Below are 56,097 nucleotides of genomic sequence, written 5' to 3'. Positions count from 1 at the left end.
TTCTCCATGACGGCCGCGAGCGCCTTGCCCCGCCGCACGTCGCCGAAGACGGCGGCGGCCGCGCCGGAGCGCACCAGCTGGTCGTAGTACTGCTGCGGGGCCATCCCGGCACGCTGCGCCCGGTGCACGATCTCGTGCCCGAACTCGTCGTCGGAGACCTGGACGTCCTCGGCGTCGGCAAGCGTGTCCAGCAGGAGCTGGACCTTGACGCCCTCGGTCGCCGCCTCGGTCAGCTCGGCGTCGATCTGCTCCTCGGTCTTGTCCTCGGCAGCGAGGTACTCCTCCATCGAGGCGCCGATCCGCTCCAGCTGGTCGACCATCGCCTGCTTGCGGCTCTCGACCTCCTCGCGGACGACACCCTCCGGGGCCGGGATCTCGGCGGCCTCGACGAGCTGGGCCAGGGCCTTGTCCCGAGCGGCGTAGATCTGCTCGACCTGCTTGCCCTGGGTGACCCGGTTCCGCAGGTCGCCGCGCAGCTCCTCGATCGTGTCGAACTCGCTCGCCATCTGGGCGAACTCGTCGTTCAGCTCCGGCAGCTCCTTCTCCTTGACCGTGCGCACGGTCACCGCCACCTCGGCGTCCCGACCGGCGAAGTCGCCGCCGACCAGCTGGGTGGTGAAGGTGGTGTCGTCGCCGGCGGCGAGGCCGACCACGGCCTCGTCCAGGCCCGGCAGGAGCTGCTTGCTGCCCACCTCGTGGGAGATGTTGCTCGCCTGGCCGCCCGGCACGTCCTCGCCGTCGACGGTGGCGTTGAGGTCGATCTGGACGTAGTCGCCCTCGGCGGCGGCCCGCTCGACGGTCTTGAGGGTCGCGAAACGCTCCCGCAGGTTCTTCACCTGCTCGTCGATCTCGCTCTCGTCGATCTGCAGCTCGTCGACGGTCACCTCGATGGTGCTCGCGTCCGGGATGGTGATCTCCGGGCGGACGTCGACCTCGGCCGTGAAGTTCAGCGAGTCACCGTCGTTGAACTCGGTGATCTCGACCTCCGGGCGCCCCAGCGTCTTGAGGTCGTGCTCACGCACCGCGGCGAGGATGTTCTCCGGGATGGCCTCCTGGACCGCCTCGTTGAGGACGGTGCCCCGGCCCACCCGCTGGTCGATCACCGCGGTCGGGACCTTGCCCCGGCGGAAGCCCGGAACCTGGACCTGCGAACCGATCTCCCGGTACGCCTTCTTGAGGCTCGGCTCGAGCTCGACGAACGGCACCTCGATGGCGAGCCGCACGCGCGTCGGGCTCAGAGTCTCGACGGTGCTCTTCACAGGCGTACTCCTTGACGGATCTCAGTTGAGTCTGGGCGTGATTCAGCCCATCGAGTGTAGGCGAGCCGGCCTGACGCTCCGGCATCGCCCGGGAGCCGCACTGGGCGGCACCCGGGGCGGCCCGGCCGCGGACGACAGTCGGGGTGGCGGGATTTGAACCCACGGCCCCTCGCTCCCAAAGCGAGTGCGCTACCAAGCTGCGCCACACCCCGTGGCGACGTGCAGTCTATGCCGTCGCCACGCCTCAGTCGGTGCCGGGGCACCAGGCACCCGGACAGAACCCCCGAAAATTACCATTCCACCCCGGACGTGCCGCACCAAGATCCGCACAACGGTGCCCATGATCCGCACAACTTCACGGATGTGGTGGCCTCCACGAGCCGCGAGGCCACTACATCACGGATGTTGTCCGGATCATGGCGGCGCCGTACCGCGGCGCCGGAGACGACACGGCACCGCGGGGGCGGTGGCGCGGTTACGCGTCGGGCACCGGCATTGGGTACGCTAGGGGCGCGTCCTGTTTCGGCGGGATGCACGCGGGCGTAGCTCAATGGTAGAGCTTCAGTCTTCCAAACTGACTACGCGAGTTCGATTCTCGTCGCCCGCTCCAACGCCCTCCGGCCCAGGTCGGAGGGCGCTTTTGTGCGCGGCGGGGTGCCCGGAGCGCGTCCTGCACAACCCCCGCCGCCCACCGGCCGGGCACCGGAAGTGCGATGTTCGCCGATACGGCTCCTGTGCGGGCGACGGCGGATGGCCGAGACTGTGGCGATGTCACCCGATGGTGTGGGCGCCCCGCGCAGGCAGGTCGTCACTGCCGCTCTGCTCATCGCCGCCGGCGTACTCGTCCTCTTCGTGCCGGCGGGTGAGGAGGGCAGGGTTCTCGTGCCCATCAGCGAGGGTCACGGGCTCTCCGCCGTGGACGGGGTCGGCGCGGCGCTGCTGGCGGCGGGTGGCACCTGGCTGGAGGTGCTCGTGGTACGACGTCTGCCACACCTCGCCCTGCCCCCACGAGCCCTGTTCGCACTCGGCCTGCTGGCCGGCCTCGGAGTGGGGCTCCTGGTCGCCTCGGTCTTCTCGGGATTCTTCTGGTGGTGGGCTGTCGGCGCCAGCACGCTGGGCATTGCCGTCCTCGTCCTCCTGCCCCTCACGGCGCGTCGTTGACAAGGACCTGCCGCACCTCGTGCGCGTCACAGGCGGGGTCGACACAGCAAGGCCCAGGTGGACCGCACGGTGGCGGCACCTGGGCCCTCTCGGCGAGGCCGAGGTGCCGTGTCACTTCAGGTGGAACCGTTCGTCGACAGCGAGAGCCGCCAACTGCGGCACGGAGAACGGCAGCTTCGTCAACGCCGGCCGGCTCTCGTCGAGCCGCACGCCCTGGGCCACGAAGACCACCACGCCGTCCGGGTGCCGGTACGCCGACCACTGGTCGAGCCGATCGTCGCTGCCCGCTCGGACCACCACACCGACCCGCGTCGCGCCGACCGTCTCGACCTGGCACTCGCCGCGCATGCCCCAGAATTTCTGGGCCAGGTCGCACGACTCGGTCGGCATCGGGTTGCCGGCTTCGTGCACCTCGACGATCACGCGCCCGGTGCCCTCGCCCTGGGCCACGGCCACTGAGGACATGTAGCTCCACACGTCGACGCCGTTCACCTTCTCCTCGAACTGCGCCTGGTGGGTCCGCAGCGTCCGCTGCTCGGCCGACTGGCTCGGCGGGTCCTCCGGCGCGGTGAAGCCGGCGGGTACGACCGAGACAACCTCACCGAGCAGGTGGACTCCCTGGTCGTACTTGGACCCGGCCCGCGCGGTCCGGTCCTCCTGCGGTTGACCGTTCGGCCCGGTCGGCCACGGCTCCTTGGTGTCCCCCGACGCGTCCGGAGCCAGTGGCCCCTGACCCGCCGGTTGGTAGACGAGGCCGTCCGGAGTGGCGACGGCCGCGAAGCCGGTGACCGCCAGCACGACAGCCGCCGATCCGAGGGACGCCCACACCGCGCGCCGGCGGAACTGCGTCCGCCGAGCCACGCCGAGCGCGGCTGTCGTACTCAATGGTGGTGGCGGGGTTGTGCCCGCCATCTCGCTGCGCAGCCCCTCGCGCAACTCTTCCTCGTTCATCGCTCCCCCATCTCGATCCCGCTGTAGGTGGGTGACAGGAGGCCGCGCAGCGTGTCGAGCCCGCGTGCCGCCTGGCTCTTCACCGTCCCTGGAGAGCACTCCAGCAGCGCCGCGACGTCCTCGATCGACAGGTCCTCCCAGTACCGCAGAACCAGCACGGCCCGTTGGCGCGGTGCGACCCGCGCCAGCGCCTGGAGCAGCACCAGTCGGCTCTCCGGCGAGTCGGGCGGGGCCACCTGCTCGGCATCCTCGCCACCCACCCGTTCACGCCGCCACCAGCCGCGGCGGCGCTCGTCGAGGAAGGTCCGGATCAGGATCTGGCGAAGGTAGCTGTCGAGCACCTCGTGCCGCGAGATCCGGTTCCAGACCCGGTAGAGCTTGACGAACGCGGTCTGGACCAGGTCTTCGGCACGGTGCCAGTCGCCGCACAGCAGGTATGCGGTGCCGCGCATGGCACCGGACCGTGCCGCGAAGTACTCGGCGAACGCCTTGTCGCGATCGCTCATTCAGGCCTCCGATCCCCGTTTCGAGTTAGTCACGCGGGGTCTGGCCCAGGGGGTTGCTCCGGAACTCCCGAACGTGTCACCGGATCAACGAACCTCCACCTTGACAGGTGTCGATCTATGCACTGGTGTAAGGACCAAGCACATCGACGTCCGTCACAGGAGGGCACATGATCGTCCGACGACGGTGGACAGCTGCCGCCACCACAGTGATCCTGTTCAGCGCAGTGTTGTCCCATCCCGGTTCCGGAGCGGCGGCCCCCGCCGCCCCGGCCGCCCCGATCACTCTGAGCGCCACCGAAACCGCAGTGGTCCGAGTCCAGCTCCGCGATCAGGCCCAGCTGGACCGGCTCGTCGCCACCGGCGCGGACCTGGCCAACCGGCCCCGGGCACGGGACGGCCGGATCCTCGCCGACCTGGTGCTCAGCGGGGCGCAGCTCGCCGACCTGACCGCGCAGGGCGCGACGGCCGTGCAGATAGTGCAGCGCGCCGGGGACGGCAGCCGGCACTACGCCGACAGCGTTCGCGCGGCTCAGGCCCGTACCGCCGTCGGACTGCGTACGCCGGCCGCCGGCCAGCGGTCCACCGCCGCCACCGCCGTGGACACCCTCCAGGTGCAGCAGGCGTACTGGTGGACCACCACCGGACAGACGTTCCTACAGGCCCAGGTGGCCACCACCGCCACCGACGACCCGGATGTGGAGATCACCGTCAGTTGGCGGACGGCGGACGGCGCCACCGGCTCGTTCCCGCTGTACCGGTTCGAGGACTCCGGCGAGTACCAGTACCACTACGCGCTCCCCCAGCCGGTGCCGAGCCGACCGGTTCAGCTGAGCGCCACCTCCAGCCTCGGCGGGGTCAGCCGGGCGGTCACGCCGACGCTCTGGCCGAACGCCTCACCGCCGCCGCTGCCGGCCGGCTACCAGAAGGACTTCATCGACGCGTACCTCACGCCGGTGGACATCCAGGCGCGGATCAAGCGGCTGGCCCGCCAGTACCGGGACCTGGTGGACGTGATCGACCTGCCGAACAAGACCCAGGGCTACCGACGCAACGCCGCCGGCTACCTGGGTGACCCGGCGGTGGCAGCCCTGGTGGTCGAGTCGGTCCGCTTCGGCGACCAGAACATGAACGGCGTGCAGGTGCGGACGGTCGACCCGGGCCGGGCGAACCGGCCACTGACCGTCGGCTACCGCGACCGCGTCCTCACCGTGTCACTGGCCACCGACACCGCCGGAAAGACGGTGAGCACCACCGACGAGGTCGCGGCGGCGATCAACGCCCGCCAACCGGACCGGTTCCGGGCCATCGTCGAGGACGGCTCGGCCGGACTGCCCATGCCCCTCGCCGGCCCCACCCGACTCGACGACGGCCTCCAGGGGACCGAGGTCCCGGCGCGGCCGTGGACGGTGCAGGCGCTGCGCCTCGGCGTACACCGGGACGGCTCCCGGGTGGGGGTGCTCGCGTACTCCCAGGAACACGCCCGGGAGTGGGCCACCCCGCTGGTGACGCTGGAGTTCGCCGAACGGATGCTGGCGAACGCCCGGACCGACCCGGCCACCCGTGAGCTGCTGGAGCAGGTCGACATCTTCGTCATCCCGATGGTCAACCCGGACGGTGCGAACTACTCGTTCAACGACTTCAACATGCAGCGCAAGAACCTCGTCAACCACTGCACCGGGGCGGCCCGCGACCCGAAGAACCGCACCTCGTGGGGCGTCGACATCAACCGCAACTACACCGTCGGGTCGTACTTCGACGGGTACGTGGGCGCCAGCGCCAACTGCCTGTCCGGTACCTACGCGGGCACCGCCGAACTGTCCGAGGCGGAGAGCCGCAACGTGATCGCGCTCGCCGAAAACCACCCGAACATCAAGTTCGCGATGAACGTGCACTCCTACGGCGGGTACTTCATGTGGCCGCCGGGGGCGTACCGGGCCGACGGTCGGGTCACCCTGCCGCGACCGTCGATCGACGAGTCGACGCTGTTCCTCAACAGCGCCCGGCGGATCGTCGGCGCCATCGCCCAGGAGCGCGGCACCGTCACCTGGCCGTCACAGACCGGACCGGTCGCCGACGTGCTCTACTCCGCCGCCGGCAACTCGGCCGACCAGCTCTACTACGAGCTGGGCATCTTCGCCTGGGACTTCGAGGTCGGCAACGACCGGTGGAACCCGGCGACCAACCAGTGGGAGGGCGTCGGCTTCCAGCCGCCGTTCGACGAGGCGCACGGCGAGTCCCAGGAGTACGCCGGCGGGCTGGTGGAGATGGTCCGGGTGGCCCGCGACTACGCCGCCGCCGAATCCGCCGGCTGATCCCTCAGCGGTGCCGCGTCCACTCGTCGGGGCGCGGCACCGCTGGCCGAATTTCACCCGTTTCCACCGGGTACCCGGTGGGTAGGGCCCGTCCATGGACACGAACACCACTGCCCACCTGGTAGGTGGCCCCCAAGACGGCAGCACCCACGAGACCGGCAACGAGGCACTCGTCGAGGTGAAGATCGACGGCCTGATGCACCGCTACATCAAGACCACCAAGCAGCACGACGATGGTCGACCGCTCTACAACTACGACGGGGCGGTCGCCCCGGACGGCGGCGAGCCCGGCGTCGAGGATCCGGCCGCCCGGGTCGCGTCGCCCCGAGCCGACGCCGAAGGGCACGGCGGCACCCACTGACCGCCGCACCATCGGGATCACGCAAGCCCACGAAGGCCGTACCGGCCGGCCACGGATGAACCGCGGCCGGCCGGGTAAGCGGCGACCTTGCCTGGTGGGGAGACGACCGGGTGCACGGGTGGGCGGTCCTGGACCGGCCCACCCGTGCACGCCCGGTCAGTTCGAGGAGATCCAGTTCCAGGCCGAGACGACCCACTCGGTCTGCTGGAGCCACGCCACCCCCAAGCCGGCGAGGAACACCGCCGTCGCCAGGTGGGCACCTCGGGCGGTGCGCCGGACCCGACCCAGTTGCCGCTCCAGCACCACCCGGCCGACCAGCCGGAACAGGGCGAACAGGCCGACCGCCACCAGCAGGCTGAGCACCAGCACCAGCAGCGGCCCGCTCAGGTCACCCTGGCCGGACAGCGCCCAGATCCCCCAGCACACGAACGCGAAGAGGCCGGCCGCCGCGCTCCACTCACCGCCTCGACGCAGTTGCGCCATCCGCGAGCTCAGCGAGCGGCGGGGCACTGGTTCACCGGGCCAACCAGTGCCGGTCGGCTCCTGCTCGACCACCGGGAACGGCTCCGTCCGCGGGGTGCGCGGCTCTCCCACCGGAGCGACCCCCCGGCGGAACCCGTCACGCTGCGGCGGCACCCCGACGCCGGCCTGCGGTGGCACCTCCACGGTCCGCTCCGCCCACGGCTGCGTCTGGTCTGCCATCTCGTCCTCCCCCTGACCGACGGCACAGCACCGCCTGGATTCGAGGGTAGCCAGCCGGCAAATCGGTCGCCGACCCCGGCCGGGACGCGAGGCCCCGCGACCGTGCCGGATCAAACCCCCGCAGGGTACGGTCGGCTGATGGGTGACCCCGACCGACGACGGCGACGGCTACGCCACCACGGCGACACCGAGACGGCCAGACCGGGTGCCGACGCTCCGACGGTCAGCACCCCGGGCGTGCATGACGGCGACGGCCCGCCGCCGCGACGCAGGAGCACGGGCGGCGACGAGCGCGACGGCGAGCGAGGGCTGCGCGGGTTGGTCGGTTCCGGCTCGTCCCAGGTGGGGCTGAGCGCCGCGCTACGGGCCCGGGACGCCGCCCGCCCCACCGACGACGACCTGGCCGAGGCGGAGGCCCGGGTGGTGGTCGTCCGGCGGAACTGGGTGCCCCGCGAGGAGTTGCCCCGCTCGCCGCGCTAGTCGCCGCACGGTCAGGGCAGGTCGGGCAGCTTCCGGGTCCGCTCGTACTCGGCAACCTGGGCGATCCGCCGAGCGTGCCGCTCGTTGCCGGAGAACGGGGTGTTCAGGAACGCCTCGACGATGCCGGTCGCCTCGTCCAACGTGTGTTGACGGGCACCGATGGCGACCACGTTCGCGTCGTTGTGCTGACGGGCCAACTGAGCGGTCTCGACGCTCCAGGCCAGCGCGGCGCGGACGCCAGCGACCTTGTTCGCGGCGATCTGCTCACCGTTGCCGGAGCCACCGATGACCACGCCGAGACCCGTCTCGTCGGCCACCACCTGATCGCCCGTGTGCAGGCAGAACGTGGGGTAGTCGTCGTCCGGGTCGTAGCCGTGCGGGCCGACGTCGACCACCTCGTACCCCTGCATGGCCAGGTGGTTGGCCAGGTGCACCTTCAACTCGAAACCGGCATGATCGGATCCCAGGTAGACGCGCATACCGGGCAGTCTGTCAGGCCGCGCTCGGGGACGTCACTGGGGCGGCGTCCCCGAGCCGGGTTCGTCACACGGTCGTGGGGATGGCGCTCAACGCGGCAGCTCGGCGACGACCAGACCGCCGCGCGCCTTCGGGGTGAACCAGGTGCTCTTGCGGGGCATCTTCTCCCTGGCCAGGTTGACCGCGACGAAGTCCGCCACGGTCACCGGCGCGATCAGGATGGCCAGCTCGGCCCGCCCGGCGTCGACCTCACCGGTGAGCCAGCTCGCCGGGTAGTCACCGCCGACGTAGGTGATCCGCTTGTCGCCCGGGTCCAGACCGAGAGCGTCGCGCAGCACCAGCCGCTCGACCAGGGCGTGGTCCAGGTTTTCCAGGCGGGCGGAGGCGGTGGCGGGCAGGCGCACCGCGTACCCCTGGCCGTCGAGGCGGAGGTGCACGGTGCCGCCGGCCTCCGGGACCTCGACCGGGCCATCGATCGGCGCGACCTCGGCGCCCGCGGCCCGCAGCCGGTCGAGCAGCTCGGCCGGGGTGGTGGTCAGCTCGCTGACCAGCCGGTTGTACGGCTGGATGGCCACCGACGCGGGGGTGGTGACCACGGCCAGGAAGCGCGACAGCCCCCCGGTCTGGGCGGCCAGGCTGCGGTGGTTGCCGTCCGCGACGACCAGATCCCCGCCGCCGGCGAGAGCGGTCAGCGTGGCCTGCTCCGGGCCGGGGCCGAGCAGCCAGATGGCGTGCGTGCGCCCCGCCTGGTCGGTGTCCGTCGCGGCGGGCGCGCCGGCCGTGTCGGTCGCCGCCGCGAGCGCGGCGTGCAGCTCGTCGCCACGCCCGGTCTGGAGCAGGAGTACGGGTGAGAGCAGGTGGCCCAGCGCCTCGGCCAGCGCCACCCGCTCGCGCACCTTGGCGATGAAGACGTCCTCGTTGCGGATGACCAGGCCCGGCTCGTCCGCCCGGGTGGAGATCTGGTCGGTGTCCACCATCGCGAACAGACCGTACGCCGGCTCCTCGCCGGGTGCGCTGATCCGGTAGAGCACCACCACCTGCTCGGCGGGGGTGTAACTGCCGTCGGCCTTGGCCTCGGCGAGGCGGGCCACCGCGTCCGGCAGCGCGTCGAGGAACGACTTGCCCAGGCTCTGCGGGGCGCGGTGCGGCATCTCGATGCCGAGAGCGCTGTGCGGGTTCGACTCGATGATCGCGGTGATCTCCGCGTCGTCGGCGAACTCGTCGTAGTTTTGCGCACCGGTGCCGCCAGTGGTGACCCAGGCCCGGGTGATCGGATGCACGACCGTCATGCCCACTGACGCTACCGGCGACGGTGTCGCCGCCGACGGGGACCCGCGGGGCGTCCACCAGATGAAAGCGCCGGGTCGGGCCCGGCTGGTCAGCCGGCGCGGCCGGAGGTGCCCCGGCGGTGCCGACCCGCGCTCGCCGGCCCACCGTTGCCGCGTCGACCGCTCCCGATCGGCCCGGTGTTCACGGCGCGGCGGGGCGACGCGGGTGGCCCCGGCACGGGACGGTCCGGGGGCGGCGTCGGCACGGGCCGCGGGCTCAGCGGCGGCGTCGGCACCGGGCGCGGAGGAGCCGGCGCCGGCGGCGGGGGTGCCGGTTCGGCCGGTGCCGCTCCCGCCGGCACCAGGGCCGGCGCGGCGGTCGGCACGGCATCGACGGGCGACGGCAGCGGGTCGACCGACGCGGGCGGGGTGAGCCGGGAGGTCACCGGGACCCGCGCCACGCCCACCACGATGGGCGGCGCGAGCAGATCCACCAGGTGGGCGGGTAGGTCCGGGCGGACCGTCGGCCAGCGGGAGTCGTCAACGGACCAGTAGTCCGTACCGGGAGTCTCGATCACCCCCTGCCGGGTCAACTGATCGTCACCGGACGCACGGTGCTTGGCCATCGGGATTTGCCTCCACGAACTGCGGCGTGCGGCCCTGCGGGTCGCTGCGGCGGACACCGAGGGAAACGACGCCCCCCGCCTCCCGGTGACGCCACACCCGTGCGCCGACCTCGGCACCCGACCCGAAACGCCCCCGTCCGCGCAGCTGACGAAGCATGGACGGGGGCGTCGTGGTCGTCGCTCAGTCGAAGATCGGGCCCTGCTCGCGGGTGCGCTTGAGCTCGTAGAAGCCCGGGGTGCCGGCGACCAGCAGCACGCCGTCCCAGAGTCGGCCAGCGGCCTCCCCCTTCGGAGCCGGAGTGATCACCGGGCCGAAGAACGCGACCGGGGCGCCGTCCGGGCCGGGCGCGTGCACGACCGGCGTGCCCACGTCCTGCCCGACCGGACGCATGCCCGCCTCGTGGCTGGCCCGCAGCGCCTCGTCGTAGTCGGTGCTGTCGGCGGCCGCGGCCAGCGCCGGGTCGAGGCCGGCATCGGTGAGCGCGGCGACGTACAGCTCCGGACCCCGCTCCTGCTTCTGCAGGTGGATCCGGGTGCCGAGCGCGGTGTAGAGCGGGCGCAGCGCGTCAGTGCCGTAGCGCTGCTCGGCGGCGATGCAGACCCGCACCGGGCCCCAGGCGGTCTTCAGGAACTCCTTGTAGTCCTCGGGCAGCTCGTCGCGGCCGTCGTTGAGCACGGCCAGGCTCATCACGTGGAAGCGGATGTCCACGTCCCGGACCTGCTCGACCTCCAAGAGCCAGCGGGAGGTGATCCACGCCCACGGGCAGGCCGGGTCGAACCACATGTCGGCGGTGACACGATCGGTCACGGTGAGGTCCCTTCGCGACGGGTGGCGCCGACGGTCGGCGTCTGAGGAAATCTTCACCCCGCAGCGCATCGACCGGCACCCGAATGAGAGCGTGACCTCGGCCACCGCGGGCTGCCCGTACATGGAAGACTCGAATCGGGCCGGCCGTCACGAGCGGTAGGCGAACGGGCGCCGCCGGGCGTACGGCGACATGTGGGATGGAGACGAACAGTGCCGGGAGTGCGCAACCTGACGCAGGTCGAGGCGACCGAGCGGGCACGCCTGCTCAACGTGACGGGGTATGACATCAGTCTGGACCTGTCCACCGCCGTGCTGGCGGCCGACGGCCGCACGTTCAGGTCGACGACCGAGGTTCGGTTCCGCTGCTCCGAACCGGGCGCGAGCACATTCATCGAGTTGGCCGCCGAGTCGGTGCGGTCCGCGACGCTGAACGGCACGCCCGTCGACCTCTCCGACTGGTCCGCCGAGAAGGGCCTGACCCTGTCCGGGTTGGACGGCGACAACGTCCTGGTGGTCGACGCCGACTTCGGTTACTCCAACAGCGGTCAGGGTCTGCACCGGACCGTCGACCCGGTGGACGGCGAGACGTACCTCTACAGCCAGTTCGAGACGGCCGACGCGCAGCGGGTGTTCGCCTGCTTCGACCAGCCCGACCTGAAGAGCGTCTACACCTGGCACGTCACCGTGCCGGCGCACTGGCGGGCGGTGTCCAACATGCCTGTGCAGCGCGAGGAGCCGGCGGGTGAGGCGCTCAAGACGCTGCACTTCACCGAGTCGCCCCGGATGAGCACCTACATCACGGCGATGTGCGCCGGGCCGTATCACGAGGTGCGCGACGCTCACGACGGCATCGACCTGGGGGTGTTCTGCCGGGCGTCGATGGCACAGTACCTGGACTCCGACGACCTGTTCCTGATCACCAAGCAGGGCTTCGACTTCTTCCACGAGAAGTTCGCCGTGCGCTACCCGCTGCCCAAGTACGACCAGCTGTGGGTGCCCGACTTCAACGCCGGCGCGATGGAGAACTTCGGCTGCGTGACGCACGCCGAGTCCCACTACCTGTTCCGCTCGCAGGTCACCGACTTCGAGTACGAGCAGCGGGCCAACACGATCCTGCACGAGCTGGCCCACATGTGGTTCGGTGACCTGGTCACCATGCGCTGGTGGAACGACCTGTGGCTGAACGAGTCGTTCGCCGAGTGGGCCAGCCACTGGTGCAACACCAACGCGACCCGGTTCACCGAGGCGTGGACGACCTTCCTGTCCATCCGGAAGAACTGGGGCTACCGGCAGGACCAGCTCTCCTCCACCCACCCGGTCTACACCGAGATGCCGGACATGGAGGCCGTGGAGGTCAACTTCGACGGCATCACCTACGCCAAGGGCGCGAGCGTGCTCAAGCAGCTCGTCGCGTACGTGGGCGAGGAGCCGTTCGTGGCCGGGCTGCGGGCCTACTTCGGCAAGCACGCCTGGGGCAACGCCACCTTCGACGACCTGCTCACCGAGCTGGAGGCCGCATCCGGGCGGGAGCTGCGCAAGTTCGCCGCGCAGTGGTTGGAGACCGCACAGGTCAACACGCTGCGGCCGGAGGTGACCATCGGCGCGGACGGCACGTACGAGCAGGTGCTGGTGCGGCAGGAGGCGCCGGCGGCGTACCCGACGCTGCGGACGCACCGGATCGGCGTGGGCCTGTACGACCTGACCGATGGGCGGCTGGTCCGTCGGGAGCGGTACGAGGTCGACGTGACTGGCGAGCACACCGACCTCGCCCCGCTACGTGGCGTCCGGGCGGCCGACGTGTTGCTGCTCAACGACGACGACCTCAGCTACACCAAGCTGCGCCTCGACGAGCGCTCGATGGCGACCGTGGTGCAGCACATCGGTGGCTTCGACTCGTCGCTGGCCCGCGCACTGTGCTGGACCGCCGCGTGGGACATGATCCGCGACGCCGAGTTGTCCGCCCGCGACTACGTGGCGCTGACGCTGAGCGGGCTGCCCGCGGAGACCGACATCAACCTGGTCACCGCCACCCTGCGGCAGGCGACCACCGCGCTCACCCTGTACGCCGACCCGGCCTGGGCACCGACCGGCTGGGCCGACCTGGCCCGTACCGCCCGCGACGCACTCGCCGCCGCCGAGCCCGGCAGCGGCTTCCAGTTGGCCTGGGCCCGTGCGTTCACCTCAGCGGTCCGCTCCGAGGAAGACCTGGCGACGCTGCGCGGTTGGCTGGACGGCTCTGGCGTGCCGGCCGGGCTGACCATCGACACCGAGCTGCGCTGGTCGGTCCTCGCCGCGCTGGTGGCCAACGGTGCCGCCGGCGCCGCCGAGATCGAGGCGGAGCTGAGCGGTGACCGCACGGCCAGCGGCGAGCGGGAGGCCGCGTACGCGCACGCGTTGATTCCGACGGCCGAGAACAAGGCCGCCGTGTGGGCCCTGCTCACCGGCCCGGACGCGCTGCCCAACTGGCGGCACCGGGCGCTGTTGCAGGGCTTCGCCCACCCGACGCAGGTGGAGCTGGTCGCCCCGTACCGGGAGCGCTACTTCGCGGCGGTCGCGCAGGTGTGGGCCACCCGGGACAGCGAGCCGGCACAGGAGTTCGCCCAGCTGGCGTATCCGACCTACCTGGTGGAGGACGACACGGTGGCGGCCACCGACGCGTGGCTGGCCGGTGACGGGCACCCCGCCCCGCTGCGTCGGCTGGTGGCCGAGGGCCGCGACGGCGTGGTGCGGGCGCTGAAGGCCCGCGCGAAGGACGCCCAGAGCGCCTGAGCAGGATTGTCCGGCCCGGGGCCGGCGTGGGCGTGAGCCCGCGCCGGCCCCGGCCTGTCAGTTGGGAAGATCGTGCTCGAACAGGGAAATAGGGGCCTCAGCCGCAGCTGAGACCCCTATTTCCTGGTTCGAGCACGATCATCGCGCCTGTCCGCACGTCGTCTGTGCAGCTCAGCCCTTGCCGGCGTGGCTGGCGAGCTGGTCGAGGCCGTTGATGATGCCGCCGGCCAGGTCACCGCCGCTGAACGCGCCGACCATGGAGAGCGCGGCCAGCTTGGCGTACGTGTCGGGGATGCGCTTGCGGGCGTACCGCCCGGTGATGATCTCCAGCTGACGCTGGTTGGGCGACACGGCGATCAGCACCGACTTGTCGGGCTCGGCGAGCTGACGGTGCAGCCGCTGGGCGTGCTCGCGGATCGGCTCGTCGAGACCGCCGACGAAGACCGAGAAGACCAGGCCGGTGCCCTTGTCGGCCAGGCGCAACGCCTCGTCGATGCGCAGCAGCTGGCGGGTCGAGAACGGCCCGTCGAGCACCTCGGGCGGATTTTCCGACCCGGTCTGCTTCTCACCAACGGTCACTTGCGCCTCCGGTTCCACCGGCCGGCGCCTCGACGCTGGCCTGCTCAAGCTTGTGGCTGGTCAGCGCGGGCGCCTGCGCCCCCGCCGTCAGCGCGGTGCCGGCCGAGTCGGCCAGCTGCTCCGGGCGGCCCAGAAACCAGACCGGAGTGAAGTCGAAGGGCCGGCCCGGACGGTAGCGCTTGGCGCCACCGCCACCGCCGGTGGCACCCCCGCGGCTACCGGCGTACGACAGGCCGGCGATGACCAGCACCGCGGCCAACGGGATGCCGACGAAGACCAGCAACGTCTCGGTAACAGACAATCCCAACGCCCCCAGGCGGAAGAAGGACGACCTCGAACAACCGGGTCGGATGGACGCTCACGCTGCCGACCGCCCGACTCCGTCGCCATTCACGTTAGCGGAGTCGACGGCCCGCCAGATTGCGGGGTGCCGATCCCATCCGTCACTGGAGTTCTCCAGTTGCGCAGCGGTAGCGATAAGCCGCGCGTCGTCGCCGTACCGGCCGGTGAGAAGCACCCCGACGGGCAGGCCGTCGGTCGTGGTGCCCAGCGGCAGCGAGACGGAGGGATCACCTGTGACGTTGAAGATGGCGCAGTAGGGCGAGAACCGGCGTTGCCGGTCGAAGTCGGCGGCCGGGTCCGCATCGGCGGTGAACCAGCCGACCGGTGCCTGCGGGGCGGCCAGGGTGGGACAGAGGAGCAGGTCGCAGCCGGCGGTGCGACGGGCACCGAGGCGCACCTGGGCCTGCAACTCACCGAGGGTGGCGGCCAGGGTGCCAGCGGAGAGCTCGGCGCCCCGGGCCCGGAGCAGCCGGGTCAACGGCAGCAGCTCCACCTCCCGCTGCGGCGGCACCGGGGCGAGCGCCAACACGTACCAGATGATCTCGAACAGCGGCCACGCCGCCGGCCCGAGCGGCGGCGGCACCTCGACCACCTCGTGGCCGGCCGCCGTGAGCAGCGCGGCGGCCCGGTCCACGGCGGCCACGCAGTCGGGGTGCACCGGTTCGTCGGCGAGCATCGGCGTGGTGAATCGGCCGATCCGCAGCGGGCCGGGCTCGGCCCGGCGCGCGACGGCCAGGTAGCCGCCGGGCGGCGCGGGCGGCGGCAGGTAGGGCTCGCCGGGCACCGGGACGGCCATGACGTCGAGCAGCGCGGCGACGTCGGTGACCGTCCGCCCGAGCGGGCCGCTGGTGGGCAGGCCGAACGCGCCGGAGCCGATCGGCCCGCCGGAGACGAGGCCCCGGCTGGGCTTGTAGCCGACCAGGCCGCAGAGCGACGCCGGGATGCGCAGCGAACCACCGCCGTCGGACCCCTGGGCGACCGGGACCAGCCCGGCCGCGACCGCCGCCGCCGCGCCGCCGCTGGACCCGCCGGCGGTGTACGCCAGCTGCCACGGGTTGCGGGCCGGCGGCGCGACCCGGCCCTCCGAGTAGAGCGAACAGCCCAGTTCGGAGGTGGTCGTCTTGCCGAGGCTGACCAGACCGGCGGCCTTGATGAAGCGGACCACGTCGGCGTCGACCGGCGGGACGAAGTCGAGGAAGGCGGCCGAACCGAAGGTGGTGCGTACCCCGGCGGTGAGGGTCAGGTCCTTGATCGCGGTCGGCACGCCGTGCAGCGGGCCGCGCTCCTCGATCGGCACCGCGTCGGCGGCACGTGCGGCCTGTCGGGCCAGGTCCGGTGTGACGGTGACGAACGCGCCCACGGTGTCGCCGAGCGCCGCCACCCGGCGCAGGGAATGGTCGACCAGGTCGACGCTGGACAGCTCGCCGCGGGTCATCGCGGCGGCCTGCTCCAACGCGGTCAGGTCGTGCGGCTCGGCCATGCCGCCATCCTGCCGGCCGTCGGCCCTTCGCGCAGCCGACACGCGCTGGCGACCGGAAACGGACCAACCGGACGGCCGACGCCGCGCTGCGTCGTGCTCAGCCGTGCAGGAAGCGCAGGGCGTTGGTGGAGAGGAGCTTGTCGCGTTGGTCGTCGGTGAGGAAGTCGGCCGCGTGGACCACCGCGCCGGCCGGCCGTTCGCCCAGCGGGTACGGGTAGTCGCTGCCGACCAGCACCCGGTCCTCCCCGAGCGTGTCGACCAACAGCCGCAGGGCGGGCGGCGCGAAGACCACCGAGTCGACGCTGAACCGGTCGAGGTAGCTGCTGGGCGGGCCTGCGGACGCGCCCCGGACCAGGTCGCCACGGCGCTGCCAGGCGTTGTCGGCACGGCCGAGCCAGAACGGGAAACTGCCGCCGCCGTGCGCGAAGCAGATCCGCAGCGTCTCGGGCACCCGGTCGAAGACGCCGCCGAGGATCATCGCCAGCACCGACAGGTGCGTCTCGGCGGGCATCCCGGTGAGCCAACGAGCCATCCACCGGTCCAGTCGCGGCCCGCCGGGCATGTCCCACGGGTGGACGAAGACGGGTGCGCCCACCTCGGCGCAGTGCTGGAGGAAGGTGACCACGCCGGCGTCGTCCAGGTCCCGGTCGCCGACGTGGTTGCCGATCTCCACGCCCACGTGCCCGGCGGCGAGGCTGCGGTCCAACTCGGCGCAGGCGGCGTCCGGGTCCTGGAGCGGCACCTGGCAGAACGGCACCAGTCGGTCACCTCCGGCCGCGGTGACCTCCAGCGTCAGGTCGTTGAAGATCCGGGCGACCTTCACCGCCTGGTCGGCCGGGCGGTCGTAGCTGAAGAAGACCGGGGTCGGCGAGACCACCTGCACGGCCACGCCATCGGCGTCCATGTCGGCCAGTCGGCGCGACGCGTCCCAGCACTCGGCGCCGACCGGGCGGAACTCCGTCTCCCCCACCATGATCATGGCGGCCCGCTCGGAGTCGACCCGCAACCACGGCCAGCCGGACCCGCCGCAGGCCGCGCCGAGGTCCGGCCAACCCTTCGGTACGACGTGCGTGTGCACGTCGACCACGCCTGCGGGCATCAGCCCTTGCCCGGGTGCAGGGTGCCGCAGTTGGCGCAGGTGCGCGCCTGCTCATCGGCGTAGAACGCCTGGAACACCGGGGGCAGATCGGCGGCGATGTCGCGGACCTGCAACTCCACCTCGTGCACCTTGCTGCCGCACTCCGGGCAGTACCACTGGAACGTCTCCAGCGTGCCCTCCTCGCGGACCCGCTCGACGACCACGCCGATCGAGCCGGCCTCCGGCCGCTGCGGCGAGTGCGGGGTGTTACGCGGCAACATCCACATCTGACCCTCGCGTACGTGCACCGTACGCGGCCCCTCCGGGGTGACCAGGTTGATGTGCATGTTGCCCTTGACCTGGTAGAAGAACTCCTCATACGGGTCCACGTGGAAGTCCGTGCGCTGGTTGGGCCCACCCACCACCATCACGATGAAGTCGTCCCCGCCGGGGAACATCTCCTTGTTGCCGACCGGGGGCTTGAGCAGGTGCTGGTTGTCCGCGATCCAGCCCGGAAAGCTGAACGGCTCGGCGATCTCACTCACGACTGACCTCCCGAGGGAAGAAGGGCCACGGCCTGGATTTCGATCAGCAGATGCGGGTGCGGCAACTGGTGCACCGCCACCGTCGTACGGGTCGGTCCGGAGGCGTCGAAGAACTCGGCCCACACCTCGTTGTAACCACCGAAGTCGTTCATGTTGACCAGGTACGTCGTCACCTGGACCAGGTCGGTGAGGTTCGCGCCGACCGAACGCAGCAGGTCCCGTACGTTCTCGATGACCGCCCGCGTCTGCACCCGGATGTCGAGGTTGGTCGTGCCGAACCCGTCCACCTCGACCCCGGCGAAGGTGTTGTCCGCGCGCCGCGACGACGTACCCGAGACGAAGACGAACCCACCGGCGACCTTGACGTGCGGAAAAGCCCCCCGCGGCACGGCCTTCCCGGCCACCACCCGGGCGGTCACGACGACGCCCGCAGCGAGGCCGTGCCGAGCTTCTCGACGACGGCGCGGACGTGGGCACCGGGGCGCAGCGGCACAGCGGCGGTGGCGGCACCGGCCAGGAAGACCCAGCCGGACTCCAGTCGTACCCCGTGCCGGCCCGCCAGGCGGATGCCCTCGTCGAGCGCCCGGCGTGGATCACCGAGGATCGCCGCCGTCGAGCCGACCTGCGCCACCCGCCCGTCGACCTCCAGCAGCACACCCAGGTTGTCCAGCCCGGCGGGCACCGGCGACCACGGCCCGATCACGAAGGCGGCGGCCGAGGTGTTGTCCGCGATCACGTCCGGCAGGGAGAATCGGAAGTCCGCGTACCGGGAGTCGATCAACTCGATGGCCGGGGCGACCGCGCGGACCGCCGTGGCGAAGTCGCCGACCGGCTCGCCCGGCTCGGGCAGCCGGTCCAGCAGGAACGCCACCTCCGGCTCGACCCGGGGATGGATGTACGCGGCCGGGTCCACGGCACCGCCGTCGGGCACCCGCATCGCGTTGGTGAGCCGCCCCCAGATCACCTCGTCCACGCCGACCTGGGCCATCTTCGCCCTGCTGGTCAGCCCCATCTTCAACCCGACCAACCGCTCACCGGCGTTCAGCCGGCGTTGCAGCAGCGCGGCCTGCACGGCGTACGCGGTGTCCACGTCGAGGCCGGTCTCGGCGGCGAGCTGCGGGATCGCGGTGGCCGTGTCGGCCGCCGTACCCAGCTTGTCGGCGATCCCCGCGACGTCCACGCCGATCATGCTGTGCCACCTTCCGTTCGCGACTGCGGGGCTCGCAAACCCGGCTCACTCCTCGCGCTCACAGCCTGCTCCTGGTCGGCGAGGTCGAGTGCCACGTCCACGATCATGTCCTCCTGGCCGCCCACCATCCGGCGGCGGCCCAGCTCGACCAGGATCGACCGGACGTCCACTCCGTACTTCGTGGAGGCCCGCTCGGCGTGCCGCAGGAAGCTGGAGTAGACCCCGGCGTACCCCAGGGAGAGCGTCTCCCGGTCCACCTGGACCGGCCGGTCCTGCAGCGGGCGGACGATGTCGTCGGCCGCGTCCATCAACGCGAACACGTCGCAGCCGTGCTTCCAGCCGTGCAACTCGGCGACCGCCACGAAGACCTCCAGCGGGGCGTTTCCGGCGCCCGCGCCCATGCCGGCGAGGGAGGCGTCGACGCGGACGGTCCGGCCGTGCGGCGCGTCCGGGCCGGCCGGCGCCGACCCGGTGACCCGGCCGTGCTCGACGGCCAGCACGCTGTTGGCCACCCCCAGCGACAGGTTGTGGTGGGCGTGGATGCCGATCTGCGTCTCCGGGGCGAGGACCTGCCGGTACGCGTCGACCCGCTGCGCCACGTCGGACATCAGCAGCCGTCCGCCGGAGTCGGTGACGTAGACGCAGTGCGCCCCGTACGACTCCATGAGCTTGGCCTGCCCGGCGAGCCCGGCCGCGTCGTTCATGTGCGACATCATCAGGAACCCGGCCACGTCCATGCCGTTCTCCCGGGCCCAGGAGATGTGCTGGGCGGAGATGTCCGCCTCCGTGCAGTGGGTGGCGATCCGGACGCTTGTCACCCCGAGCGCCTTCGCGGCCTTCAGGTCGGCGATCGTGCCGATGCCCGGCAGCAGCAGGGTGGTCAGTTTGGCCGTGGTCAGCACCTCGGCAGCCGCGGAGATCCACTCGGCGTCGCTGGCGGCCCCGTGGCCGTAGTTGACGCTGGACCCGGCGAGGCCGTCACCGTGCGCCACCTCGATGGCGGCCACCCCGGCGGCGTCCAGCGCGGCGGCGATGGTGCGTACGTGGTCGACTGTGTACTGGTGGGCGATGGCGTGCATGCCGTCGCGCAGCGTCACGTCCTGGATGTACAGCTCGGTCATGGCGCGGCCACCTCCGAAGAACGCCTGGCGACCAGCCGCTCCGCGGTACGCAGCGCGGCCGAGGTCATGATGTCCAGGTTCCCGGCGTACGCGGGCAGGTAGTGCCCGGCACCGGAGACCTCCAGGAAGACCGACACCTGCAGGGCGGTGAGCCGCCGCCCGAACGTCGGCAGGTACGCCTCGATCCGGTCGAACTGCACGTCCTGCTTGAGCCGGTAGCCGGGGACGTACTCCTGCACGGCCGCCACCATCTCCGCGACCGAGGCGGCGATGGCCTCGGTGTCGGCGTCGGCGTCCGGGCAGAGGCAGTAGACGGTGTCCCGCATCAGCAGCGGCGGGTCCGCCGGGTTCAGCACGATGATCGCCTTGCCCCGCTCGGCACCCCCCACCACCTCGATGGCCCGGGCCGTGGTCTCGGTGAACTCGTCGATGTTGGCCCGGGTGCCCGGCCCGGCGGACTTCGACGCGATCGACGCGACGATCTCCCCGTAGGCCACCGGAGTCACCCGGCGCACCGCGGCGACGATCGGCACGGTGGCCTGCCCGCCGCAGGTCACCATGTTGACGTTCGACTCGTGCAGGTGCTCGTCGAGGTTGACCGGCGGCACCACGTACGGGCCGAGCGCGGCCGGGGTCAGGTCGACCACCGTGCGGCCGTGCGCGCGCAGCACCTCGTCGTGGCGTCGGTGCGCGCCGGCCGAGGTGGCGTCGAACACCAGCTCGACGTCGGCGAACTCGGGCAACGCGACGAGCCCGTCCACGCCCTCGGCGGTGGTGGCGACGCCGAGCCGGCGAGCGCGCGCCAGGCCGTCGGAGGCCGGGTCGATGCCGGCCATCGCCACCATGCGCAGGCTGTCACTGAGCCGCAACACCTTGATCATCAGATCGGTGCCGATGTTTCCCGAGCCCAGCACCGCCACGCCGGTCATTAGTTGTCTCCCTTGCTGAAACTCGTCCGCACCGAGCCGAGCCCGGAGATGCGGGCCTCGTACGCGGCCCCCGGGGTGACCGGGACCATCGGACCGAGCGCCCCGGAGAGCACCACGTCCCCGGCACGCAGCGGGTCGCCGGCGCGGGCGAGGGTGCCGGCCAGCCACTGCAGGGCGTGCAGCGGGTTGCCCAGGCAGGCCGCGCCCGCGCCCACCGAGACCGGCTCGCCGGCGTGCTCCAACACCATCCCGCACAGTCGCAGGTCCACGTCGGCAAGCCGGCGCGGAGTGGTGCCGAGCACGAAGAGCCCGCTGGAGGCGTTGTCGGCGACGGTGTCCACGATGGAGATGTCCCAGGCGGCGATCCGTGAGTCGACGATCTCGATGGCCGGCAGCACGTGGTCGACCGCGCGGATCAGGTCGACAGTGCTGAGCTGCGGGTTCGGCAGGTCCTTGTCGAGCACGAAGGCGATCTCCGCCTCGACGCGGGGCTGGAGCAGCCGGTCGATGGGCACCTCGACCCCGTCGCCGACAGCCATGGCGTCGGTCAGCATGCCGAAGTCCGGCTGGAACACCCCGAAGGTCTCCTGCACGGCCCGCGAGGTCAACCCGATCTTCGCGCCGACCCGGCGTTCGCCGCGGCCCTGCCAGGCCCGCGCCTGGAGCTGCTGCACCCGGTACGCGGACTCGACGTCGCCCTCCGGCAGCAGCCGCCCCCGCAGCGGCGCGCAGGGCTTGCCGGTGCTGCGGGCGTCGGCCAACTCCCGGTTAGCGGCCTCGATGTCAGCTTCCATGCCCGCTCCCTCGCTACGGCTCACGACAGGTCCACGCAGACGTTCGTGAGTTCGGAGTAGAAGTTCAGCGAGTGCACGCCGCCCTCACGACCGATCCCGGACGCCTTCACCCCGCCGAACGGGGTACGCAGGTCACGCAGGAACCACGTGTTGACCCAGACGATGCCGGCGTCGAGCCGGGCGCCGGCCCGGTGCGCGACTCCCACGTCCCGGGTCCACACGGTCGCCGCCAGGCCGTACTCGGTGCCGTTGGCCAGGGCGTACGCCTCGTCCTCGGTGTCGAACGGGGCGACGTGCACCACCGGGCCGAAGATCTCCTCCCGGTTGGTGCGGGCGTCCGGGCCGAGCCCGGTGAGCACCGTCGGCTGCACGTACGACCCACCGTCGCGGGTGTCGCCGAAGGTGGGCGTGCCGCCGCCGGTGAGCACCTCGGCGCCCTCGGACCGGGCCAGCTCGTACGCGCCGAGCACCTTCTTCCGGTGCTGGTGGGAGATCAGCGGCATGGTCGCGGTGGCCTCGTCGGTCGGCCACCCGTACGCCAGCTCGCCGGCCCGCTTCGCCAGCCGGGCGGTGAACTCCTCGAAGACCGGGCGCTGCACGTAGATGCGCTCGGTGCAGAGGCACACCTGCCCGCCGTTGGTGAAGCTGGACCGCACCGAGCCGGCCACCGCGGCGTCCAGGTCGGCGTCGGCGAAGACCAGGCCGGCGTTCTTGCCGCCGAGTTCGAAGCTCACCGCCTTCACCCCGTCGGCGGCGGCCCGCATGATCGCGCCGCCGGTGGCCGACTCGCCGGTGAAGGTGATCGCGTCGACACCGGGGTGGCGGGTGAGGAACTCGCCCGCCGAGTCCGGTCCGAAGCCGTGCACCAGGTTGAACACCCCGGCCGGTACGCCGGCGGCGGCCATCACCTCGGCGAGCACCGTCGCCGAGGCGGGAGTCTCCTCGCTGGGCTTGACCACGACGGCGTTTCCGCAGGCCAGCGCCGGAGCCACCTTCCAGGTGAGCAGCAGCAGCGGCAGGTTCCACGGCACGATGACCGCGACCACGCCGACCGGCTTGCGCAGCGCGTAGTTGAGCGCCCGGCCGCCGGTCGGGGTGACAGTCGTGAACGACTCGGTGGGGGCGGTCGCCACGATCTCCGCGAACGCCCGGAAGTTCGCCGCGCCGCGCGGGATGTCCAGGGTGCGGGCCTGGGCGATGGACTTGCCGGTGTCGGCGACCTCGGCGGTGACCAGGTCGTCGAAGCGGCGCTCCAGCTCGTCGGCGACGCGGCGCAGCACCTCGGCGCGCTCGCGCTCCCCCATTCGACCCCACGGCCCCCGCAGCGCCGCCCGGGCGGCGGCCACCGCGTCGTCCACCGTGGACCGTGATGCCTCGTCCACCTCGAAGACCTGCTCCCCGGTGACCGGGCTGGCCTTGGTGAACGTCGTCCCACCGTCGACGAACTCGCCGGCGACGAAATTGCGCAACCGTTGCGGGCCACTCGGCGCGTGGCCGGCCATCAGTCGTGGATCCCAGTTGCCGGTCATCCGCGCCTCCCTCGGCTCAGTGCCGCGCCGATCGCGCCGACCAGCAGCAGCGCGGCCCCGCCGACGACCGCCCCGAGCACCCGGTGCTGTCGGCGCACCCGGCGGCGAACCTCCGCGTACGGGGTGGTGGAGAACGACACCAGCTCGTACTGGGAAACGTACCGGCCGGGCAGGGCCCGTTCCAGTGCGTGCTCCACCCGCCGCCGGGTCTGGAAGACCGGGGAGGCGACCTTGTCCCGCATCTCCACGAAGTTGGTGAGCGCCATCGTCGCGATGGCCTCGGCGTTCTCCTGTCGGCGTCGCTGGAACAGCGGCAGCGCCGCCAACCAGTCGTCGGCGCACTCGTCCAGGCAGCGGTCCAGCTCCACCACGTCCTCGAACGCGCAGTTGGCGCCCTGGCCGTAGAACGGGACGATGGCGTGGGCCGCGTCGCCGAGCAGGCCGACCTTCCCGTTGACCTGCCAGGGGGTGCAGCGCACCGTGCCGAGCACGCCCACCGGGTTGTGCTGGTAGTCGTCGACCAGGTTCGGGGCCAGCGGCACCACGTCCGGGTAGTACTCGGTGAAGTGCCGTTCGATCTCCGCCGGGCTGGTCAGCGAGGCGAAGCTGCCGGCGCCGTCGTTGGGCCAGAACAGCGTGCAGGTGAAGGAGCGGTCCGGGTTGGGCAACGCGATCATCATCGAGGTGCCGCGCGGCCAGATGTGCAGCGCGTCCGGGTCCAGGGCGAAGCCCCCGCCCAGCGGCGGAATCGTCAACTCCTTGTAGCCGTAGTCGAGGAAGTCCACGCTCTCGTCCAGCAGCCCGTACGCCAGCAGTTGCCCGCGCACCGCGGAGCCGGCGCCGTCGGCACCCAGGACGACCGACGCCTTCGCCGCGACCGGGCCCTGCGGGGTCTCGAAGCTCAGGGCGCCGTCGGTCGGGTCGAGCCCGACCAGCCGGTGGTCGAAGACGACCCGCACCCCGGGCAGTGCGGCGGCCTCGTCCAGCAGGGCGTTGTTCAGCGCACCCCGGCTGATCGAGTTGATCGCCCGGTCGCCGGCCGCGCTGTACGACTGGAACTGCTGCTCACCCTCGACCGGGTGGATCATCCGGCCGCGCATCGGCAGCGCGTCGGTCATCACCTGCTCGGCCAGCCCGATCCGGCGCAGCGCGTCCAGGCCACGCTCGGAGAGCGCCAGGTTGATCGAGCGACCGCGCTCGGCGGTGCCGGCGCGCGGGTCGGAGCGGCGCTCGTAGAGGGCCACCGGGTAGCCACGCCGGGCCAGGAAGCAGGCCGCCAGACAGCCGGCCAGCCCGGCACCGATGATCGCGATCTCGTCGCGCCGCGCGGTCACGAGGTCACCTGCCCGACGGTGGACGCCAGGGCGGTCGCCGCCCGCCAGCAGTCGAGGTACGTGGAGTACAGCGGCACCGGGGCGAACCGCACGACGTCCGGTTCGCGGGCGTCGGCGATGACCCCGTGTTCGTACCGTAGGCGTTTGGTCAGCTCGGCGGCGCTGCCGGACCCGATGCGCACGGAGAGCTGGCAGCCCCGGCGGGCCGGGTCGCGCGGGGTGACCACCCGCAGCGGCCGGCCGACGGTCACCTCGTCGAACAGCGACTCCAGCCAGCCGGTGAGGCGTTGGCTGCGGGCGCGCAGCGCGGTCATGCCCACCGCGTCGAACAGCTCCAACGAGGTGCGCACCGGCCCCATCGCGAAGATCGGCGGGTTGGAGATCTGCCAGGCCTCCACAGTGGCCGGTGGCCGGGACACCGGCGTCATCTCGAACCGGGTGGCCGCCGCGGTGCTCCACCACCCCTCGAACCGCTGCAGGTTCTCGTCGCCGAGGTGCCGCTCGTGCACGAAGACGCCAGCCAGCGCACCCGGCCCGGAGTTCAGGTACTTGTAGGAGCACCACGCGGCGAAGTCGACGTCCCAGTCGTGCAGGGCCAACGGCACGTTGCCGACCGCGTGGGCCAGGTCCCAGCCGACCACCGCGCCGGCCGCCCGGCCGGCAGCCGTGATCGCCGGGATGTCCAGCAGCTCACCGGTGAGATAGTTGACCCCGCCGAGCAGCAGCAGAGCCACCCGGTCACCCTCGGCGGCCAGGTAGTCGGTCACGTCCTCGGTGCGCAGGGCGTCCTCACCCGCGCGCGGACGCAACCGGACCACTGTGTCGTCCGGGTCCAGGCCGTGGAACCGCGCCTGGCTGCGCACGGCGTAGCTGTCCGAGGGGAAAGCGGCGTCCTCGATGACGATGCGGGTGCGCGCGCCGGCCGGTCGGTAGAAACTCACCATCAGCAGGTGCAGGTTGACCGTGAGCGAGTTCATCACCACGGCCTCCGCGGGCCGGGCGCCGACCAGTCGCGCGGCCGGCCCGGTCAACAACTCGTGGTACGGCAACCAGGGGCGCTCCGCCTCCAGGTGCCCCTCCACGCCGAGCCGCCCCCACGCGTCCAGGTCGGCCAGGAGTTCGTCGCGGGTGGCCCGGGGTTGCAGACCGAGCGAGTTGCCGGCCAGGTACGCCGACTCGGGGTGGTCGCCGCCGTCGGCCGGCGGCACGTGGAACAGGTGCCGGTGGCCGGGGTCGGCCTCGTCGCGGCGACGTGCTTCGGCCTCGCCTCCGGCGAGGCGACGCGGTTCGGCCTCGCCTCCGGCGAGGCGGTGTGCCTCGTGTTCTGGGGTGTGCATGTCTCGCTCTCCGGTCACATCGCGGTGCGGGCCGACCACAGCTCCGGGAAGACCACCCGGGCCATGCTGCGCTGCAACCACGCCAGGCCGGCGGAGCCTCCGCTGCCGACCTTGGCGCCCATCGTCCGCTGCACCGCCTTGACGTGGTTCCAGCGCCAGTCGCCGAACTCCTCGGCGACCGCGCTCAGCGCCTCGCCGAGCAGCCGCAGGTGGTTGTCCGGGCTGGCGTCGTCGTAGATCCGTACCCAGGCCGCCTCGACCGACGGCTGCGGGTCGTGTTCGACGGCCACGTCCCGGTCGAGCAGGTCGGCGGGGAGGTCGAAGCCGCGCCGGGCGAGCAGCGCGAGCACGTCGTCCCAGAGACTCGGGGTGGCCAGGGCGGCGCTCAGCTCGGCGTGCACCTCGGCCTGCCGGCGGAACGGGCGGATCAGCGTCGGGTCGCGCAGCCCGAGCAGGAACTCCAACTGCCGGTACATCGCCGACTGGAAGCCGGAGGCCTCGCCCAGCAGATTGCGGAACCGGTTGAAGTCGGCCGGGCTCATCCAGCGCAGGCCCTGCCAGGCGGCGTTGAGGCCCTCCAGGTGCAGCTTGGCTCGGCCCAGCGGGGCCAGCGCCTCCCAGATCTGGTCGGCGCGGATCAGCCGCTGGGTCTCCCGCAGCTCGTGGCAGGTCAGCCCGAAGTACAGCTCCATGATCTGGCTGACCATCAGGAAGGACATCTCACCCGGGTCGCTGCTGAGCGGGTGCTGCATCTTGTGCAGGGCGCTGGCCTGCACGTACGCGTCGTACGGCACCATGTCGGCGAACTCCAGGGTCGGCTCGCCACCGGTGCGCGCCGCCTGGGCCGCACGCTGCCCGGGGGTCACCGGTTGCACCGTGGCACGGCGGTTCGGCGCCCGCCGCTCCGTCTGATCCACCATCTCGTCTCCCTCCCCCGGACTAGCCGACGCCATGATCTCGCGGTCGGATCGGCCTGCGGAATGCCGAATCAACGGCTATCGCCGCCTTCTCCTGGCAAACCAAAGGCAACTAGGCGAAGTCGGTTCACGAAAGTAAGGTCTGAGCGTGGACGACATGGACTGGGCGCTGCTGCGCGAGTTGCAGGCCGACGCGCGGCTCTCCTTCAGCGAGTTGTCGCGGCGGGTGCACCTGTCGCCGCCGTCCGTCGCCGAGCGGGTCCGCCGGCTGGAGGAGGCCGGGATCATCACCGGCTACCACGCCCATGTCGACCTCAGCCGCGCCGGCCGCACCGTCGTCGCGCTGATCCGGATGTCCTGCTACGGCGCGCGATGCATCCTGCACGACCCGGCGGTGGCCGACTGGCCGGAGATCCTGGAGATCCACCGGATCACCGGGGACGCGTGCAGCGTGCTGAAGGTGGCGGCCGGCTCGATCGGCGCGTTCGAGGGGGTCATCGACCGTCTCGCCCCGTACGGCCAGCCGTCGAGCACGATGGTCCTCTCCTCCCCCCTGAACTGGCACCCGATCACCCCGCTCCCCGCCACCGGGCCCATCCCCCGCCCGCGCTGACCCGCCCGCCCTGCCTGCCCGCCCGTCTCCCCACGATCTTGCAGTTTCTGTTGGTGAAATGCCGGCTGAGAGCCGATTCGTCGCCGCAGAAAGTGCAAGATCGCGAGCGTGGGTGGGTGCGGGGTGGGGGTGGAGCGGGTTTGCCCCCGCGCCAGCGGGAAAGCAGCGCCCGTGCCCAGGGGAGGGTTCCGGCGGTCGTCGCCGGTTGGGGGGAAATCATGCAGGGAATCCGCACGATCAACCGCGCGCTCTCGTCCGTACTGACACTGGTGGGGCTGGTCGGGGCGTTCGTCCTGTTGTCGGCCGCACCGGCGCGGGCCGGCGAGAACACCTTCGTCGAGGTGACACCGAACAGCGCCCAGGCCGGTAGCCGGGTCAGCATCAAGGCGAGCTGCGACAACGACAACAACAACCGGCAGTCCAACGTGCACTCCGACGCGTTCGGGCACGTCATGCTCAAACCGGACAGAGGTTTCCTGACCGGACAGGTCACCATTCCGGCCGACAAGCCAGCCGGTGACTACGCGGTCGATCTGCGCTGCGAGAACGGCCAGACGGCGTCGACCACCTTGACCGTGCTGAACATGGCCTCACCCAGCAAGGGGCCGGCCACCGGTGGCGGTGGAATGGCCGGGGGCCGCGGCACCGGCTCGCTGCTGGTGCTCGGTGGCGTGGCGTTGGTGGCCACCGCGATCGTGCTCGGGATGGCCGGCGGCCGACGTCGACCGGGAGCCGGCTCCTGAGCCGGATAACCCATGACCCGCAGATCCGCGCGTGCGCGGCCGAATCGCCGCGCCCGCCTCCGGGCCCTGCCGGCGCTGCGCGCGTCCGGCCGGCTGGTCGCCCGCGTCTCCGGACGGCTGCGCCGGGTCGCCGGGCAGGCCGTGTCGGCAAGCGTCACCACCACCGATCCGGCCGCACGCCCGCTGCCGCCGAAGCGTCCGGCCGGGCCGCCGTCGGCCCGACACCGCTTCGGTACGAGCCCCGGGTTGCCGGTGCTGGCCATCGCCGCGCTGATGGTGCTGATCGTGGCGATGCTCGGCGTCGAGCAGGTGACCGGAATGAGTCTGCTGCCGGAGCGGCTCAGCGCCGGCCTGCGGCCACCGCCGAAGAAGTTCCCGGTGCTGCCGGCCAGCCCTCCGACCAGCCTCGCCATCGAGAAGATCGACGTGCGGGCGCCCGTACACGACGTGGGCATCGCCCCGGACGGCACGATCGCCGTACCGGACGCGGCCCGCGCCCAGGAGGCCGGCTGGTACGACCAGGGGCCCACCCCGGGCCAGTACGGCCCAGCCGTGATCGTCGGGCACGTCGACACCACCAGCGGGCCGGCGGTCTTCCACAAACTCCGCGAGCTGCGCTCCGGTGACGAGATCGAGGTCACCCGCACCGACCAGCGCGTGGCGGTCTTCGAGGTCAACTCGGTGGAGAAGTTCGACAAGGGCGGACTGCCGGTGGACGAGGTGTACGGCGACTTCAGCCGCCCGAGCCTCCGACTGATCACCTGTGGTGGCCAGTGGGTCGGCGGCGAGACCGGCTACGCGGACAACGTGGTGGTCTTCGCCTCGCTGGTCAAGGCGCGCTCGGGTGGCTGAGCAGCATCGACGTAGTCGGCGAGCCGGGCGGCCCCGGTGAGCATGGCCCGGCCTCGCTCGGTGAGACGTTGCCGCCACTGGCGCAGCGACGCGGCGAGCGGTTCGGCACCGCCGGCGTCGCGCACTCGACCCAGCACGCCGGCGATGTGGTCGAGCCGGTACCCGCCGCGGCGCAACAGGTGGGCGAGTTCGGCGTCACGGACGTCGTCGGGAAGGTAGAGCCGGTAGTGGGTCACCGGATCACGTACCGGCCGCAGCACCCCGGCCCGCTCCCACTTGCGCAGCGTCGCCGGCTGCAGACCGAGCCGGTGCGCCAGCACGCTGACCGGCACGGCCTTCCGGCTCTGCGGTTGCGGTCTCGTTCCGGTGAGCGTCGCCACCGCCGTCTCGACCGCGTCCAGGGTCTCCCGGTCGCGCTGGAGCAGGGCATGGCCCGCATCGATGGTGCGCAGCGCGGCGTCGATCTCACCCCGGTTGACGGCCCGCATGATCTCGCCGCTGGCCGCGTAGCCGTGGCCCGCGATCAACGCGAGGTAGGCACTCAGCGCCTTGGCGTGCAGTTCGGTGAAGCGACGGTAGCCGTTCGGGGTGCGCTGGGCCGGAGGCAGGACGCCGTCCCGCTCGTAGTTGCGCACCGCCTGCGCGGAGAGGCCGTGGGCCCGCGCGAGATCGACCGGTCGTCGAACCCCTGGGTTTGAAGGTTTTGTGGTTGTCACCGCGCTCCGCCGCTCGAAAGTCTCACACGCTGGTTCAACGATACGGTTCATGGAATGCCACCTTTTCTCGACCTGCTGGCGGTATCCCCGGACCTGCTCGCGCTCGGCGAACCGACGCATGGTGAGTCCGCCTTCCTTCAGCTCCGCAACGAGGCCTTTCTGTCGCTGACGGAGCACGGCTACCGCTCGATCGCCGTGGAGAGCGACCGGGCGGCCGGGCTGATCGCCGACGAGTTCGTGCAGGGCGTCGCCGCCGTGACGCTCGACCGTGCACTCGCCGAAGGGTTCAGCCACGGATTCGGCGCGGCCCCGGCCAACCGTGACCTCCTGCTGCGGATGCGGGAGTGGAACGCCGGACGGCCGGCCGGCGAGCGCCTGACGTTTCACGGCTTCGACGCCCCGGTGGAGCTGGAGAGCGCCCCGAGCCCGCGCCGCCACCTCGACCAGGTCTGCCACTTCCTCGGCCTGGACCGGTCCGCGGAGATCGACGACCTGATCGGGGACGAGGCACGGTGGAGCGACACGGCCGCGATCTGGGAACCGGGCCGATCGGTCGGGCGCTCGACCGACGCCCAGCGACTGCGGGTGCTCGCCGACGACCTGCTGACCGAGTTGTACCTGCGGGCGCCGTGGAAGTCAGCGGGCTGGCCGGCGGCGTTCGTGCACGCCACCGCCGCGGTCGCGTTGCTGCGGTACCACGCCGCGGCCGCCGCACCACTTGCCCAGGCGGAACGCTTCGCCCGCCTGGCCGCGGTCCGGGACGCGCTGATGGCCGAGAACCTGCTCGCGATCCGATCGGCCGAGGCACACCGCGGGCCCACGCTGGTCTTCGCGCACAACACGCACCTCCAGCGCCACCTGAGCACGATGACGCTTGCCGACGCGGAGGTGTCGTGGGCCGGCGCCGGAGCGATCATCGCGTCGCTGCTGGGCGACCGGTACGCGGTGATCGCCGGCAGCCTCGGCGCGAGCCCGGCGCTCGGCATCGGGGCACCCGCCGCCTCGACCTACGAGGGCAGACTCCAGCAGGAGACCGACCTTCCCCGGTACCTGCCGGCGTCCGACATCGCGGCGGCCGAGCAGCGGACGCACGACTACCGCTACTTCCCACTGGACCAGGCCACCATCGAACACGCCGACGCGGTCCTGCACATCCCGACCGGTGTCGACGCCGCCGTGCTCGCCGATCGGATCGTCGCGCTGCCCGGCGTCGAACAGCTCGTGGCGAGCGAGGAGAACGGATCACCCGAGGCCGCCTGGGGCGACCGGTTCTTCTTCGTCGGCCCGGACCGCCGCCAGCCGTTCGCCACCATCGTCGAGCACGACGTGCCCGGCTTCGACGAGGCCGCGCAACTGGACCGCCCCGGTGTCTTCCGCCTCAACCTGGAGCTGGGCCGGGCCGAGTTCGAGCGGCTGTTCGGCTTCCCGCCCAAGGCATTCGAGGAACACCGGCACGAGTTCGACTTCGCCCGACTGGACACCCTGACGCCGCACCCCGGCTACGCCCAGTACGGCTTCGCCAGCGTCGTCATGCCCGGCCCGCAGCTGCTGCCCGAGATCGACCGGCTCCTCGCGATCGCGTACCGCCGGGCGGTCGACCGCCACGAACGCGCAGCACGCCGGGCAACCCACCCCGGAGCCTGACCACGCCCTCCGGAGGGGTCAGGCGGCTGCTTCCGGCTCCCGCAGGTCCAGCCAGTCGGCCCAGCGGGGGTCGGGGGCGCGGTGCCCGAGCACCCGCCAGGCGGTGCCCTTCGGGGCGGTCGGCAACGCGTGTAACCGCCACCCCATCTCGGCCGGGGTCTTGTCACCCTTGGTGTGGTTGCACCGGGCGCACGCGGCGACCACGTTCTCCCAGGCGTGCCGGCCGCCCCGGCTGCGCGGGAACACGTGGTCGATGGTCTCGGCCGGGCCCCGGCAGTAGGCGCACCGCCACCCGTCCCGGGCGAAGATCGCCCGCCGGGACAGCCCGACATGCGTGCGGTACGGCACCCGGACGAAGCGCGTCAGCCGGACCACCGACGGCACCGGGAGCGCGTCCCGGGCGCTGTGCAGGATGCCGTCACCATCGGCGACGCAGACCGCCTTGGCGGACAGGACGAGGATCGCGGCGCGACGCACCGACACGACACACAGCGGCTCGTAGGTGGCGTTGAGGACCAACGCGCCGGAGCCCACCGTGGGTCGTATGTCAGGCATCGCGCTCACCCTCCCGGTTCAGCGGCTGCTGCGAACCGCCGCCGACCGGGGCCGGGCACACTGGCCCACACGGTCGACGCCGGGCCGATCACCGACGTCCGTTGCGCCAATAGTCCCTGATCGGACCCCGGATTGCACGTACTAATCTCTCTTCTGGTAAGCGGATCACCCAGGCCGGGACGCGGAGCCGCTCCAGCCTGGGCGGACGCGCCATGGTGCGGGCCCGGTTGCCGGTCGCACCGATGCCGGATGCGCCCATCGGCCCCTATGGTCACGGGCATGATCGACAGACTTTCCGCTGCGACCGTGCGCCACCGGCACGTCGTCCTGGCACTCGGGCTCCTCCTGGTCGGCGTGAACGCCGCAACCCGAGGGTCCACGTATCTGGTGGGGCAGCGCCTGTTGATCCTCATCTCCCTGGCAGCCCTGGTCCTGGGGGTCGTCGTCATGGGGGTCCGGGCCGCCTACTTCGTGGTGCAGCCGCAGATTCCGGCCTTCGCCACACCCGGGCCGGCCTGGACGGTGTTCTTCGCCCTGGGTTACCTCGGGCCCGCATCCACCCACGTCGGCGCACTGGTGCGCTCGACCAGACAGGGCACGCTGTCGACGTTCGACGTGGTTTTCGACGTTCTCTGGGTGGTCCTGGCCGCGCTGCTGGTGACGTGGGCGTGGCGGGGTCAGGGGATCCGGCTGCATCCGTCCGGGGTACGGCAGACGTGGGCGCTGGGCTCGCGCACCGTGCCGTGGGAGGCCCTCCAGGTCCCGCAGATCCCCTCGGCCGCCGACCCCCGCCTGTGGCTGGGAATGAGGATCACGCAACCCCAACTGGTTCGGCGGCGCGGCATTCCGCAGAGCCGGGGGGCGACGCGGAGGGACACCGTCGACGCCGGATTCCTCGCCGCGGTGATCGGGCACTACATCGCTCACCCCGAACACCGGGCGGCGATCGGGGGTCAGGCCGAGTACGAACGACTCCTTGCCGCGTTGCCCGGGAGAGGGTGAGCATCCTGCCCTGGACGGTAGGTCACCCGGCCGGTGGGTCGGCGGCGGGCGCTCAGGCCCCTTGCGGTACGAAGACAGGGTGAGTGCCGCCAGCGTGACGCCCCTAGCCCTGCCCGACACCGTCTCGGTGAGCTGCCAGGGCAGCACCTCCTGCGAGTGGATCTACCGGATCACCGGGTCCGCCTGGTTCGCCGAGGGAAGCTACTGGATCCTGCTCAAACCGCTTCGGGTGCTGCTGATCCTGGCACTGGCGATGGTGGCCCGCTGGGCGTTGCACCGGACGATCAACCGGCTGGTTCGGACGACCACCGACGGTGCGGTGCCGACGATGCTGCGGCCGCTGCGCGAGCGGGTGCCCACCGCCGCGGCCGACCCGGCCGAGTTCGTACCCGAGCGGCGCCGGCAGCGGGCCGAGGCGATCGGGTCGGTGCTGCGCAGCCTGACCACCGCGTTCGTCTTCGGCATCGCGCTGCTGATGATCCTGCGCGAGTTCAGCTTCGACCTGGCTCCGCTGCTGGCCAGCGCGGGGATCGCCGGCGTCGCGCTGGGCTTCGGCGCGCAGAGCCTGGTGAAGGACCTGATCGCCGGCCTCTTCATGCTGATCGAGGACCAGTACGGCGTGGGCGACAACGTCGACCTGGGCGAGGCGATGGGCGTGGTCGAGTCGGTCGGCCTGCGGGTCACCACCGTGCGCGACGGCCGCGGTGTGCTCTGGTACATCCGCAACGGCGAGATCATCCGGGTGGGCAACAAGAGCCAGGGCTGGGCTCTCGTGGTGGTGGACCTGCCGATCGGTTTCAACAGCACCGAGGAGGCCACGGCGGTTCTCCGGACCGCTGCCGCCTCGGTCGCGATGGACCCGGAGCTGTCGCCGGAGATCGTGGAGGCGCCCGAGGTGCTGGGTGTCGAGCAGGTGACGGTGGACGGCGCGGTCATCCGCACGGTGGTGAAGACGACCGCGGACGGGCAGTTCGCGGTGGGCCGGGAGTTGCGTCGACGTCTCGCGGAGGCGCTGGAGAACTCGGGGATCACCGCGCAGATCGCGGCCGCCCGCATCTATCCCGGCCTGTCGACCCGGCCGTTGCCGGAGGGCGAGACTGGTCAGGGCGGTGCCACCTGAGCCCGCGACACTGTCCTGGAATTCAGGGGTCGCGAGCCGGCCGGCCCCTCGGGTATCGTCCGTTCGTTCAGTCGGGGAGGCGACGAACGACCCGTTCGACCTAGCTAGTTGTCAGACGATCGGGCAGAATCCGGAGCACGCGTTCCCACCAAAGCGTGATCACATCCTCGCTGATCCGTAGATCTGACGAGAGCTTCCGGCCGGGCTGCCACGAGCGGCCGAGCCGGGGCCGATGGAGGCGACGGTGCCTGACGAGCGACCTTCCACGGAAGGCCCCGCCACGTTTCGCGAGGTGTTCGCCCAGCGCGAGTTCCGGGCTGTGTTCGTGGCTGGTGCGCTCTCCTGGGTCGGCGACTACGTCGCGAAGGCCGCCGTCACCCTGCTCGTCTTTCAGCAGACCCGGTCCGTCGCGCTCTCCGCCGCTGCCTTCGCGGTCAGCTTCCTGCCGTGGCTGCTCGGCGGTCCCGTGCTCGCCGCACTCGCGGAGCGGTACGCCTACCGACGGGTGATGGTGGCGTGCGACCTCATCCGGATGGCGCTGATGCTGCTCATCGCCATCCCGGCCCTGCCGTACCAGGCGGTGCTGTTGCTCATCTTCGCCGCCACGTTGGCCAACCCACCGAGCCAGGCGGCGAAATCCGCGCTGATCCCGCAACTGCTCACCGGGGACCGGCTGGTGGTGGGGCTGTCGCTGAACAGCAGCGTCGGGCAGGCCGCCCAGGTCGTCGGGTACGTCTTCGGCGCCGCCGTCGCCGCGATCGACCCGGAGGTGGCACTGCTGTTCAACGCGGCCACGTTCGGTCTCTCGGCGCTGCTGGTTCGCCTCGGTGTACGCCACCGCCCGGCGGTGATGAACCCGGCCCACCGCAGCCACCTGCTGCGCGAGACCCGCCAGGGGTTCGGCATCGTGTTCCGCACACCGGTGCTGCGGGCCATCGCGGTGCTGGTGTTCAGCGCGATGCTCTTCTCGATCGTTCCCGAGGGGCTGGCCGCGGCCTGGGCCAACGACGAGAGCCGTGGCGCCGTGAGCGCGGGCACCGCACAGGCAGCGATCATGGTGGCGAACCCGGTCGGCTTCATCCTCGGTGGGTTGCTGGTGAGTCGCCTGTTCGGTCCGGCTCGCCGGCTGATGCTGATGCGGCCGCTCGCGGTTCTCGCCCCGTTGTTGCTCGTACCGGTGCTGCTCGACCCCCCGCCGCTGGTGGTCGCGCTGCTCGCCGCGCTCTGCGGTTTCGCGGTCGCCGGCATGCTGCCGATGGCCAACGGGTTGTTCGTCCAGGCGCTGCCGAACGGGTTCCGGGCCCGTGCCTTCGGCGTGATGGCTACCGGCGTGCAGGTCATCCAGGGGCTCGCGGTGCTGGTCACCGGTGTACTCGCCGAGCGGTTCCCCATCCCGGTCGTGGTCGGGCTGTGGAGCGCAGCCGGGGTGGTGCTCATGGCGGTGGCCACGCTGCGCTGGCCGGACCGGCAGACCGTGGACGACGCGATCGCCGCCGCCTCGGCGGCCAACGCCGCTCCGCCCGCCGCCAACGGCCGGGTCAGCGACGGCACGGTGGGGGGTACGTCCGACCCGCATGCCGGTGACGGTCACCGCCGGCACGCGGTCACCTGACCCGGCGTGATCCGACGCACGCCGTGCGGGTCGGGTCGGCACCGGGCGCACCTGGCAGGATGGAACGGTGACCTCCGCAGGTGATTCCGACCGTCCCGGTGCGTCGATGACCCTCTTCGAAGCGGTCGGCGGCGAACCCACCTTCCGCAAGCTCGTCGATGAGTTCTACGCCGGCGTCGCCACCGACCCCCTGCTGCGGCCCATGTACCCGGAGGAGGACCTGGGCCCGGCCGCGGACCGGATGACCCTGTTCCTGATGCAGTACTGGGGCGGGCCGAACACGTACTCCGCCCAGCGCGGGCACCCGCGGCTGCGGATGCGGCACGCGCCGTTCCGGATCGGCGCGGCCGAACGGGACGCCTGGCTGCGGAACATGCGCCGCGCCGTGGACCGGCTCGACCTTGAGCCGGAGATCGCCGGCACCCTCTGGGACTACCTGGAGCGTGCCGCGTACTTCATGGTCAACGTCGAGGACGACCCGGCCAACCACGGCTGACCCGCCCGACCCGCGGTGGCGTCAGAGCAGCGCGCCCTCGTCGTGCAGCCAGTCCACGAAGCTGGTGGCGACCGCCGCGCCGCAGTCGAGCATCTCGACCAGGAGCGCGTCGTGGGTCCCGGCACCGAGCGGCACCTGAAGCTCGGCGTAGATCGGCAGCTGACCGCGTTCGGTCGGGTCACCGATGTACGCCTTGCAGAACCGGCGGGTGTGGTTCCACTCGTTCACCACCCGGTACGCCCGGTCGGCCCAGTCCGGCGGGACCGTGGCATGCGGACGTGCCCGCATGACCAGGATCTCGTCCTCCGGGCCTTCCAGGGTGACCAGCACGGCGTGCCGCTCCCACATCGCCAGCAGGTTGCCGTCGCCATCGGCCAGGTAGCGCACGTCGAGCAGGTCGAGTGCGTCACAGACCCGGCGCAGACTCACCGGCTCGACGGTGGCGGGCATCTCGGTCAGCACTGGCCGCTCGTTGGACGGGCAGTCGTCCCCCGGCTGGCGAGGGCTGGGCGGTCCAACGCGGACCGCGCTGTCGACTGTGATCCCGCTTCGGGTATCCGGATCGCCGCCGTCGGCGGGACCGGGGCGCCATGACCACCACGGCATCGCTCGCGCACCTCACTCCCCAGCGGATCCAGTCGCCTACGGTGCGTTGGATCCGAGGATGGACGGTACCCGGACAGCCGGGTTGAAGCACCCCCCCAACGACCGCCCCTGACCAGAAGAATGATCTGGGGTCATCCGTTCGGACGAGTACTCAGGGGTGTCACGGCAAGATCCGTGGCCTTCTGCAACCATGCCGCTCCGTGCGGTCCCACCAGGCCAACCCAACGACCGGCCACCCGCACCTGAACGGCGTTCCCGCCGTCGTCAGTCGCCGGGTCGGCGGCGGTGCCGAGGAAGCCCATCCGGACCACCCCCTGCACCAGCCGCTGCGGCACCTCGACCGGCGCGGCGGGCGTCCCGTCCGGGGTGATCAGCACCGCCACGTGGTCGAGCAACGCGTCACGCAGGGCCCGCTGGCCCACGGCACGGCCGGCGACACCCTGCTCGCTCGCGGTCCGCAGGGTGCCCGCCGCCGCGTCCGCGATCCGGCGCACCTCGGCGACGGGCAGCGCCTCCACCTGGCTGCTCCGCGTCGGCGGCAGCGGCCACCGCCACTGGGCGTCCCGGCGGGTCGGCAGGGCCGTGCCGCCCCGCTCCAGTTCGGCGAGCAGCTCCGTGGCTGCCACCGTGACGTCCTCGGCGACACCGTCGGCCGGCCCACCGGCAACCGTGCGGACCACCAGAACCTGCCACGGCAGCCGGGCCCACAGGGCGACCCGGCCGGGTGCGCCGGCCGGCCGCAGCCGGACCGGCGCGACCGGATCCAGCCGGACCAGCCGGGCCAGGAAGGCGCCCGCGTCGGCCACGCCGACGAGACCGTGCGTGGACGCCGACGCCGCCACCCGGCCCGGCTCAGCGGTGCCCGACTGGGTCACGCCACACCGCCCTGCGGCGCGTACGTGAGCAGGAAGTCTCGTTCCTCGGTGGTGATCCGCCGGGGCACCTGGCGGGTCAGGTCGAACGGCACCAGCACCGAGCGGGCACGGCTGGCCAGCACCTCGCCGTCGTACAGCTCGTAGGCGACGGTGAACCGGGAGGCCCGGATCTCCTCCACCCACAGCTCGATGCGCACGGTGGGCGCCGCCTCCGCGGTGGCCCGGCCGAGCGCGTAGTCGACCGGGCGCAGGTAGTCGACCTCGTGCCGGCGGATCACCACCCCGTCGGCGAACGAGCCGACTCCCCACGCCCGGCCACCGGCGAACATCAACGCGACCCGCGCCTCCTCGTACAGGGTGAGGAAGCGCGAGTTGTTGACGTGGCCGTACGCGTCCAGGTCGGACCAGCGCAGGGTGCAGTGGTAGACGAAGCGGTCAGACACCTTCTCGGCCGGTCAGTCGCGGGTCAGCTTGCGGTACGTCACCCGGTGCGGCCGGGCGGCCTCCGCGCCGAGGCGGTCGATCTTGTTCTTCTCGTACGCCTCGAAGTTGCCCTCGAACCAGAACCACTTGGCCGGGTCCTGGTCGTCACCCTCCCAGGCCAGGATGTGGGTGGCGACGCGGTCCAGGAACATCCGGTCGTGGGAGATGACCACGGCGCAGCCGGGGAACTCCAGAAGCGCGTTCTCCAGGCTGGACAGCGTCTCCACGTCCAGGTCGTTCGTCGGCTCGTCGAGCAGGATGACGTTGCCGCCGATCTTCAGGGTCAGCGCCAGGTTGAGCCGGTTGCGCTCACCGCCGGAGAGCACCTTCGTCGGCTTCTGCTGGTCCGGGCCCTTGAAGCCGAACGCGGCGATGTACGCCCGCGACGGCATCTCGACCTTGCCCACCATCAGGTAGTCCAGTCCGTCGGAGACGACCTCCCAGACGGTCTTGTCGCCGTTGAGGCCCTCACGGTTCTGGTCGACGTACGACAGTGAGACCGTCTCGCCGACCCGCACCGACCCGGCGGTTGGCTCCTCCAGCCCGACGATGGTCTTGAACAGCGTGGTCTTGCCGACGCCGTTGGGGCCGATGATGCCGACGATGCCGTTGCGCGGCAGCGAGAACGACAGGTTTTCGATCAGCAGCCGGTCGCCGAAGCCCTTGCTGAGGTTCTGCGCCTCAATCACCGTGCTGCCGAGGCGCGGACCCGGCGGGATCTGGATCTCCTCGAAGTCCAGTTTGCGGGTCTTCTCCGCCTCGCTGGCCATCTCGTCGTACCGGTCCAGGCGGGCCTTGGACTTGGTCTGCCGGGCCTTGGCGTTGGAGCGGACCCAGTCCAGCTCCTCGGTGAGGCGCTTCTTCATCTTGGCGTCGCGGCGGCCCTCGACGGCCAGCCGGGCGGCCTTCTTCTCCAGGTAGGTGGAGTAGTTGCCCTCGTACCCGATCGCCCGGCCACGGTCCAGCTCCAGGATCCAGCCGGCCACGTTGTCGAGGAAGTACCGGTCGTGGGTGATCGCCATGACGGTGCCGGCGTACTTCGCCAGGTGCTGCTCCAGCCAGGAGACGCTCTCCGCGTCCAGGTGGTTGGTGGGCTCGTCGAGCAGCAGCAGGTCGGGCGCCTCCAGCAGCAGCTTGCAGAGCGCGACCCGGCGACGCTCACCACCGGAGAGCTGGGTCACGTCGGCGTCCGGCGGCGGGCAGCGCAGCGCGTCCATGGCCAGTTCGAGCTTGGAGTCGACGTCCCAGGCGTCGAGGTGGTCAAGCTCCTCCTGGAGCTTGCCCATCTCCTCCATCAGCTCGTCGGAGTAGTCGGTCGCCATCTGCTCGGCGATCTTGTTGAACCGCTCCAGCTTGGCCTTGGTCTCGGCGACCGCCTCCTCGACGTTGCCGAGCACGGTCTTGGCCTCGTTGAGCGGGGGCTCCTGGGCGAGCATGCCGACGGTGTAGCCGGGCATGAGTCGGGCCTCGCCGTTGCTCGGCTTGTCCAGCCCTGCCATGATCTTGAGGAGGCTGGACTTACCGGCGCCGTTCGGACCGAGCACACCGATCTTGGCCCCCGGCAGGAAGCTCAACGTGACGTTGTCGAGCACGACCTTGTCGCCGTGCGCCTTGCGCGCCTTTTCCAGGACGTAGATGTACTGGGCCACGGTGCGGGCTACCTCCGTCGGTTGCTGTCGCTGATCGGCGGCGCGGCGCGGGCTGCGAGGACCGCCCGCCGCCGCCGGCCGGGAGCCGGCCGCGCGCACGCCATCGTCAATCCTGACAGGTACGGCGCGCTTCGCCCACATCACCCCGCCCCAGGAGTACGCGGGCGCGCCGCGTTGCCGCTCGGCAGTCCGCTTTTATCGTGACTCGATGTCTACCGAGTTCGTCATCGAGCTGCCGGACGAGCTGGCCGACCGGCTGGCCGAGGAACCGGACATCTCCGCCTTTGTGACGGAGTGCGTGCGAAAGGACATGGCCGATGAGCGCACCCTGCACACACTCCGGCAGGCGGGTTTCGCGCTCTCGCCGGCTCGCTTGGAGCAGGCCGGGCGGCCGGCCATGGACCTTGCCCAGGCTGCGGTGGAGGCGGCTCGGGCGATCACACCGATCATGACGGATCGGAGGGAGTTGCTCGGCGAGGTACTGCCGAAGGAATGGCCGATCATCGACCTCTGAGCCGCGGGCTGTCGACAAGATCACCTCTAGGATTCGGTCGGACCGAGGCGGGTAGGAGACTCCGGCACGGGGCACAAGACGCCGCAGCTACGCTCAGTACGCTCATCGCGGTGGACCCGTCAGTACCCGGAGGTGGCCGATCGTGACCGTCCGTAGCTCCTTTGTCGTAGTGGCGAACCGTCTGCCGGTCGACGAGGTGAGCACACCCGAGGGCCGGCAGTGGCGACGCAGCCCTGGCGGGCTGGTCACCGCGCTGCACCCCGTACTCGCCGAACACAAGGGCACCTGGGTCGGCTGGGCCGGTGGCACCGGCGCGGCACCCGAGCCGTTCGACCTGGAGGGGATCCGGCTGCACCCGGTCCCGCTCAGCGCCGAGGAGCTGGAGCGCTACTACGAGGGCCAGTCCAACGCGACGATCTGGCCGCTCTACCACGACGCGGTGGAGACGCCGGCCTACAAGCGCCGGTGGCGCGAGGCGTACCGCCTGGTCAACGCCCGGTTCGCGGAGGCCGCGGCCGACGTGGCGGCCGAGGGCGCGACGGTCTGGGTGCAGGACTACCAGCTCCAGTTGGTGCCGGCGATGCTCCGTGAGCTCCGCCCGGACCTGCGGATCGGGTTCTTCCTGCACATCCCGTTCCCGCCGATCGAGCTGTTCATGCAGATGCCGTTCCGCACCGAGATCCTGCGCGGTCTGCTCGGCGCCGACCTGGTCGGTTTCCAGCAGCGGCTGGCCGCACAGAACTTCGTCCGGCTGGCCCGGCACCTGCTCGGGCTGCGCTACGAGGGGCAGATGATCCAGGTCGACGGTCGGCAGGTGAAGGCGGGCGCCTTCCCCATCTCGATCGACACCCAGGAGATGGAGCGGATGGCCGCCGACCCGGCGATCCAGGCCCGGGCCAAGCAGATTCGCGCCGAGTTGGGCGACCCGAAGACGATAATCCTGGGCGTGGACCGGCTGGATTACACCAAGGGCATCGAGTTGCGGCTCAAGGCCTTCCGGGAGCTGCTGGCTGACGGAAAGTTGACAGTTCCCGACGCGGTCATGGTTCAGGTGGCCACGCCCAGCCGCGAGCGCGTGGAGCACTACCAGGCACTACGGGTCAAGGTCGAGCGCGAGGTCGGTCGGATCAACGGCGAGTTCGGCAGGGTCGGCGTGCCGGCGGTCCATTACCTTCATCAGTCGTACAGTCGCAGTGAGCTGGCGGCGATGTACGTTGCTGCCGACGTGATGATGGTGACCCCGTTGCGAGACGGCATGAACCTCGTGGCGAAGGAATACGTAGCATCACGTGCCGACCAGGGTGGCGCACTCGTCCTCAGTGAGTTCGCCGGTGCCGCCACCGAGCTTCGCCAGGCATTTTTGTGTAACCCGCACGACCCGGACGCGGTCAAGGACGCCCTCCTCCGGGCAGTGCACGTGGAGAAAACCGAGGCACGCCGCCGGATGCGGACAATGCAACGTCACCTGCGTACCCACGACGTGGGCCACTGGGCCAAGTCTTTCCTCTCGGAGCTCGGAGTTCCCGAGGCGGAGGCCGAGTGAACACGTCCGTCAACGATGGGGCGGCGGTCGCCACCGGGGTCATGGACCCTGAGTTGCGCTCCGCCATCGGCCGGATCGCCCGGGTCCCCCAGCTCCTGGTCGCCTGCGACTATGACGGCACGCTGGCGCCGATCGTGGAGGACCCGAGCACGGCCGTCCCGCTGCCCGAGTCGGTGGCCGCGGTCCGCGCGCTCGCCGCGCTGCCGCAGACCACCGTGGCGGTGGTCTCCGGCCGGGCGCTGCGCGACCTGGCCGCGCTCTCGCGGCTGCCCAGCGAGGTGCACCTCGTCGGCAGCCACGGCTCCGAATTCGACATCGGCTTCGTCGAGCGGCTCTCCCCCGAACTGGTCGCCGTGCGCACCCAGGTCCGCAACGCGCTGCGGGAGATCGCGGCCCAGCACCCGGGCATCCGTCTGGAACGCAAACCGGCAAGCGTCGCCATGCACACCCGCGGCGTCGACCCGCAGATCGCCGCCGCCGCCATCGAGGCTGTCCGCAACGGTCCGGCCACCTTCGACGGGGTCACGGTGACCCAGGGCAAGGAGGTCATCGAGCTCTCCGTGGTGGCCACCCACAAGGGCACCGCGCTCGACCAGCTCCGGACCCAGCTCGCCTCCAGCGCGGTGCTGTTCATCGGCGACGACGTCACCGACGAGAACGCGTTCGGCCACCTGCACGGTCCCGACCTCGGCATCAAGATCGGCCCCGGCGACACCAAGGCCAGCTACCGGGTCGCCGACCCGCTGGAGGCCGCCCGCGCGCTGGCGCTGCTGCTTGAGACCCGGCGGCACTGGCTGTTCGGTGAGCGGGCGGTGCCGATCGAACGGCACTCCATGCTGGCCAACGGTCGTACCGTCGCTCTGCTCACCCCCGAGGCCAAGGTGAGCTGGCTCTGCCACCCCAAGCCGGACTCGGCGGCGATCTTCGCCGACCTCGTCGGTGGCAGCCCGGCCGGTCACTTCAGCGTCGCCCCGGAACGCGGCGGCATCCCGCTGGGTCAGCGTTACCGCTCCGGCACGATGACCGTGGAGACCCGCTGGTCCGGGCTCACCGTCACCGACTGGCTGGACAAGCCGGCCCGGGAGACCACTCCGGACGACAGCCCGGCGGTCATCACCGGCGACTCGACCCTGATCCGGGTGCTCACCGGCAGTGGCAAGGCCCGGGTGGAGTTCGCGCCGAGGCCCGAGTTCGGTCAGGTCGCCGTGCAGTTGCAGCCGCTCGGCGACGGCCTGCTGGTGCTCGGCTCCAACGAACCGGTCGCGCTCTACGCCCCCGGCGTGGAGTGGGAGGTCCGCAACGACGGCGGTTACGAGACCGCCAAGGCCATCGTCGACCTCTCCGCGGCCGGTGGCCAGGTCGTGCTGGAGCTGCGCTTCGGCACGCACAGCCTGGAGCACCACCGGGTGCCGATCCACGAGCGGCAGGCCGCCGCCGAGCAGCCGTGGAAGGACTGGGTGGCCTCGCTGCGGCTGCCGTCCACCGCCCGGGACCTGGTCGCGCGCAGCGCCCTCACCCTGCGCGGGCTCTGCCACGAAGCCACCGGCTCGATCCTGGCCGCGGCGACCACCTCGCTCCCCGAGGAGCTGGGCGGCGTCCGTAACTGGGACTACCGCTACTGCTGGCTGCGCGACGCGGCGCTGACCGCCCGCGCACTTGTCGACCTGGGCTCCGTCGAGGAGGCCGAGGCGCTGCTGCGCTGGGTGGACGGCTGCATCGAGCGCACCGGCGGGCACCCGGAGCGACTGCACCCGCTCTACACCATCGACGGCTACGAGCTGGGCGCCGAGGCGGTCATCGACACGCTTCCCGGGTACGCCGGCTCCCGGCCGGTCCGGGTCGGCAACCTCGCCAACCACCAGTTGCAGCTGGACGTCTTCGGCCCGATCGCCGACCTGATCGCGGCCGTCGCCGACGCCCGCGGCTCGGTCCGCGACGACGAGTGGCGGGTCCTGGAGAACATGGTCGAGGCGGTCCGCCGCCGCTGGCACGAGCCCGACCACGGCATCTGGGAGGCCCGGCTGCCACCCCGGCACCACGTCTTCTCCAAGGTGATGTGCTGGATGACCGTCGACCGCGCCTTGCACGTGATGCGCGAGCACGGCGGCGAGGACCGGCCCGAGTGGAAGGACCTGCGGGACCGGATCGGCGCCAACGTGCTGGAGCACGGCTGGCACTCCGACGTCGAGGCGTACAGCGTCGCGTACGGGGACGAGGACATGGACGCCTCGTCACTCTGGATCGGGCTCTCCGGCCTGCTCCCGGGCGACGACCCGCGCTTCCTGTCCACCGTCCTGCGGATCGAGGCGGACCTACGCAGCGGCCCGGTCGTCTACCGCTACCACTGGGACGACGGCCTGCCCGGCCGTGAGGGCGGTTTCCACATCTGCACGGCGTGGCTCATCGAGGCGTACCTGCGCACCGGCCGCCGCACCGACGCCGAGGAGCTGTTCGCGCAGATGGTGCTGACCGCCGGCCCGACCGGCCTGCTCCCCGAGCAGTACGACCCGCTCGCCGAGCGCGGCCTGGGCAACCACCCGCAGGCGTACAGCCACCTCGGTCTGATCCGCTGTGCCCTACTGCTGGACAACATGCTCAAGCAGTAGTCGACCGCTCGTACGACGGGGCCGGAGCGCTTACGCTTCGGCCCCGTCGGTCACTGCGGGGACGGCAGGCTCGGTTGCCACCCGTACAGGCGGGCACCCAGGTCGGTGGGCACCGTCCAGTGCGCGTACGGCAGCACGGCGCTGCTGCCGGTGTGGATCAGGCACAGCAGTGGGGCGTCGCCGGTGTGGTCGAGCGCGAGCTTCGGTTTACGGGCCGCGCCGACGCCGCCGAGACCGAACAGGACAACCGGGTCCCGGACCGGCAGCCCCTGTGCCTGCCGGCCGTCACGCCAACCTCGGTACGCCGCGTCCAGCCGCCAGGGCGCGAGGTCGGCGAGACCGCGGTACAGGTTCGCCACCCAAGTGGGGGTGAGTTCGGCGTCGGAGAGCCGGTACGGCACGCCGGTCAGCAACGCGTCGAGCTCCGGATCCGTCTCCACCCCGGCGTTGGTCAGCGCCTCGGCCAACGCGCCACGGCGGACGGCCGCGACCCCGGGGGCGGCCTGCTCGACCCGATCGACCTGCCAGCGGAGCCCGGCCGGGGTGTTCGCCTGTCGGCGGTCCCACAGCCAGCGGGCGCCGTCCCAGCGGTGCCGCTGGTTGGCCGGGATCAGCTCGTCGATGCCGATGACCAACTCCTCGCCGTCGACCCGTGCGGTGAGCCACCGGCCCCGCAGGTGCGGCCGCTGCTCGCCGTAGCCGGCTAGTGCGACCACCGCCGACCGCAGGTAGGCACCGGTGTTCCCGCGCGGGAAGTGCCAGCACAACGCGGACCCGTCGATGGCGTCGAGGTCGGCGGCGGCCTCGTCCGACACCGCGCCGATCCGGACCAGCGGCGATGCCGCGCTGGCCTCGCGGTGGTCGAACTGTCGGCGCTCCCGGCGCTGCCGTATCTCGGCCCGTTCGGCCGACGGGCGGACCGAGTGCGCCGCCTTCTTCCCGGCCCACCGCAGCACCTCCGCCCCGGCCTCCTGCGGGTCGCCGAAGAGCCGGAACGCCAGCAGCTCGTGCTCGTCGGACCCGTCGTCCTCGGTCACCTGCACCTCGTACACCAGCTCGCCGGGCGAGTCCAGGTCATAGGCGGTGTGCGGGTCCCGGCCGAACTCGTTGCCGACGAGCGAGTCGCCCGGCTGTTGGCGATGGCCACGGACCACCGTGACCAGGACGCCCCAGGAGCCGTCCGCGTCCGTGCACCTCAGAGTTCGGACCGGAGCATCGCGCCATCGCGAGGGGAGGTCCTCGAAGGTGGTGGTCAGGCCGGGGCGTCCGAACCGCAGCGCGACGGGTGTGAGCAGTTCCGTCCGCCACTTCTCGTGAGGATCCTTCACGGTGAGCATGGTCGACATTGTGTCGACAGCCACCGACGCTTTCACCGCTCGCGACGGTCGGCGCCGCCGCAGCTGGCAATCTTGGACAGTTTCCGTTAGCACGTAACGGAAACTGTCCAAGATCTACCCTGCCGGCTCGTTCCCACGTCCGATCGGCGTCGCCGGCACGGTCGGAACGAACCATCGGCCGGTGGCTCTTCACCCGGACCCGCGTTCGGTCACCTGTCAGCTGTCGAGGGCGTTCACCACGTCGCCCACCACGACGACGGCGGGCGGGCGCAGCTCGGCCGTGAGCGCGTCGGCGGCCACCTCGCCCAGCGTGGACCGCAGGACCCGCTGGGTGCCCGTGGTGGCCTCCTGGACGACGGCTGCCGGCGTCTGCGGTGACCGACCGTGGGCGATGAGGGTGGCCGTGATGGCGGCGAGGTTCTTCAGCCCCATCAGGATCACCAGGGTGCCGTGCAGACCGGCGAGGGCGTCCCAGCGCACCAGCGAAGCCGGCGAGTCGGGTGCCAGGTGCCCGGAGACCACCGTGAACTCGTGCGCCACCCCCCGGTGGGTGACCGGGATGCCGGCCGCGGCCGGCGCGGCGATGGAGCTGGTCACCCCGGGCACCACGGTCACCGGCACGCCGGCCGCCGCGCAGGCCAGCAGTTCCTCGCCGCCGCGGCCGAAGACGTACGGGTCGCCGCCCTTGAGCCGCACCACGAAGGCGCCGGCCAGGGCCCGGTCGACCAGGATCTGGTTGATCTCCTCCTGGGCCCGGGACGGGCCGTAGGGGATCTTCGAGGCGTCCACCAGCTCGACGTCGGGGCGCAGCTCGTCGAGGAGCAGCCCGGGCACCAACCGGTCGGCGACCACCACGTCGGCCTCGGTGAGCAGCCGCCAGCCCTTCACGGTGATCAGCTCCGGGTCTCCCGGCCCCGCCCCGACCAGCGCCACCCGCCCGGACTGCCGCCCGCCGGTCCCGCCGGTCGCACCGGTCGCACCGGTCGCACCGGTCGCACCGGTCGCACCGGTCGCACCGGTCGCACCGGTCGAAGCGTCGGGCCCGCTCTGCGTCGGAGCGGTCTCGTCCGGTGCCAGGCGGACCGCGAGCAGGTCACGGATCGCGTCGCGGACGGTCATTGCACGCCGGGGATCGCCGCCGCCGAGCACCGCCACGGTGACCGGGCCGTGCCGGGTCACCGCCGGAGTCCAGGCGGTGGCGGCCGTCCGGTCGTCGGCCCGGACGCAGAAGATCCGCCGCTCGGCGGCGACGGCGCTCACCGAAGCCGCCGCCATCGGGTCGTCGACCGCGACCTGGACCAGCCAGGCGCCGTCCAGGTCCTCGGGCACGAACCGACGCTGCACCCAGTGCAGCCGACCCGCGTCGGCCCGGGCCCGCAGCGCCGGGGTCAGCTCCGGGGCCACCAGCAGGACGTCCGCACCGGCGTCCAGCAGCGCGGGTACCCGCCGGGTGGCGACCGCGCCGCCACCCACCACGACCACCCGCCGCCCGTGCAGGCGCAAACCAAGGGGGTACGGATTGGAGGTCACGCCACACCACCGAGGCGGGCAGCGCGTTCGTTGCGCGTGGTCACTTCTCGGCCACCCCGGCGGAGTCGAAGGTGGCCACCTCGTGCAGCACCCGGACCGCGCCGGTGACCACCGGCAACGCCAGCAGCGCGCCGGTGCCCTCGCCGAGGCGCAGCCCCAGGTCGATGAGCGGGTCGAGGCCGAGGTGGCGCAGCGCGGCCGTGGCACCGGGCTCGGCCGAGCGGTGGCCGGCGACCATGGCGCAGATCGCGTCCGGGGCGAACGCGGCGGCGGCGAGCGCGGCCGAGACCGCGATCACCCCGTCCAGCAGCACCGGCGTGCGGCGCGCCGCGGCCCCCAGGATCAGCCCGGCCAGGGCGGCGTGCTCCAGGCCACCGACGGCGGCCAGCACCCCCAGCGGGTCCGCCGGGTCGGGGGTGTGCCGGGCCAGCGCGGCCCGCACCACCGCCACCTTGTGCGCGTACGTCGGGTCGTCGACCCCGGTGCCCCGACCGGTGGCGTCGAGCGCGTCGACGCCGGTGAACGCGGCGATCAGCGCGGCGGCCGGGGTGGTGTTGCCGATGCCCATGTCCCCGGTGAGCAGGATGCCGGCGCCAGCGTCGATCAGCTCGTCGGCGATCCGGATGCCGGTCTGCACCGCCGCCAGCGCCTCGTCCCGGGTCAGCGCGGCGGTCACCGCGAGGTCGCGGGTGCCCCGGCGGACGGACGCGACAACCAGTCGCGGCACGACCGGGTCGAGCACAGCCGGGGCGGCCACGGCCGGGGCGTCCACGGCCGGGTCGAGCACAGCCGGTTCGGTGGGCAGCGGGGTGGCCACGCCGACGTCGACCACGGTGACCGAGGCGCCGGCCTGCCGGGCGAACGCGTTGACCACCGCTCCGCCGGCCAGGAAGTTGCCGATCATCTGCGCGGTGACCTCCTGCGGCCAGGGGCTCACCCCCTGGGCGTGCACCCCGTGGTCACCGGCGAAGATCGCCACCGCGCCCGGCTCGGGCAGCGGTGGGGGGCAGGCGCCGGCCAGGCCGGCGAGGCGTACCGAAAGCTCCTCCAGCGCGCCCAGCGAGCCCGCCGGCTTGGTCAGCCGGCCGTGCAGCTCCCGGGCGGCGGCCATGGCCGCTTCGTCCGCCGGGCGGATCGCCGCGATCGTGGTCTCCAGCATCATGCCTCCATGGTCTCGCGCAGCACGTCGATGAACGCGTCGGTGGTGTTTCGGTCGCGTACGGCCACCCGCAGCCAGTCCGGGCCGAGCCCGGGGAACGTGTCGCCTCGGCGCACCGCCCAGCCGCGCTCGCGCAGGGCGGCCCGGATCGCTGTCGCGCCCGGCAGGTGCAGCAGGACGAACGCGCTGGCGGGACGGCCGACGACGCGTACACCGGGCAGGTCGGCGAGGCGCGCGACCAGGTGGTCGCGGTCGGCGGCGAGGTCGGCGGCGATCGCGCGTTCGGCCTGGACCGCGACGGCGCTGGCGCAGGCCGACGCGGCCGCCAGCGCGGGCGTGGAGACGGCCCAGAGCGGTTGGACGGCGGCCAACCGGGACAGCAGTTCCGGAGCGCCGAGCAGGTAGCCGATCCGCAGGCCGGCCAGGCCCCACGTCTTGGTGAGGCTGCGCACCACGAGCAGCCCGGGCAGGTCGCTGCGGTCGGCCAGCGACTCCGGTTCGCCCGGGTGCCCGGGCGCGATGGTGGTGTCGGCGAACGCCTCGTCGACCACCAGCACCCGGCCGGGGCGGGCCAGCGCGGCCACCGTCCGGGCGGGGTGCAGCACCGAGGTCGGGTTCGTCGGGTTGCCGATCATCACGAGGTCGGCGTCGGCGGGCACCCGGGACGGATCGAGCCGGAAGCCTTCGGCGGCGTCGAGCAGCACCCGCTCGACCTGGTGCCCGGCGGCCCGCAACGCCGCCTCCGGCTCGGTGAACTGGGGGTGCACCACCACGGGGCGGCGAACGCCGCGCAGCGCCTGGGCGATCAGCACGAAGCCCTCGGCGGCCCCGGCGGTGAGCAGCACCTCGTTCGGGTGACGGCGGTGTCGGGCGGCGACCGCCGCCCGGGCCGGCGCCGGGTCCGGATAGCGGGCCAGGTCGGTCAGGGTCGCGGCGATCGGGTCGGCCAGCCAGGCGGGAGGCCGCGCCCGACGGACGTTGACGGCGAGGTCGATCAGGCCGGCGGTGGCCTCGGCGTCGCCGTGGTGCGCGAGGTCCGGCTCGACCCCGGTGGGTGGGTCGACCGCGCTCGGCTGATCAGACATGTCCGCGATCCTGCCGGGAAGGTGGCCGGTGGGACAGTCGATCCCGGCGTAAGCCACGTCACCACTCGCCGGTTTAAGAGTTCTTCTCATGTACGAATCGGAAATGTCATAACTTGACCACGTGAGCAACCGACCCCTTGCTGCCGCTGGTCGACTCGTCCCTCTCCTGCGCGCCGGACTGATCGCCGGAATCGTGATCGCCGCCGCCGCCTACCCACTCGTCGCCCTCACCGGGCTCGGCGCGAAGGCCACCGCGCACGCCGTGGAGCAGAAGACCCGGTTGCTGAAGACCGCCCTGCCCGCCGAGACCTCGTACGTCTACGGCCCGGACGGCAAGACCGTGCTGACCATGTTCTACGAGGAGTACCGGCAGTACACCAAGCTGTCGGACATGTCGCCGAACATCCAGCAGGCGATCGTGGCCGCCGAGGACTCCCGCTTCTACCAGCACCACGGCGTCGACCCGAAGGGCGTGGCCCGGGCCTTCGTCTCCAACGCCCGCTCCGGCGGCTCCCAGGGTGCCTCGACGCTGACCATGCAGTACGTCCGGATGGCCCTGCGGGACAGCGCGACCACGCCGAAGGAGGTCCAGGAAGCCACCCAGCAGACCAGCCTTCGCAAGGTCAAGGAAATGCGGATGGCGCTGGACCTGGAGAAGGAGCTGAGCAAGGAACAGATCATGGAGCGCTACCTGAACTCGGCGTACTTCGGGCACCGGGCGTACGGCATCTACGCGGCCAGCGAGATCTTCTTCTCCAAGACCCCGAAGGACCTCACCCCGGTCGAGGCCGCCACCCTCGCCGGACTGGTCAAGTCCCCCTCCGAGTACGACCCGGCCGACTCCGACCAGAAGGAGGCCACCGGACGGCGCAACTACGTGCTGGACCGGATGAGCCAACTCGGCTACCTCTCCCCCGACTCGGCCGCCGCCGCCAAGTCCGAGCCGATCCGGCTCAAGCTGACCACCCCACCGCACGACTGCGCCGCGGTGGCGGAGAAGTACAACAGCTGGGGCTTCGCCTGCGACTACCTGAAGAACTGGTGGAGCGCGCAGCCCGCGTTCGGGGCGAGCCGCCTGGAACGGATGGACAACCTGCGCCGGGGCGGCTACCGGATCGTGCTCAGCCTCGACCCGAAGGTCCAGGAGGCGGCCGAGAAGAGCGTCGGCGCCAAGGAAGCCACCGGCAGCCCGTTCGCCAACGGCATCGTGGTCTCCGAACCGGGCACCGGGCGGGTGAAGGCCATGGCGGTGAACCGGACGTACTCGCTGGACCTGGCCGACAACCCGCAGAGCTCCAACCCCGAGGCCGGGCCGAAGGTGAAGGCCAACTACCCGAACACGGTGGCACCGCTGCTCGGCGGCGGTGACCTGGCCGGCTACCAGGCCGGGTCGACGTTCAAGATGTTCCCGATGTTGGCCGCGCTGGACTCGGGAATGACCCTCTCCACCTCGTTCAACGCGCCCTACCGCTACAAGTCCGCCGTGTACGACGGCTGGGCGCCCTCCAACGCCAGCGGCGCCATGACCGGCCAGCAGACCATGTGGTCCGGCTTCGGCAAATCGGTCAACACGTACTTCGTGTGGCTGGAGGAGAAGGTCGGCGCGGACCGGGCGGTCCGGTTGGCCGAACAGCTCGGGCTACGGTGGCGCACCGACGTCGACCGGGAACAGGCGTCGCCGGCCAAGGCGAAGAAGTGGGGTGCGTTCACCCTGGGCGTCTCCGACGCCACCCCGCTGGAGATGGCCAACGCGTACGCCGCCATCGCGGCCGACGGTCGCTACTGCGAGGCCATCCCGGTGCAAGCGATCATGAACCGGGACGGCACGCCCGCCACGTACGCCACCCCGGGCGGCCTCCACCGCGAGGTGGCCAAGCCACGCTGCCGACAGGTCGTCAGCGCGGACGCCGCGCGGGCGGCCACCGACGCGGCCCGCTGCCCGACCGGAGACACCCCGGCGCGCGGCAGCTGCGGCGGCTGGTCCACCGCCGACAGCGTGCGGGGCACCGTCGGACGCCCGGTGGCCGGCAAGACAGGTACGACCGACAGCACCCGGTCCGCCTGGTTCGTGGGCTACACCCCGGAGTTGGCCGCGGCGAGCTTCATCTCCGACCCGGACAATCCGTTCAACGCCGTCGGTGACGGGCAGTCCCAGATCCCGATCAAGGCGGTTTCGGAGACCCTGCGCGACGGCCTGAAGGGCACACCCACCCGCCAGTTCACCCCACCGTCGGACGCCATCGTCGGCTGACGGTCCGCAGGTCGTGCGCGCAGCTCAGCGCAGGTCGGCGGCGACGAACGACCAGAGTTCCAGATCCACCCGGCCGCCGCTGACGAAACCGGCGTTACGCAGCAGACCCTCGTAGCTGAACCCGGCCTTCTCGGCGACCCGGCGCGAGGCCAGGTTGCCGGGTGCCACCCGCAGCTCGACCCGTTGAAAGCCGTGCTCCAGGATCAGCGCGATGGCCACCGCGTCGACCGCCTCGGCGGCGAAGCCGAACCCCCGCGCGTGCGCCGCCATCGCGTAGGAGACCTCGGTGAGGCGGGCGCCCCAGTCGGTGCGCCGGGTCCACAGCGAGCCGACCACCTGGTCGTCCTCCCGCCGGAGCACCGCGTAGTGGTCACCCTCCCCGCTGTCGCGCCGCTGCCGGGCCAGATCCGTGCACCAGGCCAGCCCGTCAATCGGGCCGGAGTCACCGGGCAGCGGCAGCCAACGCCGGGTCAGCTTGTCGGCGAAGATCTCCCCGGCCGCCGCCGCGTCGGCCGCCGTGAGCTGACGCACCTCGGTACGCGGGGTGGAGACGGTCAACGCCGGGAACCGGCGCACCGCGACCTGACCGATCACACCGACACCCCGCCGGGCTGCGCGGGCACCACCTCGCTCGTCGGCTCGGCCGCCGCCGCGGCGACCAACCGGGCGGCCGTCGCCGGATGGCTGGCCCAGTGCAGGGTGAGCTGTGAGGCGTGCACGTTACGCCAGACGAAGCCCTCCGGCGCGCCGCCGTCCCAGCTCCAGGCCGGGCGCTGACCAGCGCGGGGGGTGAGCACCGCACGGTGTGCCTTGTGCCCGACCAGCACCGTGCCGGTGGCGGCGACGACACTGTCGGTCTGGGCGGTCGCCTCCCGGTAGCCGGCCACCACCCCGTCCCGGCTGACGCCGACCGCGTCCAGGACACCGCACATCGGCAACCCGTCCAACTCCCGGGCCAGCCAGAGCAGCCCGGCACCCTCGGCGATCACCGGACGCCCGGTCCGCGCCAACTCGGCCACCGCGATGCAGAGCCGCCGGTTGGCCGACAACTGCTCGGCGTACGCCTCGGGCAGCGCGCCGCCGACGATCAGCGCGCGGGTGCCGACCGGCAGCGCCTCGTCGCGAAGCGGGTCGACGACGACGACCTCGGCGCCGGCGGCCCGGAGCAGCTCGGTGGTCTCCGGGTGGCTGAAGCTGCCGCCCGGCCCACCGGCCACCGCCACCAGCGGCCGGTTCGCCGGGGGTGTGAACGTGCCGAGGGACTCCTCCGGAGACCAGGCCGGCGCCGGCAGCGGCGGAGCGGAGCGGGCCAGCCCGAGCAGCCGTTCCAGGTCGACCGTGGCGGCGACGGCCTCGCCCAGCCGGCGGACCGCACGGACGGCGTCGGCCGAGTCGTCGACCACCGGCGCCACACCGTGCCGACGCGACGGCAGCACCGCCGGCAGGTCCTGGCGACGCAGCGCGCCGTAGACCGGCACTCCCACGTCGTCCAACGCCTCGCGCAGCATCCCCTCGTGCCGGGACGACGCCACCCGGTTGAGGATCACGCCGCCGAGCCACAACTGCTCGTCGTACGAACGGAAACCGTGCACCAGGGCCGCCACCGACTGACCCATCGCGGCCACGTCGACAACGAGCACCACCGGGCTGCGCAACGCGGCGGCCGCGGCGGCCGTGGACTCCTGCTCGGGACGGCCACCGACCGAGTCGTACAGCCCCATGCTGCCCTGCACCACGGCCAGCCCGGCACCGGCGGCACCGTGCGCCACCAGCGGGGCGAGCCGGTCGATGCCGACCAGCCGGGGGTCGATCACCCGACCCGGCCGACCGGAGGCGAGGCCGAGGTAGGCGGCGTCGACGTGGTCCGGCCCGAGCTTGAAACCGGCGACGTCGACCCCTCGCTCGGCCAGGGCGGCGAGCAGCCCGATCGCCAGCGCGTTCTTACCGTGCCCGGAGGACGGCGCGCTGAGCACCAGGCGCGGCACGACGGTCATCATCGACTCCTCGCGAGCGGCGGCGGGTACGCGACGGGACGACCGAGGCCGATCCGTCGGCGTGACGATACCCGCCCGGCTGGAGGCGCGAGCACCGCCAACCGGGGGTGGGCGGCCCGGCCCTGGCAGGGCCCCGGGCGTCCGTCCCGGACCGGTCCGGCCCGGTCCAGGTCAGTGGCGCCGGTCATACGAGTAGCCTCGGTGCCGTGTACCGGTTCCTGCTGAGCCCACGCTGGCTGGGCGCTCTCGCGCTGACCCTGGTCGCGGCCGCCGTCATGGTGTTCCTCGGCAACTGGCAGCTGGACCGCTACCGGGGGCGCACCGAGGTCAACGAGCGGATCGACGCCGGCCAGCGGATGGCCCCCGTGCCGCTCGCCGACGCGCTGCGCGCTCCCGCCGGCGGCGCGGGGACGGCCGGTCCGGCCCCCGCCGAGGACAAGGTCTGGACCCGGGTCACCGTCACCGGCCGGTACGACCCCACGAACACCGTGCTGGTCCGTGGCCGGACGGTGGACAGCCGGGTCGGCTTCGAGGTGCTCACCCCGCTGGTGCTCACCGACGGCACGGCGCTGCTGGTGGACCGGGGCTGGATCCCGCCGGCACCCGGTGGGGCGACGGCCCTGCCGTCGGTGCCGGCCGCGCCCACCGGCGACGTGACGGTGGTCGGTCGGGTGCACGAGACCGAGAGCGGCGCCGGCGCGGTGGCCCGACGCGACGGGCTGCTGGAGATCCGGCGGATCGGGGTGTCGCGGCTGGCCGGCGAGCTTCCCTACCCGGTCTACGGCGCCTACCTGCTGCTCGACGAGCAGACCCCGGCAGCCGATCCGGTGTTCAAGGCGGTGCCGGTCGGGCACGCCAACAACTGGCAGAACTTCGGCTACGTCGTGCAGTGGTGGCTCTTCGCGGTGATGGCTCTCTTCGGCTACGGCTGGGTGGCCCGTCGAGAGGCCCGCCGTGCCGCCGGCATCGGCACCACCCCGGCTCCCCTGGACCGGGCCGCCGAACCGACACCGACCGCCTGACTCAGGCCGCCTCCGGCCGACGCGCTGCAACGGGGTGTGCGGCTCGGCGCCGGACCCGGCCGGTCAGCCGGCGGGGCGGCCGGCGTGGATGGCACGGACCGCGTCGATGGTGTCCGCCTCGGCGGCGGACTTGTCGTCGCGATAGCGCACCACCCGGGCGAACCGCAGCGCCATCCCACCGGGATAGCGCGAACTCGTCTGCACCCCGTCGAAGGCGATCTCCACAACCTGCTCGGGCCGGACCCGGACCACCCAGTCGCCGCGTTCCACGGCGAGGCCGAGGAACCGCTCGGTCTGCCACCGCAGCAGCTCGTCGGTGAGTCCCTTGAACGTCTTGCCGAGCATGACGAACTCGCCGGTGCGCGCGTCACGGGCACCCAGATGCAGGTTGGACAGCCAGCCCTTGCGTCGGCCACTGCCCCACTCGACGGCGAGCACCACCAGGTCGAGGGTGTGTCGCGGTTTCACCTTGACCCAGGCGGCGCCACGGCGGCCGGCGTCGTAGGGCGCGTCCGGTGCCTTGACCACCACGCCCTCCTGCCCCGCGTCGAGCGCGGCGGCGAACGCGGTAGCGGCCTGCTCCGGGTCGTCGACCTCCATCCGCCCGACCAGCAGCGACGAATCCACCGCACCGGCGAGGGCGGCCCACCGCTCCCGGCCGGGAAGGTCGATCAGATCCTCGCCGTCGAGGTGCAGCAGGTCGAAGAAGTACGGGGTGAGCACCGTCGCGCCCGTGCTGGCAGCCGCCGCCAGCACCGCCGGAGCCACGGGTGTGCGCCCGGTGGTGCTGGGGGTGGTGCGTCGGGCGGCCCGGCTCGACGTCTGCTGGAACGGCAGTGGACGACCGGTCTCGTCCAGGCCGATCGCCTCGCCGTCGAGGACCAACTCCCGGCCGGGCAGGGCACGGACCGCGGCGACCACCTCGGGCACCCGGGTGGTGATCTCGTCGAGGCTGCGGGTGAACACGGCGATGTCGGCACCGGAGCGGTGCACCTGGATGCGGATGCCGTCGAGCTTCACGTCGACCACAGCCGGCGTGCCGGTCGCGGCGAGCGCCTCGTCGACCGAGGGGGCGCTCTGCGCGAGCATCGGCGCCAGCGGCCGGCCGACCTGCAGACCGAACCCGGCCAACTCGGCGGCACCGCCGGTCAGCGCGGCCACCGCCACCGCCCGGAGATCACCGGCGAGCAGCAGCGCCCGGCGGACCGCCGCCACCGGCACGTCGGCGGCCCGGGC

General features: G+C 72.0%; 53 protein-coding genes and 2 tRNA genes (2 of these 55 cut by a window edge). 19 read left to right on the top strand and 36 right to left on the bottom strand.

The window, feature by feature from the left end; genetic code table 11:
• On the bottom strand, positions 1 to 1,259 hold the 5' portion of the coding sequence (tig, locus tag ACIBD9_RS27450; RefSeq protein WP_091405381.1) for a trigger factor. The gene continues 88 nt to the left of window position 1, outside the view; 1,259 of the gene's 1,347 nt are visible here — the first part of the coding sequence; the start codon lies at positions 1,257 to 1,259; its stop codon lies off the left edge, out of view.
• A 138-nt stretch (positions 1,260 to 1,397) separates the two neighbouring features.
• Positions 1,398 to 1,471: transfer RNA gene (locus tag ACIBD9_RS27445), tRNA-Pro, on the bottom strand.
• Positions 1,472 to 1,795: 324 nt separating this feature from the next.
• On the opposite strand from ACIBD9_RS27445, the gene ACIBD9_RS27440 reads away from it, so the two are divergent.
• Together ACIBD9_RS27440 and ACIBD9_RS27435 are read left to right on the top strand one after the other, a co-directional pair.
• Positions 1,796 to 1,869 (top strand) — tRNA-Gly (locus tag ACIBD9_RS27440).
• A gap of 158 nt (positions 1,870 to 2,027) precedes the next feature.
• The gene (locus ACIBD9_RS27435; RefSeq protein ID WP_396721970.1) at positions 2,028 to 2,420 is read left to right on the top strand and encodes a hypothetical protein; all 393 of its coding nucleotides are present in this window, start codon (positions 2,028 to 2,030) and stop codon (positions 2,418 to 2,420) included.
• A 111-nt stretch (positions 2,421 to 2,531) separates the two neighbouring features.
• Here the strand turns inward: ACIBD9_RS27435 and ACIBD9_RS27430 are convergent, their stop codons facing one another.
• Together ACIBD9_RS27430 and ACIBD9_RS27425 are read right to left on the bottom strand one after the other, a co-directional pair.
• Entirely contained in the window at positions 2,532 to 3,371 is an 840-nt protein-coding gene (locus ACIBD9_RS27430) for a hypothetical protein (RefSeq protein WP_396721968.1), read from the bottom strand.
• Entirely contained in the window at positions 3,368 to 3,877 is a 510-nt protein-coding gene (locus tag ACIBD9_RS27425; RefSeq protein ID WP_396721966.1) for a SigE family RNA polymerase sigma factor, read from the bottom strand. The genes ACIBD9_RS27430 and ACIBD9_RS27425 overlap by 4 nt, the downstream gene beginning before the upstream one ends.
• Positions 3,878 to 4,044: 167 nt before the next feature.
• On the opposite strand from ACIBD9_RS27425, the gene ACIBD9_RS27420 reads away from it, so the two are divergent.
• The gene (locus ACIBD9_RS27420) at positions 4,045 to 6,189 is read left to right on the top strand and encodes a M14 family zinc carboxypeptidase (protein ID WP_396721964.1); all 2,145 of its coding nucleotides are present in this window, start codon (positions 4,045 to 4,047) and stop codon (positions 6,187 to 6,189) included.
• A gap of 94 nt (positions 6,190 to 6,283) precedes the next feature.
• A complete protein-coding gene (locus ACIBD9_RS27415) occupies positions 6,284 to 6,550 on the top strand; it encodes a hypothetical protein (protein ID WP_396721962.1) in 267 nt (88 codons plus the stop codon).
• Between the two features lie 156 nt (positions 6,551 to 6,706).
• Here the strand turns inward: ACIBD9_RS27415 and ACIBD9_RS27410 are convergent, their stop codons facing one another.
• A complete protein-coding gene (locus tag ACIBD9_RS27410; protein ID WP_387177021.1) occupies positions 6,707 to 7,252 on the bottom strand; it encodes a hypothetical protein in 546 nt (181 codons plus the stop codon).
• Between the two features lie 138 nt (positions 7,253 to 7,390).
• On the opposite strand from ACIBD9_RS27410, the gene ACIBD9_RS27405 reads away from it, so the two are divergent.
• Positions 7,391 to 7,732, top strand: a complete 342-nt coding sequence (locus tag ACIBD9_RS27405) for a hypothetical protein (protein WP_396721960.1) — start codon at positions 7,391 to 7,393, stop codon at positions 7,730 to 7,732.
• Positions 7,733 to 7,743: 11 nt separating this feature from the next.
• Here the strand turns inward: ACIBD9_RS27405 and ACIBD9_RS27400 are convergent, their stop codons facing one another.
• The 4 genes from ACIBD9_RS27400 to ACIBD9_RS27385 all read right to left on the bottom strand — a co-directional run bounded on the left by ACIBD9_RS27400 (position 7,744) and on the right by ACIBD9_RS27385 (position 10,911).
• The gene (locus tag ACIBD9_RS27400) at positions 7,744 to 8,211 is read right to left on the bottom strand and encodes a ribose-5-phosphate isomerase (RefSeq protein WP_238658372.1); all 468 of its coding nucleotides are present in this window, start codon (positions 8,209 to 8,211) and stop codon (positions 7,744 to 7,746) included.
• Positions 8,212 to 8,298: 87 nt separating this feature from the next.
• Positions 8,299 to 9,498, bottom strand: a complete 1,200-nt coding sequence (locus ACIBD9_RS27395) for a DUF1015 family protein (protein WP_396721958.1) — start codon at positions 9,496 to 9,498, stop codon at positions 8,299 to 8,301.
• An 89-nt stretch (positions 9,499 to 9,587) separates the two neighbouring features.
• Complete coding sequence (locus ACIBD9_RS27390; RefSeq protein ID WP_396721956.1) at positions 9,588 to 10,103, bottom strand: hypothetical protein; 516 nt, start codon at positions 10,101 to 10,103, stop codon at positions 9,588 to 9,590.
• Positions 10,104 to 10,284: 181 nt separating this feature from the next.
• Positions 10,285 to 10,911, bottom strand: a complete 627-nt coding sequence (locus tag ACIBD9_RS27385) for a disulfide bond formation protein DsbA (protein WP_396721955.1) — start codon at positions 10,909 to 10,911, stop codon at positions 10,285 to 10,287.
• 219 nt (positions 10,912 to 11,130) lie between these two features.
• Here ACIBD9_RS27385 and pepN point away from each other — a divergent pair, with 219 nt between their 5' ends.
• Positions 11,131 to 13,680: an aminopeptidase N gene (pepN, locus tag ACIBD9_RS27380; protein WP_396721953.1), complete on the top strand. Its 2,550-nt coding sequence runs from the start codon at positions 11,131 to 11,133 to the stop codon at positions 13,678 to 13,680.
• A gap of 171 nt (positions 13,681 to 13,851) precedes the next feature.
• On the opposite strand, the gene ACIBD9_RS27375 is transcribed toward pepN, so the two are convergent.
• The 14 genes from ACIBD9_RS27375 to ACIBD9_RS27310 form a co-directional block, all read right to left on the bottom strand.
• Positions 13,852 to 14,259, bottom strand: coding sequence for a DUF5130 family protein (locus ACIBD9_RS27375; protein WP_091405419.1), 408 nt, complete (start codon positions 14,257 to 14,259; stop codon positions 13,852 to 13,854).
• Positions 14,246 to 14,542 carry a hypothetical protein gene (locus ACIBD9_RS27370; RefSeq protein WP_112584149.1) on the bottom strand — a complete coding sequence of 99 codons (297 nt, stop codon included), beginning with the start codon at positions 14,540 to 14,542 and terminating at the stop codon, positions 14,246 to 14,248. Before ACIBD9_RS27370 ends, ACIBD9_RS27375 begins: the two co-directional genes overlap by 14 nt.
• Before the next feature lie 75 nt (positions 14,543 to 14,617).
• Positions 14,618 to 16,081 (bottom strand): amidase, encoded by a 1,464-nt coding sequence (locus ACIBD9_RS27365; RefSeq protein WP_396721951.1) that lies wholly within the window; start codon positions 16,079 to 16,081, stop codon positions 14,618 to 14,620.
• A gap of 97 nt (positions 16,082 to 16,178) precedes the next feature.
• Positions 16,179 to 17,180 (bottom strand): amidohydrolase family protein, encoded by a 1,002-nt coding sequence (locus ACIBD9_RS27360; RefSeq protein WP_396721949.1) that lies wholly within the window; start codon positions 17,178 to 17,180, stop codon positions 16,179 to 16,181.
• Complete coding sequence (locus tag ACIBD9_RS27355; RefSeq protein WP_112669228.1) at positions 17,180 to 17,704, bottom strand: 3-hydroxyanthranilate 3,4-dioxygenase; 525 nt, start codon at positions 17,702 to 17,704, stop codon at positions 17,180 to 17,182. Before ACIBD9_RS27355 ends, ACIBD9_RS27360 begins: the two co-directional genes overlap by 1 nt.
• Positions 17,701 to 18,123, bottom strand: coding sequence for a RidA family protein (locus ACIBD9_RS27350; protein WP_396721948.1), 423 nt, complete (start codon positions 18,121 to 18,123; stop codon positions 17,701 to 17,703). Before ACIBD9_RS27350 ends, ACIBD9_RS27355 begins: the two co-directional genes overlap by 4 nt.
• On the bottom strand, positions 18,120 to 18,893 hold the full coding sequence (locus tag ACIBD9_RS27345) for a 2-keto-4-pentenoate hydratase (RefSeq protein WP_396721946.1): 774 nt from the start codon (positions 18,891 to 18,893) through the stop codon (positions 18,120 to 18,122). Before ACIBD9_RS27345 ends, ACIBD9_RS27350 begins: the two co-directional genes overlap by 4 nt.
• Positions 18,890 to 20,014, bottom strand: a complete 1,125-nt coding sequence (dmpG, locus tag ACIBD9_RS27340) for a 4-hydroxy-2-oxovalerate aldolase (RefSeq protein WP_396721944.1) — start codon at positions 20,012 to 20,014, stop codon at positions 18,890 to 18,892. The genes ACIBD9_RS27345 and dmpG overlap by 4 nt, the downstream gene beginning before the upstream one ends.
• A complete protein-coding gene (locus ACIBD9_RS27335; protein ID WP_396721943.1) occupies positions 20,011 to 20,943 on the bottom strand; it encodes an acetaldehyde dehydrogenase (acetylating) in 933 nt (310 codons plus the stop codon). Before ACIBD9_RS27335 ends, dmpG begins: the two co-directional genes overlap by 4 nt.
• On the bottom strand, positions 20,943 to 21,737 hold the full coding sequence (locus tag ACIBD9_RS27330; RefSeq protein ID WP_396721941.1) for a 2-keto-4-pentenoate hydratase: 795 nt from the start codon (positions 21,735 to 21,737) through the stop codon (positions 20,943 to 20,945). Before ACIBD9_RS27330 ends, ACIBD9_RS27335 begins: the two co-directional genes overlap by 1 nt.
• A 20-nt stretch (positions 21,738 to 21,757) precedes the next feature.
• Positions 21,758 to 23,239, bottom strand: coding sequence for a 2-hydroxymuconic semialdehyde dehydrogenase (locus tag ACIBD9_RS27325; protein ID WP_396721991.1), 1,482 nt, complete (start codon positions 23,237 to 23,239; stop codon positions 21,758 to 21,760).
• 23 nt (positions 23,240 to 23,262) lie between these two features.
• Entirely contained in the window at positions 23,263 to 24,600 is a 1,338-nt protein-coding gene (locus tag ACIBD9_RS27320; RefSeq protein ID WP_396721940.1) for an FAD-dependent oxidoreductase, read from the bottom strand.
• Positions 24,597 to 25,937, bottom strand: coding sequence for a kynureninase (gene kynU / locus ACIBD9_RS27315; RefSeq protein ID WP_396721939.1), 1,341 nt, complete (start codon positions 25,935 to 25,937; stop codon positions 24,597 to 24,599). Before kynU ends, ACIBD9_RS27320 begins: the two co-directional genes overlap by 4 nt.
• Positions 25,938 to 25,951: 14 nt before the next feature.
• Entirely contained in the window at positions 25,952 to 26,854 is a 903-nt protein-coding gene (locus ACIBD9_RS27310; RefSeq protein WP_396721990.1) for a tryptophan 2,3-dioxygenase, read from the bottom strand.
• 148 nt (positions 26,855 to 27,002) lie between these two features.
• On the opposite strand from ACIBD9_RS27310, the gene ACIBD9_RS27305 reads away from it, so the two are divergent.
• From ACIBD9_RS27305 to ACIBD9_RS27295, 3 genes are all read left to right on the top strand, one after another.
• Positions 27,003 to 27,467, top strand: a complete 465-nt coding sequence (locus ACIBD9_RS27305) for an Lrp/AsnC family transcriptional regulator (RefSeq protein WP_396721937.1) — start codon at positions 27,003 to 27,005, stop codon at positions 27,465 to 27,467.
• Positions 27,468 to 27,685: 218 nt separating this feature from the next.
• Entirely contained in the window at positions 27,686 to 28,210 is a 525-nt protein-coding gene (locus tag ACIBD9_RS27300; protein WP_396721935.1) for a hypothetical protein, read from the top strand.
• Positions 28,211 to 28,285: 75 nt separating this feature from the next.
• Complete coding sequence (locus ACIBD9_RS27295; RefSeq protein ID WP_396721988.1) at positions 28,286 to 29,062, top strand: class F sortase; 777 nt, start codon at positions 28,286 to 28,288, stop codon at positions 29,060 to 29,062.
• On the opposite strand, the gene ACIBD9_RS27290 is transcribed toward ACIBD9_RS27295, so the two are convergent.
• Positions 29,005 to 29,778: a MerR family transcriptional regulator gene (locus ACIBD9_RS27290; protein ID WP_387177003.1), complete on the bottom strand. Its 774-nt coding sequence runs from the start codon at positions 29,776 to 29,778 to the stop codon at positions 29,005 to 29,007. The genes ACIBD9_RS27295 and ACIBD9_RS27290 overlap by 58 nt on opposite strands.
• Before the next feature lie 54 nt (positions 29,779 to 29,832).
• On the opposite strand from ACIBD9_RS27290, the gene ACIBD9_RS27285 reads away from it, so the two are divergent.
• Positions 29,833 to 31,422: a DUF6194 family protein gene (locus ACIBD9_RS27285; protein WP_396721933.1), complete on the top strand. Its 1,590-nt coding sequence runs from the start codon at positions 29,833 to 29,835 to the stop codon at positions 31,420 to 31,422.
• Positions 31,423 to 31,440: 18 nt separating this feature from the next.
• Here ACIBD9_RS27285 and ACIBD9_RS27280 read toward each other — a convergent pair whose 3' ends face one another.
• Positions 31,441 to 31,977 carry an HNH endonuclease gene (locus ACIBD9_RS27280; RefSeq protein ID WP_238685452.1) on the bottom strand — a complete coding sequence of 179 codons (537 nt, stop codon included), beginning with the start codon at positions 31,975 to 31,977 and terminating at the stop codon, positions 31,441 to 31,443.
• A gap of 279 nt (positions 31,978 to 32,256) precedes the next feature.
• Here ACIBD9_RS27280 and ACIBD9_RS27275 point away from each other — a divergent pair, with 279 nt between their 5' ends.
• The 4 genes from ACIBD9_RS27275 to ACIBD9_RS27260 all read left to right on the top strand — a co-directional run bounded on the left by ACIBD9_RS27275 (position 32,257) and on the right by ACIBD9_RS27260 (position 36,207).
• Positions 32,257 to 32,979 (top strand): hypothetical protein, encoded by a 723-nt coding sequence (locus tag ACIBD9_RS27275; RefSeq protein WP_396721932.1) that lies wholly within the window; start codon positions 32,257 to 32,259, stop codon positions 32,977 to 32,979.
• A gap of 61 nt (positions 32,980 to 33,040) precedes the next feature.
• A complete protein-coding gene (locus tag ACIBD9_RS27270; protein WP_396721930.1) occupies positions 33,041 to 34,099 on the top strand; it encodes a mechanosensitive ion channel family protein in 1,059 nt (352 codons plus the stop codon).
• A 232-nt stretch (positions 34,100 to 34,331) separates the two neighbouring features.
• Positions 34,332 to 35,711, top strand: coding sequence for an MFS transporter (locus ACIBD9_RS27265; protein WP_396721928.1), 1,380 nt, complete (start codon positions 34,332 to 34,334; stop codon positions 35,709 to 35,711).
• Positions 35,712 to 35,778: 67 nt separating this feature from the next.
• Positions 35,779 to 36,207 (top strand): globin, encoded by a 429-nt coding sequence (locus tag ACIBD9_RS27260; protein WP_387176998.1) that lies wholly within the window; start codon positions 35,779 to 35,781, stop codon positions 36,205 to 36,207.
• Between the two features lie 21 nt (positions 36,208 to 36,228).
• Here ACIBD9_RS27260 and ACIBD9_RS27255 read toward each other — a convergent pair whose 3' ends face one another.
• The 4 genes from ACIBD9_RS27255 to ettA all read right to left on the bottom strand — a co-directional run bounded on the left by ACIBD9_RS27255 (position 36,229) and on the right by ettA (position 39,820).
• The gene (locus ACIBD9_RS27255; protein ID WP_387176997.1) at positions 36,229 to 36,813 is read right to left on the bottom strand and encodes a YbjN domain-containing protein; all 585 of its coding nucleotides are present in this window, start codon (positions 36,811 to 36,813) and stop codon (positions 36,229 to 36,231) included.
• 131 nt (positions 36,814 to 36,944) lie between these two features.
• Positions 36,945 to 37,688, bottom strand: a complete 744-nt coding sequence (locus tag ACIBD9_RS27250) for a hypothetical protein (RefSeq protein WP_396721926.1) — start codon at positions 37,686 to 37,688, stop codon at positions 36,945 to 36,947.
• Positions 37,685 to 38,131, bottom strand: coding sequence for a thioesterase family protein (locus ACIBD9_RS27245; protein WP_112584127.1), 447 nt, complete (start codon positions 38,129 to 38,131; stop codon positions 37,685 to 37,687). The genes ACIBD9_RS27250 and ACIBD9_RS27245 overlap by 4 nt, the downstream gene beginning before the upstream one ends.
• Positions 38,132 to 38,143: 12 nt before the next feature.
• Positions 38,144 to 39,820, bottom strand: coding sequence for an energy-dependent translational throttle protein EttA (ettA, locus tag ACIBD9_RS27240; RefSeq protein WP_396721925.1), 1,677 nt, complete (start codon positions 39,818 to 39,820; stop codon positions 38,144 to 38,146).
• Positions 39,821 to 40,028: 208 nt separating this feature from the next.
• Between ettA and ACIBD9_RS27235 the strand changes: the two genes are divergently transcribed.
• From ACIBD9_RS27235 to otsB, 3 genes are all read left to right on the top strand, one after another.
• Positions 40,029 to 40,334 carry a hypothetical protein gene (locus tag ACIBD9_RS27235; protein WP_396721924.1) on the top strand — a complete coding sequence of 102 codons (306 nt, stop codon included), beginning with the start codon at positions 40,029 to 40,031 and terminating at the stop codon, positions 40,332 to 40,334.
• 142 nt (positions 40,335 to 40,476) lie between these two features.
• Positions 40,477 to 41,877, top strand: coding sequence for a trehalose-6-phosphate synthase (locus tag ACIBD9_RS27230; protein ID WP_030333449.1), 1,401 nt, complete (start codon positions 40,477 to 40,479; stop codon positions 41,875 to 41,877).
• Positions 41,878 to 41,918: 41 nt separating this feature from the next.
• Entirely contained in the window at positions 41,919 to 44,483 is a 2,565-nt protein-coding gene (otsB, locus tag ACIBD9_RS27225; RefSeq protein ID WP_396721986.1) for a trehalose-phosphatase, read from the top strand.
• Between the two features lie 50 nt (positions 44,484 to 44,533).
• Here otsB and ACIBD9_RS27220 read toward each other — a convergent pair whose 3' ends face one another.
• From ACIBD9_RS27220 to cobC, 4 genes are all read right to left on the bottom strand, one after another.
• Complete coding sequence (locus tag ACIBD9_RS27220; protein WP_396721923.1) at positions 44,534 to 45,820, bottom strand: hypothetical protein; 1,287 nt, start codon at positions 45,818 to 45,820, stop codon at positions 44,534 to 44,536.
• A 216-nt stretch (positions 45,821 to 46,036) separates the two neighbouring features.
• Complete coding sequence (gene cobA, locus ACIBD9_RS27215; RefSeq protein WP_396721922.1) at positions 46,037 to 47,350, bottom strand: uroporphyrinogen-III C-methyltransferase; 1,314 nt, start codon at positions 47,348 to 47,350, stop codon at positions 46,037 to 46,039.
• Between the two features lie 40 nt (positions 47,351 to 47,390).
• Positions 47,391 to 48,509, bottom strand: coding sequence for a nicotinate-nucleotide--dimethylbenzimidazole phosphoribosyltransferase (locus ACIBD9_RS27210; RefSeq protein WP_396721984.1), 1,119 nt, complete (start codon positions 48,507 to 48,509; stop codon positions 47,391 to 47,393).
• Positions 48,509 to 49,594: an Rv2231c family pyridoxal phosphate-dependent protein CobC gene (cobC, locus tag ACIBD9_RS27205; protein ID WP_396721920.1), complete on the bottom strand. Its 1,086-nt coding sequence runs from the start codon at positions 49,592 to 49,594 to the stop codon at positions 48,509 to 48,511. The genes ACIBD9_RS27210 and cobC overlap by 1 nt, the downstream gene beginning before the upstream one ends.
• A 121-nt stretch (positions 49,595 to 49,715) precedes the next feature.
• On the opposite strand from cobC, the gene ACIBD9_RS27200 reads away from it, so the two are divergent.
• Positions 49,716 to 51,845 carry a transglycosylase domain-containing protein gene (locus ACIBD9_RS27200; protein WP_396721918.1) on the top strand — a complete coding sequence of 710 codons (2,130 nt, stop codon included), beginning with the start codon at positions 49,716 to 49,718 and terminating at the stop codon, positions 51,843 to 51,845.
• A 24-nt stretch (positions 51,846 to 51,869) separates the two neighbouring features.
• On the opposite strand, the gene ACIBD9_RS27195 is transcribed toward ACIBD9_RS27200, so the two are convergent.
• A complete protein-coding gene (locus ACIBD9_RS27195; RefSeq protein WP_396721916.1) occupies positions 51,870 to 52,439 on the bottom strand; it encodes a GNAT family N-acetyltransferase in 570 nt (189 codons plus the stop codon).
• Positions 52,436 to 53,839, bottom strand: a complete 1,404-nt coding sequence (locus ACIBD9_RS27190) for a cobyrinate a,c-diamide synthase (RefSeq protein ID WP_396721915.1) — start codon at positions 53,837 to 53,839, stop codon at positions 52,436 to 52,438. The genes ACIBD9_RS27195 and ACIBD9_RS27190 overlap by 4 nt, the downstream gene beginning before the upstream one ends.
• Positions 53,840 to 54,045: 206 nt before the next feature.
• Here ACIBD9_RS27190 and ACIBD9_RS27185 point away from each other — a divergent pair, with 206 nt between their 5' ends.
• The gene (locus ACIBD9_RS27185; RefSeq protein WP_396721913.1) at positions 54,046 to 54,861 is read left to right on the top strand and encodes an SURF1 family protein; all 816 of its coding nucleotides are present in this window, start codon (positions 54,046 to 54,048) and stop codon (positions 54,859 to 54,861) included.
• A 63-nt stretch (positions 54,862 to 54,924) separates the two neighbouring features.
• On the opposite strand, the gene ACIBD9_RS27180 is transcribed toward ACIBD9_RS27185, so the two are convergent.
• Positions 54,925 to 56,097, bottom strand: the 3' portion of a protein-coding gene (locus ACIBD9_RS27180; RefSeq protein WP_396721911.1) for an ATP-dependent DNA ligase. It continues 420 nt past the right edge of the window; 1,173 of the gene's 1,593 nt are visible here — the last part of the coding sequence; its start codon lies beyond the right edge, outside the window; the stop codon is at positions 54,925 to 54,927.

Source organism: Micromonospora sp. NPDC050784, assembly GCF_044456765.1.
GTDB lineage: Bacteria > Actinomycetota > Actinomycetes > Mycobacteriales > Micromonosporaceae > Micromonospora > Micromonospora foliorum.
This window is presented reverse-complemented; position numbering and strand designations above follow the sequence as displayed.

Bases quoted from the DNA above. Each gene is read 5' to 3' on its own strand.
- ACIBD9_RS27435 (WP_396721970.1), top strand. From the start codon at position 2,028: ATGTCACCCGATGGTGTGGGCGCCCCGCGCAGGCAGGTCGTCACTGCC.
- ACIBD9_RS27430 (WP_396721968.1), bottom strand. From the start codon at position 3,371: ATGAACGAGGAAGAGTTGCGCGAGGGGCTGCGCAGCGAGATGGCGGGC.
- ACIBD9_RS27425 (WP_396721966.1), bottom strand. From the start codon at position 3,877: ATGAGCGATCGCGACAAGGCGTTCGCCGAGTACTTCGCGGCACGGTCC.
- ACIBD9_RS27420 (WP_396721964.1), top strand. From the start codon at position 4,045: ATGATCGTCCGACGACGGTGGACAGCTGCCGCCACCACAGTGATCCTG.
- ACIBD9_RS27415 (WP_396721962.1), top strand. From the start codon at position 6,284: ATGGACACGAACACCACTGCCCACCTGGTAGGTGGCCCCCAAGACGGC.
- ACIBD9_RS27410 (WP_387177021.1), bottom strand. From the start codon at position 7,252: ATGGCAGACCAGACGCAGCCGTGGGCGGAGCGGACCGTGGAGGTGCCA.
- ACIBD9_RS27405 (WP_396721960.1), top strand. From the start codon at position 7,391: ATGGGTGACCCCGACCGACGACGGCGACGGCTACGCCACCACGGCGAC.
- ACIBD9_RS27400 (WP_238658372.1), bottom strand. From the start codon at position 8,211: ATGCGCGTCTACCTGGGATCCGATCATGCCGGTTTCGAGTTGAAGGTG.
- ACIBD9_RS27395 (WP_396721958.1), bottom strand. From the start codon at position 9,498: ATGACGGTCGTGCATCCGATCACCCGGGCCTGGGTCACCACTGGCGGC.
- ACIBD9_RS27390 (WP_396721956.1), bottom strand. From the start codon at position 10,103: ATGGCCAAGCACCGTGCGTCCGGTGACGATCAGTTGACCCGGCAGGGG.
- ACIBD9_RS27365 (WP_396721951.1), bottom strand. From the start codon at position 16,081: ATGGCCGAGCCGCACGACCTGACCGCGTTGGAGCAGGCCGCCGCGATG.
- ACIBD9_RS27360 (WP_396721949.1), bottom strand. From the start codon at position 17,180: ATGCCCGCAGGCGTGGTCGACGTGCACACGCACGTCGTACCGAAGGGT.
- ACIBD9_RS27345 (WP_396721946.1), bottom strand. From the start codon at position 18,893: ATGATCGGCGTGGACGTCGCGGGGATCGCCGACAAGCTGGGTACGGCG.
- dmpG (WP_396721944.1), bottom strand. From the start codon at position 20,014: ATGACCGAGCTGTACATCCAGGACGTGACGCTGCGCGACGGCATGCAC.
- ACIBD9_RS27335 (WP_396721943.1), bottom strand. From the start codon at position 20,943: ATGACCGGCGTGGCGGTGCTGGGCTCGGGAAACATCGGCACCGATCTG.
- ACIBD9_RS27330 (WP_396721941.1), bottom strand. From the start codon at position 21,737: ATGGAAGCTGACATCGAGGCCGCTAACCGGGAGTTGGCCGACGCCCGC.
- ACIBD9_RS27325 (WP_396721991.1), bottom strand. From the start codon at position 23,239: ATGGCCGGCCACGCGCCGAGTGGCCCGCAACGGTTGCGCAATTTCGTC.
- kynU (WP_396721939.1), bottom strand. From the start codon at position 25,937: ATGCACACCCCAGAACACGAGGCACACCGCCTCGCCGGAGGCGAGGCC.
- ACIBD9_RS27300 (WP_396721935.1), top strand. From the start codon at position 27,686: ATGCAGGGAATCCGCACGATCAACCGCGCGCTCTCGTCCGTACTGACA.
- ACIBD9_RS27285 (WP_396721933.1), top strand. From the start codon at position 29,833: ATGCCACCTTTTCTCGACCTGCTGGCGGTATCCCCGGACCTGCTCGCG.
- ACIBD9_RS27280 (WP_238685452.1), bottom strand. From the start codon at position 31,977: ATGCCTGACATACGACCCACGGTGGGCTCCGGCGCGTTGGTCCTCAAC.
- ACIBD9_RS27275 (WP_396721932.1), top strand. From the start codon at position 32,257: ATGATCGACAGACTTTCCGCTGCGACCGTGCGCCACCGGCACGTCGTC.
- ACIBD9_RS27265 (WP_396721928.1), top strand. From the start codon at position 34,332: ATGGAGGCGACGGTGCCTGACGAGCGACCTTCCACGGAAGGCCCCGCC.
- ACIBD9_RS27255 (WP_387176997.1), bottom strand. From the start codon at position 36,813: ATGCCGTGGTGGTCATGGCGCCCCGGTCCCGCCGACGGCGGCGATCCG.
- ACIBD9_RS27235 (WP_396721924.1), top strand. From the start codon at position 40,029: ATGTCTACCGAGTTCGTCATCGAGCTGCCGGACGAGCTGGCCGACCGG.
- otsB (WP_396721986.1), top strand. From the start codon at position 41,919: ATGGACCCTGAGTTGCGCTCCGCCATCGGCCGGATCGCCCGGGTCCCC.
- ACIBD9_RS27220 (WP_396721923.1), bottom strand. From the start codon at position 45,820: ATGCTCACCGTGAAGGATCCTCACGAGAAGTGGCGGACGGAACTGCTC.
- ACIBD9_RS27210 (WP_396721984.1), bottom strand. From the start codon at position 48,509: ATGCTGGAGACCACGATCGCGGCGATCCGCCCGGCGGACGAAGCGGCC.
- cobC (WP_396721920.1), bottom strand. From the start codon at position 49,594: ATGTCTGATCAGCCGAGCGCGGTCGACCCACCCACCGGGGTCGAGCCG.
- ACIBD9_RS27190 (WP_396721915.1), bottom strand. From the start codon at position 53,839: ATGACCGTCGTGCCGCGCCTGGTGCTCAGCGCGCCGTCCTCCGGGCAC.